This is a genomic window from Streptoalloteichus tenebrarius (assembly GCF_024171885.1).
In the GTDB taxonomy this organism is placed as follows: Bacteria; Actinomycetota; Actinomycetes; order Mycobacteriales; family Pseudonocardiaceae; genus Streptoalloteichus; species Streptoalloteichus tenebrarius.
Genome location: NZ_JAMTCP010000014.1, coordinates 1 through 57,671 on the forward strand (window position 1 = coordinate 1; position 57,671 = coordinate 57,671).

At 71.7% G+C, this 57,671-nt stretch carries 54 protein-coding genes; 14 read left to right on the forward strand and 40 right to left on the reverse strand.

Annotated elements, in window-relative coordinates; translation table 11 throughout:
- The coding region (locus LX15_RS14110; RefSeq protein ID WP_253670029.1) for a DegT/DnrJ/EryC1/StrS family aminotransferase at positions 1–709 on the forward strand (709 nt) is incomplete at its 5' end.
- Positions 710–782: 73 nt separating this feature from the next.
- Here the strand turns inward: LX15_RS14110 and LX15_RS14115 are convergent.
- From LX15_RS14115 to LX15_RS14135, 5 genes are all read right to left on the reverse strand, one after another.
- Entirely contained in the window at positions 783–1,943 is a 1,161-nt protein-coding gene (locus LX15_RS14115) for a UDP-N-acetylglucosamine--N-acetylmuramyl-(pentapeptide) pyrophosphoryl-undecaprenol N-acetylglucosamine transferase (protein ID WP_253670030.1), read from the reverse strand.
- 304 nt (positions 1,944–2,247) lie between these two features.
- Positions 2,248–2,457, reverse strand: coding sequence for a DUF397 domain-containing protein (locus LX15_RS14120; protein ID WP_253670031.1), 210 nt, complete (start codon positions 2,455–2,457; stop codon positions 2,248–2,250).
- Between the two features lie 120 nt (positions 2,458–2,577).
- Positions 2,578–2,790 carry a DUF397 domain-containing protein gene (locus LX15_RS14125; RefSeq protein WP_253670032.1) on the reverse strand — a complete coding sequence of 71 codons (213 nt, stop codon included), beginning with the start codon at positions 2,788–2,790 and terminating at the stop codon, positions 2,578–2,580.
- Positions 2,791–2,910: 120 nt separating this feature from the next.
- Positions 2,911–3,120, reverse strand: coding sequence for a DUF397 domain-containing protein (locus tag LX15_RS14130; protein WP_253670033.1), 210 nt, complete (start codon positions 3,118–3,120; stop codon positions 2,911–2,913).
- Between the two features lie 24 nt (positions 3,121–3,144).
- Positions 3,145–3,996, reverse strand: a complete 852-nt coding sequence (locus tag LX15_RS14135) for a helix-turn-helix domain-containing protein (protein WP_253670034.1) — start codon at positions 3,994–3,996, stop codon at positions 3,145–3,147.
- 316 nt (positions 3,997–4,312) lie between these two features.
- Here LX15_RS14135 and LX15_RS14140 point away from each other — a divergent pair, with 316 nt between their 5' ends.
- The 9 genes from LX15_RS14140 to LX15_RS14180 all read left to right on the forward strand — a co-directional run bounded on the left by LX15_RS14140 (position 4,313) and on the right by LX15_RS14180 (position 10,089).
- Complete coding sequence (locus tag LX15_RS14140; protein WP_253670035.1) at positions 4,313–4,660, forward strand: hypothetical protein; 348 nt, start codon at positions 4,313–4,315, stop codon at positions 4,658–4,660.
- Positions 4,661–4,662: 2 nt separating this feature from the next.
- Positions 4,663–5,034 carry a hypothetical protein gene (locus LX15_RS14145; protein WP_253670036.1) on the forward strand — a complete coding sequence of 124 codons (372 nt, stop codon included), beginning with the start codon at positions 4,663–4,665 and terminating at the stop codon, positions 5,032–5,034.
- Between the two features lie 164 nt (positions 5,035–5,198).
- Positions 5,199–5,528 carry a hypothetical protein gene (locus tag LX15_RS14150; RefSeq protein WP_253670037.1) on the forward strand — a complete coding sequence of 110 codons (330 nt, stop codon included), beginning with the start codon at positions 5,199–5,201 and terminating at the stop codon, positions 5,526–5,528.
- Positions 5,529–5,561: 33 nt separating this feature from the next.
- Positions 5,562–5,825, forward strand: coding sequence for a hypothetical protein (locus LX15_RS14155; protein WP_253670038.1), 264 nt, complete (start codon positions 5,562–5,564; stop codon positions 5,823–5,825).
- Positions 5,826–5,937: 112 nt separating this feature from the next.
- Positions 5,938–6,159 (forward strand): hypothetical protein, encoded by a 222-nt coding sequence (locus LX15_RS14160; RefSeq protein WP_253670039.1) that lies wholly within the window; start codon positions 5,938–5,940, stop codon positions 6,157–6,159.
- Positions 6,156–6,377 (forward strand): hypothetical protein, encoded by a 222-nt coding sequence (locus LX15_RS14165; RefSeq protein WP_253670040.1) that lies wholly within the window; start codon positions 6,156–6,158, stop codon positions 6,375–6,377. Before LX15_RS14160 ends, LX15_RS14165 begins: the two co-directional genes overlap by 4 nt.
- A 2-nt stretch (positions 6,378–6,379) precedes the next feature.
- A complete protein-coding gene (locus LX15_RS14170) occupies positions 6,380–6,589 on the forward strand; it encodes a helix-turn-helix domain-containing protein (protein ID WP_253670119.1) in 210 nt (69 codons plus the stop codon).
- Positions 6,590–6,851: 262 nt separating this feature from the next.
- Positions 6,852–9,785 carry an FAD-binding and (Fe-S)-binding domain-containing protein gene (locus LX15_RS14175; RefSeq protein ID WP_253670041.1) on the forward strand — a complete coding sequence of 978 codons (2,934 nt, stop codon included), beginning with the start codon at positions 6,852–6,854 and terminating at the stop codon, positions 9,783–9,785.
- Positions 9,786–9,804: 19 nt separating this feature from the next.
- Complete coding sequence (locus tag LX15_RS14180) at positions 9,805–10,089, forward strand: acylphosphatase (protein ID WP_253670042.1); 285 nt, start codon at positions 9,805–9,807, stop codon at positions 10,087–10,089.
- 219 nt (positions 10,090–10,308) lie between these two features.
- Here LX15_RS14180 and LX15_RS14185 read toward each other — a convergent pair whose 3' ends face one another.
- Positions 10,309–11,334, reverse strand: a complete 1,026-nt coding sequence (locus LX15_RS14185; RefSeq protein ID WP_253670043.1) for a hypothetical protein — start codon at positions 11,332–11,334, stop codon at positions 10,309–10,311.
- A gap of 386 nt (positions 11,335–11,720) precedes the next feature.
- Between LX15_RS14185 and LX15_RS14190 the strand changes: the two genes are divergently transcribed.
- Complete coding sequence (locus tag LX15_RS14190) at positions 11,721–12,191, forward strand: hypothetical protein (RefSeq protein WP_253670044.1); 471 nt, start codon at positions 11,721–11,723, stop codon at positions 12,189–12,191.
- A 217-nt stretch (positions 12,192–12,408) separates the two neighbouring features.
- Here LX15_RS14190 and LX15_RS14195 read toward each other — a convergent pair whose 3' ends face one another.
- On the reverse strand, positions 12,409–13,410 hold the full coding sequence (locus LX15_RS14195; protein WP_253670045.1) for an isopenicillin N synthase family dioxygenase: 1,002 nt from the start codon (positions 13,408–13,410) through the stop codon (positions 12,409–12,411).
- A 366-nt stretch (positions 13,411–13,776) separates the two neighbouring features.
- Entirely contained in the window at positions 13,777–14,781 is a 1,005-nt protein-coding gene (locus LX15_RS14200) for a helix-turn-helix transcriptional regulator (protein ID WP_253670046.1), read from the reverse strand.
- Between the two features lie 61 nt (positions 14,782–14,842).
- On the opposite strand from LX15_RS14200, the gene LX15_RS14205 reads away from it, so the two are divergent.
- Positions 14,843–15,991: an epoxide hydrolase family protein gene (locus LX15_RS14205; protein WP_253670047.1), complete on the forward strand. Its 1,149-nt coding sequence runs from the start codon at positions 14,843–14,845 to the stop codon at positions 15,989–15,991.
- A gap of 250 nt (positions 15,992–16,241) precedes the next feature.
- On the opposite strand, the gene LX15_RS14210 is transcribed toward LX15_RS14205, so the two are convergent.
- The 29 genes from LX15_RS14210 to LX15_RS14350 form a co-directional block, all read right to left on the reverse strand.
- Positions 16,242–17,690 (reverse strand): DUF6519 domain-containing protein, encoded by a 1,449-nt coding sequence (locus tag LX15_RS14210; RefSeq protein WP_253670048.1) that lies wholly within the window; start codon positions 17,688–17,690, stop codon positions 16,242–16,244.
- 11 nt (positions 17,691–17,701) lie between these two features.
- The gene (locus LX15_RS14215) at positions 17,702–19,966 is read right to left on the reverse strand and encodes a hypothetical protein (protein WP_253670049.1); all 2,265 of its coding nucleotides are present in this window, start codon (positions 19,964–19,966) and stop codon (positions 17,702–17,704) included.
- On the reverse strand, positions 19,963–23,820 hold the full coding sequence (locus LX15_RS14220) for a putative baseplate assembly protein (RefSeq protein WP_253670050.1): 3,858 nt from the start codon (positions 23,818–23,820) through the stop codon (positions 19,963–19,965). Before LX15_RS14220 ends, LX15_RS14215 begins: the two co-directional genes overlap by 4 nt.
- Positions 23,817–27,284: a putative baseplate assembly protein gene (locus LX15_RS14225; protein WP_253670051.1), complete on the reverse strand. Its 3,468-nt coding sequence runs from the start codon at positions 27,282–27,284 to the stop codon at positions 23,817–23,819. Before LX15_RS14225 ends, LX15_RS14220 begins: the two co-directional genes overlap by 4 nt.
- Positions 27,284–27,706, reverse strand: a complete 423-nt coding sequence (locus LX15_RS14230) for a GPW/gp25 family protein (RefSeq protein WP_253670052.1) — start codon at positions 27,704–27,706, stop codon at positions 27,284–27,286. Before LX15_RS14230 ends, LX15_RS14225 begins: the two co-directional genes overlap by 1 nt.
- On the reverse strand, positions 27,703–28,035 hold the full coding sequence (locus LX15_RS14235) for a hypothetical protein (protein ID WP_253670053.1): 333 nt from the start codon (positions 28,033–28,035) through the stop codon (positions 27,703–27,705). Before LX15_RS14235 ends, LX15_RS14230 begins: the two co-directional genes overlap by 4 nt.
- Before the next feature lie 13 nt (positions 28,036–28,048).
- Positions 28,049–28,564: a phage baseplate assembly protein V gene (locus LX15_RS14240; protein WP_253670054.1), complete on the reverse strand. Its 516-nt coding sequence runs from the start codon at positions 28,562–28,564 to the stop codon at positions 28,049–28,051.
- A 104-nt stretch (positions 28,565–28,668) separates the two neighbouring features.
- Positions 28,669–29,799 (reverse strand): hypothetical protein, encoded by a 1,131-nt coding sequence (locus LX15_RS14245; protein WP_253670055.1) that lies wholly within the window; start codon positions 29,797–29,799, stop codon positions 28,669–28,671.
- Positions 29,800–29,802: 3 nt separating this feature from the next.
- Entirely contained in the window at positions 29,803–30,153 is a 351-nt protein-coding gene (locus LX15_RS14250) for a LysM domain-containing protein (RefSeq protein WP_253670056.1), read from the reverse strand.
- A gap of 62 nt (positions 30,154–30,215) precedes the next feature.
- Complete coding sequence (locus LX15_RS14255) at positions 30,216–30,851, reverse strand: hypothetical protein (protein WP_253670057.1); 636 nt, start codon at positions 30,849–30,851, stop codon at positions 30,216–30,218.
- Positions 30,848–31,123, reverse strand: a complete 276-nt coding sequence (locus tag LX15_RS14260; RefSeq protein ID WP_253670058.1) for a hypothetical protein — start codon at positions 31,121–31,123, stop codon at positions 30,848–30,850. The genes LX15_RS14255 and LX15_RS14260 overlap by 4 nt, the downstream gene beginning before the upstream one ends.
- A gap of 118 nt (positions 31,124–31,241) precedes the next feature.
- Positions 31,242–31,850 carry a HEAT repeat domain-containing protein gene (locus LX15_RS14265; protein ID WP_253670059.1) on the reverse strand — a complete coding sequence of 203 codons (609 nt, stop codon included), beginning with the start codon at positions 31,848–31,850 and terminating at the stop codon, positions 31,242–31,244.
- A gap of 1 nt (position 31,851) precedes the next feature.
- The gene (locus LX15_RS14270; RefSeq protein WP_253670127.1) at positions 31,852–38,076 is read right to left on the reverse strand and encodes an eCIS core domain-containing protein; all 6,225 of its coding nucleotides are present in this window, start codon (positions 38,074–38,076) and stop codon (positions 31,852–31,854) included.
- Positions 38,073–38,375 carry a hypothetical protein gene (locus LX15_RS14275; protein ID WP_253670060.1) on the reverse strand — a complete coding sequence of 101 codons (303 nt, stop codon included), beginning with the start codon at positions 38,373–38,375 and terminating at the stop codon, positions 38,073–38,075. The genes LX15_RS14270 and LX15_RS14275 overlap by 4 nt, the downstream gene beginning before the upstream one ends.
- A complete protein-coding gene (locus LX15_RS33120; protein ID WP_253670061.1) occupies positions 38,366–40,357 on the reverse strand; it encodes an ATP-binding protein in 1,992 nt (663 codons plus the stop codon). The genes LX15_RS14275 and LX15_RS33120 overlap by 10 nt, the downstream gene beginning before the upstream one ends.
- A 16-nt stretch (positions 40,358–40,373) precedes the next feature.
- On the reverse strand, positions 40,374–41,600 hold the full coding sequence (locus LX15_RS14285) for a Pvc16 family protein (RefSeq protein ID WP_253670062.1): 1,227 nt from the start codon (positions 41,598–41,600) through the stop codon (positions 40,374–40,376).
- Positions 41,597–42,289: a hypothetical protein gene (locus tag LX15_RS14290; RefSeq protein ID WP_253670063.1), complete on the reverse strand. Its 693-nt coding sequence runs from the start codon at positions 42,287–42,289 to the stop codon at positions 41,597–41,599. Before LX15_RS14290 ends, LX15_RS14285 begins: the two co-directional genes overlap by 4 nt.
- Entirely contained in the window at positions 42,282–43,007 is a 726-nt protein-coding gene (locus LX15_RS14295) for a hypothetical protein (RefSeq protein ID WP_253670064.1), read from the reverse strand. Before LX15_RS14295 ends, LX15_RS14290 begins: the two co-directional genes overlap by 8 nt.
- Positions 43,008–43,009: 2 nt before the next feature.
- Complete coding sequence (locus LX15_RS14300; protein ID WP_253670065.1) at positions 43,010–43,534, reverse strand: phage tail protein; 525 nt, start codon at positions 43,532–43,534, stop codon at positions 43,010–43,012.
- 8 nt (positions 43,535–43,542) lie between these two features.
- Positions 43,543–45,423, reverse strand: coding sequence for a phage tail sheath C-terminal domain-containing protein (locus tag LX15_RS14305; protein ID WP_253670066.1), 1,881 nt, complete (start codon positions 45,421–45,423; stop codon positions 43,543–43,545).
- Positions 45,424–46,012: 589 nt separating this feature from the next.
- Entirely contained in the window at positions 46,013–46,825 is an 813-nt protein-coding gene (locus tag LX15_RS14310) for an alpha/beta fold hydrolase (protein ID WP_253670067.1), read from the reverse strand.
- A gap of 121 nt (positions 46,826–46,946) precedes the next feature.
- Positions 46,947–47,531: a DUF3558 domain-containing protein gene (locus LX15_RS14315; RefSeq protein ID WP_308213465.1), complete on the reverse strand. Its 585-nt coding sequence runs from the start codon at positions 47,529–47,531 to the stop codon at positions 46,947–46,949.
- Between the two features lie 29 nt (positions 47,532–47,560).
- Positions 47,561–48,178 carry a DUF3558 domain-containing protein gene (locus LX15_RS14320; protein ID WP_253670068.1) on the reverse strand — a complete coding sequence of 206 codons (618 nt, stop codon included), beginning with the start codon at positions 48,176–48,178 and terminating at the stop codon, positions 47,561–47,563.
- A gap of 6 nt (positions 48,179–48,184) precedes the next feature.
- A complete protein-coding gene (locus LX15_RS14325) occupies positions 48,185–48,766 on the reverse strand; it encodes a DUF3558 domain-containing protein (protein ID WP_308213466.1) in 582 nt (193 codons plus the stop codon).
- Positions 48,767–48,795: 29 nt separating this feature from the next.
- Entirely contained in the window at positions 48,796–49,455 is a 660-nt protein-coding gene (locus tag LX15_RS14330) for a DUF3558 domain-containing protein (RefSeq protein ID WP_308213467.1), read from the reverse strand.
- Between the two features lie 30 nt (positions 49,456–49,485).
- A complete protein-coding gene (locus tag LX15_RS14335) occupies positions 49,486–50,130 on the reverse strand; it encodes a DUF3558 domain-containing protein (protein WP_308213468.1) in 645 nt (214 codons plus the stop codon).
- A 30-nt stretch (positions 50,131–50,160) separates the two neighbouring features.
- Entirely contained in the window at positions 50,161–50,754 is a 594-nt protein-coding gene (locus tag LX15_RS14340) for a DUF3558 domain-containing protein (protein ID WP_253670069.1), read from the reverse strand.
- Positions 50,751–51,146: a hypothetical protein gene (locus tag LX15_RS14345; protein ID WP_253670070.1), complete on the reverse strand. Its 396-nt coding sequence runs from the start codon at positions 51,144–51,146 to the stop codon at positions 50,751–50,753. The genes LX15_RS14340 and LX15_RS14345 overlap by 4 nt, the downstream gene beginning before the upstream one ends.
- A gap of 151 nt (positions 51,147–51,297) precedes the next feature.
- Positions 51,298–52,209, reverse strand: a complete 912-nt coding sequence (locus LX15_RS14350; RefSeq protein WP_253670071.1) for a glutaminase — start codon at positions 52,207–52,209, stop codon at positions 51,298–51,300.
- 104 nt (positions 52,210–52,313) lie between these two features.
- Between LX15_RS14350 and LX15_RS14355 the strand changes: the two genes are divergently transcribed.
- Positions 52,314–52,955, forward strand: coding sequence for a YigZ family protein (locus LX15_RS14355; RefSeq protein WP_253670072.1), 642 nt, complete (start codon positions 52,314–52,316; stop codon positions 52,953–52,955).
- Between the two features lie 437 nt (positions 52,956–53,392).
- On the opposite strand, the gene LX15_RS14360 is transcribed toward LX15_RS14355, so the two are convergent.
- From LX15_RS14360 to LX15_RS14370, 3 genes are all read right to left on the reverse strand, one after another.
- Positions 53,393–54,211, reverse strand: coding sequence for an SAM-dependent methyltransferase (locus LX15_RS14360; protein WP_253670073.1), 819 nt, complete (start codon positions 54,209–54,211; stop codon positions 53,393–53,395).
- A gap of 392 nt (positions 54,212–54,603) precedes the next feature.
- Positions 54,604–55,656: an aldo/keto reductase gene (locus tag LX15_RS14365; RefSeq protein ID WP_253670074.1), complete on the reverse strand. Its 1,053-nt coding sequence runs from the start codon at positions 55,654–55,656 to the stop codon at positions 54,604–54,606.
- A 128-nt stretch (positions 55,657–55,784) separates the two neighbouring features.
- A complete protein-coding gene (locus LX15_RS14370; RefSeq protein ID WP_253670075.1) occupies positions 55,785–57,119 on the reverse strand; it encodes a cytochrome P450 in 1,335 nt (444 codons plus the stop codon).
- A gap of 340 nt (positions 57,120–57,459) precedes the next feature.
- Here LX15_RS14370 and LX15_RS14375 point away from each other — a divergent pair, with 340 nt between their 5' ends.
- Entirely contained in the window at positions 57,460–57,660 is a 201-nt protein-coding gene (locus LX15_RS14375) for a cold-shock protein (protein ID WP_253670076.1), read from the forward strand.
- The last annotated feature ends 11 nt before the right edge of the window (positions 57,661–57,671 follow it).

Here is a 57,671-nt window from a genome sequence, read left to right on the forward strand (position 1 = left end):
CGCCGAGTTCGCCGACCGCGGCATCGTCGTGGTGGAGGACGCCGCGCATGCCTTCGGCTCGGTGACCCTCGACGGCACCCCGGTGGGCGCCACCGGGAACCTCACCTGCTTCAGTCTCGGGCCGATCAAGAACCTCACCTGCGGGCAGGGCGGGCTGATCGTGCCCCGCGACGCCGAGGAGGCCGAGCGCGCCCGGTCGCTACGCGGGCTGGGGATCGTCGAGACCTCCGCGATCCGCGCCGCCGCCACCAGCTACACCGTCGCGGCGGCGGGATGGCGGGAGCAGATGTCGGCGCTCAACGCCGCGATCGGCCGCGCTCAACTGTCTGGCTTCGGTGTGGTCGCCGCCCGCCGCAAACAGTTGTGGCGCGCCTACCGGACCGCGTTGTCAACAGTGAAGGGAGTGCGCGTGGTCGACGTGGACGTCGATCACGCGGTGCCGTCGTTGTGTGCGGTGCTCGTGCTCACCCAGCCCCGCGACGCGGTCTTCCATCACCTGCGAGGCCAGGGCATCGGGGTTGGGGCGCACTACCCGCCCAACCATCTCCAGCCGGCCTTCGCGACCTGGCGGCGCACCCTCCCAGCCACCGAGAGCGTGGCCGGAAAGATCCTGACCCTGCCCTTCCATCCCCATCTGGACCCCGCCGACGTCGAGCGGACCGTGGTGGCCCTGGAGTGTGCCCTGGCCACCGTGAAGGCCCTCCGGTGACCGCCGGCCACCCCCTCCGCGACCCAGGACCGGTCGATCGGTCACTCCGGTATCTCGTCGTGTGCCTGGGCAACTACTGCCGGTCCCCGTTCGCCGCGGCCGTGCTGCGCCGCCGCGGCGGCACCGAGGACAGCACCACCTCGGCCAGCCGGTCCGCCGCATCCGGCCGCCCCAACGCCCGCGCCCTCGCCGCCATCTCCCCACGCCGCCCTGGGTCGCTGATCAACGGCTCCAGCGCCTGACGCAGGCACGCCGGGGACACCTCGTCCAGCAGCGCGACCGCGGCGCCGGCCTGATGCAGGTGACGCGCGTTGTGGGCCTGCTCGCCCCCAGCAGAGCTGGCCAACGGCACCAGGATCGCCGCCCGGCCCAGCGCGGTCAGCTCCGCGCACGTGCCCGCTCCCGAGCGGGAGATCACCACATCCGCCAGGGCGAGCACATCCGGCAACTCGACGCCGAGGAACCCGGTGAGGTGGTAGCGGCCGGCGAGTTCGGCCGGCAGACCGGGGACGTGCTGCTGAAGCTCGGCCAGGTGCGCCGGGCCGCACTGGTGAATCACGTTGGCCTGGGTGAGCAGCCACGGCAGCACATCCCGTACCAGGGCGTTGATCTGCCGCGCGCCTTGCGCGCCCCCCGTCACGTACACCACGGGCAGATGAGCGGCGAAACCCCGCAACCCCAGCGCCGCCACGGCCCGCTCCGGACGCCCCGCCAGCACCTCCGGCCGCACCGGGTTTCCCGTCACCACCGTGGTCGCGCGGATCGCCTGCGGCAGCAACGACAACGTCGCCTCCGACGACACCGCCACCCGGGTCGCCACCCGCGCCAACACCCGATTCGCCAACCCCAGCCGCGTGGTCTGCTCGTGCACCACCAACGGTCGGCGCCGCAACGCGGCCGCCAGCCCCACCGGCACCGCCACGTAGCCACCCGTCGCCAGCACCGCGTCCGGCGCGAACTCAGCCACGATCGACCGCGCCTGGCCCACCCCGCGACCGGCCCGCGCCAGATTGCGCACGTTGCCCAGTGAGAACATCTGCCCACGGTCGATCTTGCCAGCCGCGATCCCCACGAACGCGATCCCGGCCTCCGCCGCGACCCGAGCCTCCAACCCGGACGCCGTGCCCACCCACACCACGTCCAGGCCCCGACCCGCCGCGGCCAGCCGGGTCCGCAACGCATGCACCGTCGTCAACGCCGGGTAGGTGTGACCACCCGTGCCACCACCGGTCACCAACAGACGGAAGGAAGAATCCGAATGATCGATCACGACAGCGTTCCCCCATCGGGGATAGACGGCACGCACGACACGGCAGCGAGCACGCCCGACCCTACCGCGCCGGACCCCAACGCCACCGTGTGCCCGTGGAGCTGGGGCCACGGGTTCACCGCGGCTACCCGCACATCCTCCTCGGCCGCGACCACTGACCAACCACTGCCGGCGATCGCGGAGCCAGCCAGTCTTCCTCCCGGAAGCGGGGAAGGCGGGGCCGGGCAGTCAACCAACGCCCAGCCCCGCCCTCAGCTCCGGACCGCACTCAGCGCAGGTCGAGCCGACCAGCCTTCACGCTGTGCACGAACGCGGCGAACGCGGCGGGCGCGAACACGAGCACCGAACCGGACGGGTTCTTCGAGTCACGTACCGCAGCTAACTCAGACACGGACGCCACCTCGACGCATGTCTGTGCCCCTTGGCTGCGCGTGCTCTTTCGCCACCCCGTGGCCGATGAAGCTGCTGACTCCCACATCGCAACCACTCCCCTCGACCCGAGTTGGGCCTGATGGTTCCCCACGACAGGTTGCCGAACGAGGGGCCAAACGACTGAGGGCGGGGACCGCCGGCCCCCGCCCTCAGTGCACACTCGCAGTCAGCTCAGGTCGAGCCGACCAGCCTTCACGCTGTGCACGAACGCGGCGAACGCGGCCGGGGCGAAGACGAGCGCCGGCCCGGCCGGGTTCTTCGAGTCGCGAACGGCCGCAGCTTCAGGCAGGCTTCCGGTGACCTCTACGCATGCCTGTGCTCCGTTGGAACGCGAACTCTTTCGCCACCCCGTGGCCACTGAAGCTGCTGACTCCCACATCGCAACCACTCCCCTCGACCCGAGTTGGGCCTGATGGTTCCCCACGACAGGTTGCCGAACGAGGGGCCAAACGACTGAGGGCGGGGGCCAACGGCCCCCGCCCTCGGTGCACGCTCACGGTCAGCTCAGGTCGAGCCGACCGGTCTTCACGGTGTTGACGAACGCGGTGAACGCGGCCGGCGTGAAGACGAGCGCCGGACCGGCCGGGTTCTTAGAATCTCGCACCGCAGCAACGTCTTCGACAGACGCCACCTCGACGCAGTTGCCGGAGCTGCCGTTGCTACGGCTGCTCTTGCGCCAGACCGCGCCGCTCAGGTCCGGGTTGATCATCCCGCACCCCTTTCTGCCCTGGGCCTAAAGCTCCGCCGCAAGGGTACTGAGCAGGGAGTTTGTGTCTTCCACTGGCAACGCCAGTTCCTGGAGGCGGCGAAAGATCCAGGTGTAGCGCTCGATGTCCTGGCGTCGTGGTGGGTAGAGCGACCCGTTGTCAAACTCCACGTAGACCGTGCTGACCTCGTCGTCGTTGGGAAATCGGAGCATCGCGAAGGGACCCGAGAGACCAGGGTGAGCGCCAGCGGTGAACGGAAGGATCTGGATGGTCAGGTTGGACCGCTCGTTCATGTCGATCAGGTGGCGAAGTTGTTCACGCATTACTGTCGGTGATCCGATGAGCCATCTGGCGACTGCCTCGCCGAGCACCATATGCAGCTCCGGCGGGTTCGGGCCGTCAAGCCGCCTCTGCCGGCTTTGCCGCAACTCAACTACCCGCGCCAAGTCGGCTTCACTCTGGTTTGGCCACGACGCCTTCGTGATAGCTCGCGTGTACTCCGCCGTCTGCAACAGACCGGGAACGTATTCGGTCTCGAAGCTCAGGATTTCGGCGGCATCCGTCTCCAGACCCACATACTGTTCGAACCAGTTCGGGACCGTGTCGCTGTAGGCGACCCACCAGCCACGGTCCTCCGACTCCTCCGCGAGACGGACGAGGGTGTCTACGAGCGGGACACCAACGCCGTACGCCTGGCACAGCAGGCGGACGTTCTTCGGCTTGATCGTCTGCTTCCCGTTCTCGATCCTGCTGATGGTCGGGTTGCTCAACCCGGACACGACTACGGCTTGATCGATCGTCATCCCTGCCTGCTCGCGCAGTCTGCGGAGTTCGCGGCCGAGTTGCCTACGTCGGATGTTCGGTCCGGGCTCGGTCATGCCGGAGTGCCTCCCTCTCTGTACTTGGGCGGCGCCCAGTCTGCACCTGAGTGGGACGCTGTTCGGACGCCCCCCACTCCCATCCCCCGATCAGTGGACTTCACTATGAAGCTTCATGGCGATAGCTTCATAGTGTCGACGATCACTCGTCGACGGCCCGCCCCGCCAGTCCTGCCCTGGGCTCCGGCGGGGCGGGTCCTTGGTCCAGTTCCTTCCCGCTCTCAACCAGTGCGGGAGGCCCACTGGGAGCCGTGGCAGGGCCAACTACCTGCCCCCTGCCGCCAACTCGGCACAGCCACGCATGGGAGGTCTTCCCGTGATCCAGCTCGTCACCTGCGGCAGTCTTGCAGCACTCCTCGGCGGCCTGATCTTCGCCATGGCCCGACCCGCACCGGCCCAACCCGTCGGCACGCCCTCGTCGCTGCCGCGTCACGCGCTCCGGCCGCGTGGGGATGGTGTGCCCGCCTCGGACCTTCTCCGCCGTCACCAGTGGACCCGTCCACTGCGGACTCGCCGCGCCAGAAGCGACAACACCGAGGCCTCGGCCGAGACTCAACGCCTGATCGAACGCACCCTGGACCGGCTTCACCGCCTCGGCCCCGCCCCCACCTACGGGTCCGACCCGGAGGCCACCACACCCCTGCCCGTGCTGCGGGAGGCCTAGCCATGGTCGTGAAATGGCGTCCCCCGCAGCCGTTGAACTCCACCCGACACCTCGTGCGGCTGTTCCGCATCGAACGCGGCCGACGCGTCCTGCGTTTCGAGGAGATCGACGAGGACGACTACTGGCAGATCGCCCCCGGCGGACCCGCCCACTACGCCGTCGGCTACGCCTACGACTACTTCCGCAAACACCACATCCCCGCCGGTCAGCGCTGGATCATCACCGTTGACGTCCTCCCCCCAACCCCCACCACCACTGGGCCGAACCACCGGCTGTGCGAGGTCCCGCTCACCGTCCCCACCGAGGACATCCTCATCGGGCAACGCATCGGCCCACCCCTGCCGATCCTCAGCTACCTCCTCCGCACCCCCTGACCAGCCCCGGCCCGGCCCAGCGTGACGCGCCCCGACCGCACCCCAGGCGCTGGGCCCCCCGGGGGGTGGCGGGGACCGGCCCCCGGACGACCACGTCCCGGCCCCGCCACCCCCACCCCATCTCGCTCCTCATCTCCCAGGCCCATCCACTCCGGAGGCTTCCCGTGACCACCACCGCGCACCAGCCCCCCGTCCCCTCAGGCCTGCCGTGGGTCGCCCACGCCGGCCAACTCCACGCCTACCCCCGCACCACCCGACCCCACCCCATCACCGTCACCACCTTCTGCGGCCTCGCCCTCCTCATCACCGAGCCTCAACCCGACACCCCGTTCCCCCGGTGCGAGGAATGCCAACACCTCGCCCACGTCATCGCCGGCTGGCAGGCCACCCACGCCGCACACACCACCACCACCCACGCCGAACGCACCACCCCGCAACCCACCCCGCACGCCTACGGCGACCGCCCACCCTGCCGACGCGGCTACGACCTCTAAGTCTCATCCGACCAGCACCGAAAGCCCCTTGTCGTGCTCACCACCAGCGAGTTCGGTCTCGCCCTGGCCGAAAGCATCGCCCTGACCGCACCCCTGCGCCTCCAACACTGGAACCAGTGCGTGAGGGTCGTCTGCTACGCCTGCGCCCGGGACAACACCATCCCCGCACCCCCACCCGGGATCACCGTGGTCGGCGACTCCCACTTCCAGCCCGGCCCACCCCTGCGGGAGCGCCACCGGCTCACCTGGTTCCTGATCCTGCTGCTCCTCCTCTCGGCAGGCCTCAGCCTCGCCTGACCCCCTGTGACACTGAAAGCGCCGATCCCTGATGCGACGCCCCACGAAAATCCTTCGGAAACTCTGGAAGATCCTCCGCCGGAAACCATCCACTGTGGACCCTCGGGTCCTGATGCCGAACCTCCGGGTGCTGCACCACCCCACCCCCGAGGAGAGCGCCGCCTGGGAGGCCTCCATGGCCCCGCTGCGTCGCCGCCGGGTCCGGGTCGTCCTGCCCATCCCGCCCCGGGCGTTGTTGGCCTACGAACTCCGACAGCGCGAACTCCGACAGGAAAACGTCAGCCAGCGCAAACACGGCCAGGCTCGACGCCGATGGTGGAGGCGAGGCCGGTGACCACGTTCGTGATCAACCTGGCCGCGATCACCGTCGACGTCATCATCATGTCCTGCGTGCTGCTGCCGCCCCTGTTCCGCCGCGCCGCCCAACTCTTCCGCCGGGTCCGCCGGGACCTCCGCCGCTGGAACCACGAACGCCGACAGCGCAGGGAACAACAACGCAGGGACGAGCCACCCACGACCCCGACGACGCAGACCACGAGGAGCACGCGTTGAAGATGCAACCGGCCGCCCGGATCACCGGTCGGCTCCGCCAGCAGGTCGCCGCCGACCTGAAGAAGAAGTACGAGAAGGGCGCGAGCATCCGTTCGCTGGCGAGGTCCACCGGCCGGTCCTACGGGTTCGTGCACAAGGTCCTCATCGAGGCCGGAGTCCAGCTCCGCGGACGCGGTGGCGACAGGCGAAAGACCACCCGAAAACGACGATGACACCAGCGCCCCTGGCGGTCCCGCACACACCCACCCCCACGGCCCTACCGCACGCACGCGAGGTCAGGAAGTATCGGCCCCGCACACGCGGGGATGGTTCGACCATGTGTTCGCCCCACCCGATGGTGGCCCAATCGGCCCCGCACACGCGGGGATGAGCCGGACAGTCGCTACCTCGCGTGACGTGGGGTGAGGCGGCGGTTTTCCCGGCGGCGCTCCTGGGAACTCCTGGCGGGAGAGACCGAGGGCGCGGAGGGCATGCATGCGGGCGCTTCACACCGACCTGGCCGCGCGGGTGCGTGGGGAGGTGCGGTTCGACGCCGGAACCCGCGCCGCCTACTCCACGGACGCCTCGAACTACCGGCAGGTGCCGATCGGCGTCGTGCTCCCGGCCACTGTGGACGATGCCGTCGCGGCCGTCGAGGTGTGCCGGGAGCACGGCGTCCCCGTGCTCGCCAGGGGTGGCGGCACCAGCCTCGCCGGCCAGTGCTGCAACACCGCCGTGGTGCTGGACTTCAGCAAGTACTGTCGCCGCGTGGTCTCGGTCGACCCCGAACGGCGGACCGCCGTGGTCGAGCCGGGGATCGCGTTGGACGAGCTGAACCGGCAGGTGGCGGAGCACGGCCTGATGGTGGGGCCGAAGCCCGCCACCCATGTCTCCTGCACCCTCGGCGGGATGATCGGCAACAACTCCTGCGGGTCGACCGCGCAGGCGTACGGCAAGATGGCGGACTCCGTGCTGCGGCTGGAGATCCTCACCTACGACGGGCTGCGCACGTGGGTCGGGCCGACCAGCGAGGAGGAGTATCAGCGGACCCTCGCCGAGGGTGGCAGGAAGGCCGAGCTGTACCAGGGGCTGCGCGCGCTGCGGGACCGGCACATGGCCGAGATCCGCACCCGCTACCCGGACATCCCGCGCCGCGTGTCCGGCTACAACCTGGACGCGTTGCTCCCCGAGCACGGGTTCAACGTGGCCAGGGCCATCGTGGGCAGCGAGTCCACACTGGCCACGGTGCTGCGCGCCGAGATCTCGCTGTTCGAGGTGCGTCCCGAGCGGGTGTTGGTGGTCCTGGGATATCCCACCGTGTTCGCCGCCGCCGACGCGGTCCCCGCCGTGTTGCCGCACCGCCCGACCGCGATCGAGGGACTGGACCGCCAACTCGTCGAGCTGGAGCACACCCAACGCATCGCGGGAGAGGCCGTCGACGCGCTCCCGCCGGGCGGTGGCTGGCTGATGGTGCAGTTCACCGCGGACGACCACGACACCGCGGCCGAGCGAGCGCGGCGGTTCGTCGAGGACATGAAGCGCCACGGCGAGGACATCTCCGTGTCCTATATGGACGATCCAGAGCACGAGGAGCGGCTCTGGCAGGCCCGTGAGGCGGCGCTGGGCGCGACCGCGTTCCCGCCCACCGGCGTCCCGACGCACGAGGGCTGGGAGGACGCGGCCGTGCCACCGGAGCGGCTGGGCGCCTATCTCCGCGACTTCCGCGAGCTGCTCCGCGAGTTCGGCTACCAGGACGCCGCGCTGTACGGGCACTTCGGTCAGGGTTGCGTGCACACGCGGATTCCGTTCGACCTGAGAACGGCCGCCGGCGTGGCCGCCTACCGCCGATTCGTGGAGCGCAGCGCCGACCTCGTCGTCTCGCACGGCGGGTCCCTGTCGGGCGAGCACGGTGACGGGCAGTCCCGGGGTGAGTTGCTGACCAGGATGTTCGGCGAACGGATCGTGGGCGCCTTCGGCGAGATGAAGGCCCTCTTCGACCCGGACAACCGGATGAACCCCGGCAAGGTGGTGCACCCCAACCCGCTGGACGGACAACTGCGGGAAGGTGTGGACTACCGGCCAGCCGAGCCCAGGGTGCGTTTCGCCTATCCCCGCGACGGCCACCGGTTCAGCCATGCCGTCGGGCGGTGTGTCGGGGTGGGCAAGTGCCGGGGTCTCGACGGGGGCGTGATGTGCCCGAGTTTCCGCGCCACCCACGAGGAGGAGCACTCGACGCGGGGCCGGGCGCGGTTGCTGTTCGAGATGCTGCGGGGCGAGGTGGTCGCCGGGTGGCGTTCGACCGAGGTCCGGGACGCGCTCGACCTCTGCCTGGCCTGCAAGGGCTGTCGCAGCGACTGCCCCGTGGGCGTGGACATGGCCACCTACAAGGCCGAGTTCCTGTCCCACCACTACGCGCACCGGCTCCGTCCCCGGTCGCACTACTCGATGGGCTGGCTCCCCCTCTGGGCGCGGATCGCGGCCGTCGCGCCGGGTGTGGCCAACGCCCTGACACATGCCCCCGTGGTGGAGCGCGTGGCGAAGTGGGTGGCGGGGATCTCCGAGGAGCGCACGCTTCCCCGGTTCGCCCGGCAACCCTTCACGTCGTGGCTCCGCCGCCACACCGCGTCAGGATCGGGCTCGCGACGGGACGCGCGAAAGACCGTCGTGCTCTGGCCCGACACGTTCTCCAACTACTTCCATCCTTCCGTGGCGCGGGCAGCCGTGGAGGTGCTGGAGGACGCCGGACTTCACGTGGTGGTCCCTCGCGCGTCCGTCTGTTGTGGACTGACGTGGATCTCCACGGGGCAACTCGGGGTGGCCCAGCGCGTCCTGCGCCGCACCCTGTCGGTCCTGCGACCCGCGCTCCGGGCGGGAACACCCGTCGTCGTCCTCGAACCCAGTTGCGCCGCCGTGTTCCGCTCCGACCTGCCGGAACTGCTGCACGGGGACGAGGACGCCCACCGGCTGGCGGGGCAGGTCCGCACCCTGGCCGAGGTGCTCACGCGGGAGGCGCCGGACTGGAGGGTCCCGGTGGGGCGGCGGGCACTGGTGCAGGTCCACTGCCACCAGCACGCCGTGCTCGGCTTCGACACCGACCGGGAGCTGATGCGGCGTTGTGGGATCGACGCCACCGTCCTGGACTCCGGATGTTGTGGCCTGGCGGGGAACTTCGGTTTCGAGCGGGGGCACTACGCCGTGTCGATGGCCTGCGCGGAGCACGGGCTGCTGCCCGCCGTGCGCGACGCCGACGAGGACACGTGCGTCCTCGCGGACGGGTTCTCCTGCCGGACGCAGGTGGAACAGGCCGACACGGGCCACGTCCCGTCGCATCTCGCCGAGGTGCTCGCCGAGGGACTGCGCCGCGAGAGGGGCCGACGCCGGACGACCGAGCAGCCCTCCGCGTCGGCTCCGCCGGGTGAGGTGCGGTGAGGTGTCGTACCGTCGGGACATGGTGCGCAAACACCTGATCGTCTCCGGCCGGGTGCAGGGCGTCTTCTTCCGGGACTCCTGCCTGCGCGCCGCGACCCGGCACGGGGTCGCCGGCTGGGTGCGGAACCTGCCCGACGGGCGGGTGGAGGCGGTGTTCGAGGGAGAACCAGGAGCCGTCGACCACATGGTGGAGTGGGCGCACAGCGGCCCGAAGGACGCCCACGTCCGGCACGTCCAGGTCGACGACGAGCCGCCCGAGGGACTGTCCGGCTTCCGCATCCGGTCCACGCCCTGGCTCGGCTGATCACCGACCCCCGCTGACCCCAGCGGCCCCGGCCGACGCTGCCCCCGACTGACCCCACCCCCGACTGACCCCGACTGACCCCACCCCCGACTGACTCCGACCACGACTGACTCCGACCACGACCGTCACGTCAGGAGCGTCACGTCAGGAGCGTCACGAACGTCCGCCCCTCGGTCACCAGACCGAGGGGCGGACGGCATCGTCACCGACGGGAGGGACCTACTTCGCGGAAGCGGTCAGCTCCGCCCAGCGGTGCCAGGGACGGAAGAACTCCTCCGGCCACTCGCGGGTCGGGGCGTCGGGCGACTCCTCCGGCCGCTCGACCGTCCGCAGCATCAGCCGGGACCCGCTCTCCTCGTCCACAAGAGACGCCGTGTCCTGACCGGTCTCGTCGTGCCGGAACGAGCCGGGAAGCCCGAACAACGGATGCAGGAGCGAGGAGACGACCTCCGACCGGGCGGGACCCGCCGGCCACTCCAGCAGCCACAGGCCCTGCGAGGCCCACGCGGTGAGCCAGGACGCCGACCGCCACAGCGCGGCGCGCCGCAGGACCGCGCTGCCCAGCTCCACCGGCCCCTGGACCCGACCCTGTCCGTCCACAACGGACTGTTCGGCCGGCGTGAGCCGGTCGGGCGACTCCTGCCAGAGCCACCGGGGCGTGGTCCCCCTGAGAGCCAACCACTCCTCGACGAAGACCACACCGGCGTGCCACACCCGCGACGAGACCCCCGCGAGGACGACCTTGGCGTCGGTGCCGAGCAGGGACAGCTCGACGCAGCGCGGGTGTTGCCGGTGGCGCAGGCCGGCCAGGCCGATCACCTCACCGTCCCGCTCCCCGGGCAGCAGGCCCAGCAGGAACGGGCCGAGCGCGTGCTCCTCCAGGTGCAGGGTGAGCGTGTGGTGCGGCTCCTTCTCCAGCTCCACCGCGCGGAAGACGTGCGCGGGTCGGGCCACGTTCACCGGGGGTCGCAGCGCCAACGGGCCACCCGCGTTCGCGGCGGCCAGCATCAGACCCGCCTCCAGCTCGCGCTGCGCCGGCGTGCTCGCGTCGGGGAACAGGGCGTGCCGCAGGTCGGCGGGGATCGCGGCGGGCCGGCCCCTGAGCAGGTCCACCAGCGGCTCGCGGTCGGCGTCGCCCAGCGCCGAGGTGACGGCGCGCACCGCCGGAACCACCTGGCTGGGAGTCTCGCCGGTGTGCTGCCGGCGCAGGTCGACGAGCTGTTGGGTGAGGGACGTGCGTGACATGACTGTCCTCGCTACCGCCGCCCGGCTCGGCAGGAGAAGGACGCCGTCTCGCGTCGTCGGTCACCAGTGCTTCGGAGGCAGGGGTGCCTCAACCCTTCGGCGGATGTGCCACCCGAGTGCCGGGGAGTGGCTCCTGCCGTGCGTCTGCCCGTACGCACGACCCACCGTAGCACCGCCCGCGAGCGAGTTCCGCACGCCGGTCGTTCGCCCTCCTGCGTCACCCCCGTTACCCTCAGGAACTTGTGTGGCACGCACCGTTATGTCTCCTGGTTTCGGCTCTGTTGACCCGGCGTGCGACCCCGGAGCGTTGGGGCCTCCGCCATCCGGAGCCGACGGAGTGTGCTTCACCCAGGCCAACACCGCCGACGGGTGCTGGATGAGGCGTCGTGAGTGGTGACGAGCAGGATCTCGACGCGTGGGGCGCGCCCGAGGTGCTGGCCAGGATCGAGCGGCTGGTCGCCGAATACGGGGGCTGGGTGGAACGCGAGGGTCGGGCATGGCATGTGCGCCCGCCCGACCCGGGCCTTCCCGAGATCCTGGTCGAGTTCGGCCGCATGGTGGTCGTCATGGTGGACGACATCGGGCATGAGGACTTCTACCCGGACGCGTTCGAGTTCGACGAGACCGCCGAGATGACCTGGGTGGAGGCCATGGTGGTCGCGGGGCTCGAAGGCGGGTGGTACCGGGTCCACGGCTACACCGCCGACGGGGTGCTGGTGGAGCGCCACGCGGAGATCGACGCCCCTGGCTGGAAGGTGCGAGCCGGATCCCTCTACATGCATCCGGACCCCGCGTTGCACAGCCAGGTGGCACGAGAGGAGTTCGAGCAACTGCCGGCGTGGCCGCGTCGATGGTGAGCCGGCAGTAGGTCATTTTTCCTCACCACACAAGGGAAAACCGAACCACCAACACCGGAAGGGCATACCGGACCGCACACTGGCGCAACACGAGCCAGCACACCGGCGCAACGCAAGAGCCACACGCCGGCGCGACACCACGGAAGCACGCGCGGGAACCCCGACGCCGAGGGAGTCGGCGTCGGGGTTCGGCGCGTGACGGGAACGTCGTGCCGGCTCAGCTCGTGGCCAGCAGGGCGGCGTGGTGCCGCTCGGCGACGCGCGGGTGGGCGCGCAGCCAGCCCTTCAGCTCGTTGTGCCCGTACTCGGCGAACAACGGGTTGCTGGGGTCGGTGGTGACCCCGGGCGCGGTGCTCGCGTGCGCGAACGGCAACGGACGGACCACGGTGTCGAGATTGGGGTTGTAGAAGAAGGGGATCGAGTAGCGCTCCACCGCCGCCGGCGGGCTGACCACGCGGTGGTTGGTGGCCACCAGGTAGCCGTTGGTCGCGACCTCCAGCAGCTCGCCGAGGTTGACCACGAAGGCCCCGGGGATCGGGGGCACGTCGTGGAACTCGCCGTCCTCCCGCTGGACCTGGAGGCCCCCGATCTCGTCCTGCAACAACAGGGTCAGGAAGCCGTAGTCCTTGTGCGCGCCCACGCCCTGGTCCGCGCCGTCGGGCGCGCGCCCCGGGTAGCGGACGAGCTTGAGGTGCAGGTGCGGGTCGGCGAACGCCTCGTCGTAGAAGTCGGGCGGCGCGCCGAGGGAGGCCAGCAGCTCGTGCAGGAGCCGGTGCGCGACCGCGCTCAGCCGGTCGATCCAGTCCAGCACGACGGTCCGCAGCTCGGGCAGGGCCGCCGGCCACTGGTTCGGCCCCTGCAACCACAGGTAGGCGGGCTCGTCGGGGCCGGGGATCCTGGCGGGGCGCTCGGCCCCGACGTCGAGCTGGTCGCGCCAGTCGGAGCGGCCGCCGGTCAGCTCGTGCCCGATGCGGGTGTAGCCGCGGAAGTGCGGGGAGTTGAGGTTGCTGATCGCGAGGCGGTCCTCGTCGGGCAACGCGAAGAACGCCTTGGTGACCCCGAACAACCTGTCGATCTCGGACTGGTCGATCCCGTGCCCCACGAGCTGGAAGAAGCCCACGTCGTGGGCGGCGGAGTGCAGGGAGTCGCGCAGCCGGGCGCGGTCGGCGTCGGCGCCGGACGCCAGGGACAGGTCGACAACGGGCAGTTGGCGGGACACGGTGGTTCCTCCGATATGGCCGAGAACGGCACTGGGACGGCACGCTCGCGCGGCACCGGGACCGTGCTGGTGGTACCACGGTCGGCTCGGTGGGGAGCGTGGATCAGTGGATCAGGTGAGGCGCCCGCGAGGGCGGGACACCGGGGAAGGCGGCCGGAAGGCCGGACGCGGGGAAGATCAGCCGCAGCGTCGGCAGGACATGCTCGTCACGCGCACGTAGTCCACGTGCCGCCGCCGAACGAGCAGAATCATGCGGCCGAGGCTACACGTCCGAACGCGGCAGCACGCACTGGGCCGGATGTGGCAAGGGTCGCAGCCAGACAGTCACGATGCGTGGTCGACTCACCACGCGCGTCCACACGGGACTCACCGGTCAGGAGCCGGCTCAGGGACGTCCGCTGTGGACTGCCGTGCGGCGGTCCTCGGGGTGGCCGCGGCGGCGAACCGCCGGGAGAGCGTGGTGAGGCGTCGGGCGAGTTCCGGCGGGGACTCGACCTCGAAGTCGAGATCCAGCAGGGCCATGGTGAACGCGACCATGTCGAACGAGTCCGTGGGCAGCTCCAGCAGGCACGAGCGCGCGTCGACGGGGGTCACGACGCCGTCGACCCGTCCGGTGAGGTCCGAGGCGGGCGCGTGCACGCGCAACCGACAGCGCAGCGGCCACATCTCGAAGCCCATGGTGCGGCGCAGGTAGGCCACGACGTCCCCGTCCGGCGGCTCCCTGTGCGGGAAGCGCGGCCCGTTGGGCGTGCGCAGGCGCATCCGGTCGACGCGGAAGGTCCGCCAGTCCGCGCGGCCCCGGTCCCAGCCGACCAGGTACCACCGCCGGCCCCACGAGACGAGGCGGTGGGGCTCGACGTCGCGCAGGGAGGAGTCCCCGTGGTGGTCGACGTAGTCGAACCGGAGCACCTCCCGCCCCCGGACCGCGGCCGAGATCGCCGTGAGGACGGCGGACTCCACCACCGGGCCGCCGTGGGGCGGCACCGCGACCACGGCATGCTCCAAAGTGGACACCCGATGCCGCAGCCGGGGCGGGAGCACCTGCTCCATCTTGGCCAACGCGCGCAGCGACGCCTCCTCGATCCCCTCGACGGTCCCCCCTGCGGCGGTGCGCAGCCCGACCACGACCGCCACGGCCTCGTCGTCGTCCAGGAGCAACGGGGGCAGCGCGGCCTCCCCGCCCAGCCGGTAGCCGCCGGCCGCCCCCATGGAGGAGTGGACCGGGTACCCCAGCCCCCGCAGCTTCTCGACGTCGCGTCGCACGGTCCTCGTCGTCACCCCCAGGCGCTCCGCGAGTTCCCTGCTGGGCCACTCACGGCGCATCTGGAGCAACGACAACAACCGGAGCAGCCGCGCTGAGGTCTCCATCACGGACACACGATGACACGGAACGAGGACGGTGGTTGTCCTACTGGGGACACAGGCTGGGGGCATGCGCGAACCCGAGCGTTTCTCGATCGACATCCCCCAGTCCGACCTCGACGACCTGGCCGACCGGCTGGACCGCACGCGGTGGCCGGACGAACTCCCGGACGCCGGCTGGTCCTACGGCGTCAACCGGGACTACCTGAGGGAGCTGGTGCGGTACTGGCGTACCGACTACGACTGGCGGGCGCACGAGGCGCGGTTGAACGCCCACCCGCAGTTCATCACCGAGATCGACGGCCAGACCATCCACTTCCTGCACGTGCGGTCACCGGAGCCCGACGCGACGCCCCTGGTCCTCACCCACGGCTGGCCGAGCACGGTCCATGACTTCCTCGACATCATCGGCCCCCTGACGGACCCGAGGGCGCACGGCGGCGACCCGGCGGACGCCTTCCACGTGGTCGCGCCGTCGGTTCCCGGCTTCGCCTTCTCCGGTCCCACGCGGGAGCGGGGGTGGGGCGTCAACCGCGTCGCCCGTGCCTGGGACGAGCTGATGAGGGGCCTGGGCTACTCCCGTTACGGCGCGCAGGGCGGGGACTTCGGCAGCATGGTCTCGCCCGAACTCGGCAGGGTGGCCCCCGACCGCGTCCTCGGCGTGCACGTCAACGCGCTCGCGAACGCCTCCACCCCGACCAGCGGCACGGACCTGGAGTGGCTGGACGAGGAGGAGCGCCGCCGGGCGCGGGAGCAGGAGATGTGGTGGTACGAGCACTCCGGCTACGCCACACAGATGAGCACGCGCCCGCAGACGCTGGCCTACGCGCTCAACGACTCGCCGGTCGGCCAGCTCGCGTGGAACCTGGAGTGGTTCGTGGACTGGGACCCCACCCAGTCGAGGCAGACCCCGATCGACCGGGACGCCATCCTGACCAACGTCACGATCTTCTGGCTGACCGGCACGGCGGGCTCGGCCGCCCGGCTCTACCGCGAGGCCGGCGCCGAGGGCTGGGGTGAACGGCCCCCGTCCTCCCCGGTGCCGACGGCGGTGGCCAACTTCCTGGGAGACCGGGCCATCCGGGGGCTGGCGGAGCTGTCCAACAGCATCACGCGCTGGACGGAGTTCGACCGGGGCGGGCACTTCGCCTCGCTCCAGGCCCCTGACCTGCTCGTCGCCGACATCCGGGAGTTCTTCCGCTCCGTCCGCGACCGGTAGGTGAGGTGGTGGGCGCGCGCGGGGATCACCCCGCGCGCGCCCACCACGCGGCCTCACGTTCCTCGCCAGGAACGACGACCGTGGGCACTCCGTCCTCTTTGGGTGTCCTCTTTGGATGTCCTCTTTGGACCGGAACACGACGTCGGTGGCGACGGAACTCGTCAGGGGCCGACCGGTTCGACCGGTTCGGCAGGTTCGACTGGTTCGACAGGTTCGACCAGTTCGGCCCGCCCCGGCACTCGGACGGTGATCAGGTGGCCAGGGGCGGGAACTGCCGCCGGAGGTCGTCCACCTGGTCCGGTCCCCGGACCCAGGCCAGGGGCGCGTAATGGATCCGCACGCCGTGCGGGTCCTGGAGCAGCGCCCTGCCCCGCGCGTCCCTCGGCCACTCCACCTCGCCGGTGAGCGTGCGCGCGGGAATCAGCCAGTAGTCGCCGGTGCGGTAGCTGCCGCCCTTCGCGAACCACACCTGAACGCCGTCCTCCAGATCGATCCACGATCCTTCCTGGACGCGCAGCGCGCCCTCGTCGGCCTGCGGGGCTCCGCGCACCCCGGTGGCCTGGTGGTCCCATCGACGCAGGAAGGGGTGCCGCGCGGCCGTGCGACCCACCCCCGCCGGGGGTTCGCCGGACAGTCGCACCCGGCTCGCCTCGGTGTCGACGTCCTCCACGCGCAGCAGGGGCGAGGCGACGCCGCGCGCGGCCGAGGCGTCGTCCAGGACCTCGACCCAGTCCCCCACGTCCAGCCCGAGCTTCCCGTCCCGGCCGAGGGTGGTCAGCGTGACCCACGCGCCGGCGACCGACCGGACGCCGAAGACGACGCTGCCGTTCTCCCGCGACCACGTGAACGTGGGCGGCCGTTGGTCGCCCACCCGTCCGCCCCGGTGCACCTCGACCCGGTAGAGCTGGTTCTCCGGCCCCCGGTATCGGGACTCGGGGGCGACCAGGCAGGGTTCCTCGCTCGACGGGGGCTCGTCGGTCCGCGCGGCCAGTTGGGCCGTCGGCCGGGCGCCGGCGACCCACCGGTCGAACGCCGCGCGGAGCTGGTCCGGGTTCACCTCGCGGCCGGGGTCGAATCCGTCCTTGGTGGACAGTGGGAGCACCTGCCACGCGACCCTGGCGCGCACGGTGGTGTCGGGCAGGGTCACGCCGAGCGCCGACTCGCGGATCGCCGGGTCCTGCACGGCGGTGACCAGCGTCTCCCAAACCCGGAGGTAGGCCAGGAAGGGCGGGTCGGGCAGGTGGTCGAGGTCGTTCTCACGGTCCCGGTAGGCGTCCGGCTGGTCCCAGTAGGTCCATCCCCTCGGGGCCGGAACGGCGGCCGGGGCCGAGGCGGGCGCGGTCGGCTCCCCCGGGTCGCCCTGGGACCGGTCGTCCTGGGACTGGCCGTCCGGGACCGGTGACCCGGGGACGGGCCGGGTGGCGTCGAGGAGGATCCCGTCCACGTAGTACCGACCCGGGGAGATCTCCAGGTTCGCGGGCTCGCGGCCCTTGGCCTGGTAGCGCAGCCCGAACCCGGCCGCTCCCCGGGGTCCGCCGTGCGGCCCGACGAGGTCGCGGGCGAGGGTGCGGGTCAGGTGCAGGTGCAGCAGCGCCTGCTCGTTGGCGTCGGAGTCGAGCTGGACCCTGCCCTGCTGGGCGAGCACCGCCGAGAAGTGCCTGTCCGGCCGGAACACCAGGCGCGAGAAATCGCCGTGCATGCAACCTCTCCTCACGAGACGTGGACGATCCCGGCATCCATGCCGGCGGGTAGGAACTCGTCGAGCCGAGCACGCAGGTTGTCCTCGCGCTGGGGCTGGTACAGGTCGTGGAACGCGCCCAGCTCCGCGCCGTCCTCGGCGCCCCTGGCGATCTCGGGCGCGGTCCCGTCGGCGAGCTGCGCGTAGCCGGGAGTGCCGTAGCGGGTGCTGGTGAACCGGGGACGCACGCGCTGCTCGGCCACCTTCAGCAGCTCCGGCAGGGCCGCCGGGTCCAGTTCTCCACGCGCGGCCCGCTCACGCAGGTCCGCGAGCACGCCGTCGGGTTGGCAGCGGTAGCGGCGGGGTGTGCGGGACCGCGACGGCACGGCGCAGAACCGGAGGCAGCCGACGCCCCGGCGCGCGACGTGGAGGAGCCCGGTGAAGAGGCTGTTCTCGCCGAGGCGGACGGCGTGGGTGTGCACCTCGCCCAGGACGGTGCTGCGGAGGATGGTCAGCTCCGCGTGGGCATGTCGGCAGTCGGGGCCGGACAGCGCCTCCCTGTCCGGGCCGGTGGCGTCCAGGACGCTGTCGGCGACGTGGATCGGGATGGGGTCGGCGCGGACCTCGTCGGAGATCACCAGGATGGTGCCGAGGATGCTGTGCTCGATCTGGACGCACGCGGAGGTGTCCTCCAGGATCAGGCTCGGCTCCTCGGGGCGCAGGGGCGCGCAGCGGGCTTCGAGGGACCAGCCGGGCACCAGGGTGCAGTGGCGGAGGACGACCTGGCTGAGCGGGCCACAGACGTTCACGCCGCGGCCGGTGATCAGCAGGCCGTCGAGCACGACCTGGCCGGCCCGCTCGGGACGGCACCCCTCATCCGTCTTCTGTGGACGGTCACTGTGGACACCCCGGATGTTCAGGGCGTCGGGGCGGTTGCTGTACCAGTCCAGCAGGCGGATCACGGGGCGCGCGCCCTCGGCGGCCCGCACCTCCAGGTGCTCCCCCTGCGCGAGCACGAACTCGATCTGCTCCTGGTAGGCGCCGCTGTGGGTGATCTCGATGACCGCCTCGTCGCCCGCGCGTCCCTCGCGCTGGTCCGCGCGCCACCGCTGGTAGGCCTGGGTGATCCGCTCGTGCGGCTGGTCGGGGCCGACCCGGTAGACGGCGGCGTCCCGCCGGGTCGCGCGGTCCCTGGTGTACTCCCCTCCTCCCATGTCCGCGCTGAAGGCGTGGTGGTAGGTCACCCACACGCCGTGTCGGGGCGCGGAGCGGGAGCTGAACGCGAGACGGCCGAGCACCGGGTCCACGGCGACCTGGTTCCCGCGCGGGCGGTACCGCCAGTCGTCGAGGTCGGCGACGACGATGTCCCGCAGCGGCACGGGGCGCTGCTCGCCGTCCCGCCAGATCTCGATGCTCTTGCCCGGTCCGTAGTAGTCGGCCAGGCGGTCGGCCAGCGCCCTGCGGCGGATGAAGGCGGGAACGTGCTCGACGTCGGCGATGTGGGTGGCCGTGGGCTCGGGCACCGGCCTGGTCACGAGCGGGACGTCGTTGCCGAGGATCGAGAAGGTGTAGAGGTTGCGGGCGCGGTCGACGCAGTAGGCGGGGGCACGGGTGACGGAGTGCGGCAACAGCCGCCACACGAACACGCCGACCGAGGGTGGCCCGTGCCGGCCGCGTCGTCGTGCCCCGTTGATCCTCGCGGCGGTGGGAAGGTGCGCGGCCCCGTCGAAGGGCGAGTCGAGCAGGTCGAGGTCCGCTCCTCCTCGTAGGTCCACGTACCGGGCCCGCGTCATGCCGGCCCTCCTGGTCAGCGAGGCCTCGTCGGCCGGCAGGAGCCGGACCGGTTGGGTGGCGGCGAGCAGCCGGTGGAACTCCACCGCCCTGGCCGGCCAGTCCGCGACCGTACGGGCCAGGTTCTCCAGCAGCGGCAGGGTTCCCTTGCGACGCCGGTTGGTCACGGTGTCGGCGACATCGCGGCGGGGCGCGAGCCGGGCGGCCAGTCCGCGCGAGGCCTCACCGCCGTGGGCGACCGCCTCCTCGTAGCCGCGCAGGGTCCGGTACCCCACGAGGTCGCCGACGTAGGGCACGGCCCAGTCCTGGCAGGTCTCCACGAACCAGTTGTCGTAGAGCCGCGCGATGTCGTCCTCGACCAGGTTGAGCTGCTCGGCGAGCACCGCCAGCAGGGCGCGCAGCGCCCCTCCCGACTCGGCGTCGCGTTGCCGGTGGTACTGCGGCAACAGGGAGAACACCAGGTCGGGGTCGGGGTCGGGGCCGGCCGGGGTCGGGTGGTCGCTCACCGGGCCTCCTTGAGGATCAACGTGTCCGGCACGGCCGGGGACAGCACGACGAGCTGGGCTGGTCGGACGCCCCGGAACACCACGACCGACCGGCCGCGCGGGAGCGGGGTGGCGTCGGTGATGTCGGGGTTGAGCCGCACCAGTTCCGCGACGGTGATGCCGTGTTTGGCGGCGACGGCCGTCAGCGTCTCGGTGTCCGCGCCCCGGGGTGGGTCGACGGTGTAGCGCTCCTCCGCGAACTCCGCCACGCGGGCGGGGACCACGGGTTCGGGCGTGGTCAGGCGTTCGGCGAGCCGGAGCAGGCCGAGCGGCGTGAGGCCGCCGGGCACCCCGGTGAACACGTCGACGTCCACCGCGTCCACCCCGGGCACGGACTGCGCGGTGGCCAGCACCTCGGAGAGGTGGGCCGGCTGGCCGAGTTCGCGGCCGCGGAAGCCGAGCCACTCCAGCAGCGCCGCCCGCACGGCCGGCTCCACCACCTGCCAGGAGTGGTCCGGATGAACCCGGATCGTCGCCACCACGACCAGCAGGACGATCTCCCGCACCGCGACCACCACCGGGAGCTGGGCGTCGCCGTGCGCCACCAGGGCACGGCGCAGGGTCGTGACGACCTCGGAGTCCGGGGCGAGCGGGACGTCGTCCACCCCGGCGACGGTGACGTGCACGATCTCCCGTTCGCCGTCGAACACCTGACGCGCGCCGGCGCGGCCGATGCCGGCGCGGGACCGGGCGAAGTCGGCGTAGTCGGGCACCGACACGAGCCGGTCCAACGCGCTGACCCGCAGGGGGATGGTGCGGCGGAGCTGGCCGGCGTCGTCGCGGTCGGCCCCGCCGGTGGCCGGGAGCGGGTTGGTGACGCCGGAGACGCCGAGGGGCCGGGTGGTGACCTGCGTGATCTGCCCGGCCGCGACGTTGCCGGCCCTGCCGAGGCCGACGCGGTAGCGGGCGCGCACGTTCTCCACGCCGGTGGGCAGGCGCGCGCCGTGCTGGCCGTCGCCGAAGGTGACCCTGGTGGTGGCCCCGTCGGCCGGGCCGGTGACGTAGACGTGCTCGTCGGGGCCTCGGCCGGCCAGGCCGTCGACCTCGTGCCAGCGCACGCCGTCCACCCGCACCTCCAACGTGCTCGCCGCGCCGAGCGGGGTGTCGGCGGGGAGCCAGGTCAGCGGTCCCTGGCGGAGCGCGAAGGACTGGCCAGGCCGGCCGGCGTCGCCGCTGCCGATCGGCTCCTCCCTGGTCGCGCCGTTCGTGGCGCGGACGACGTTGCCGTGGATCGTCACGGTCTCGCGGCGGTAGCGGTAGGCGAGGTCGTTGGCCAGGACGATCGTGGTGTGGACGGTGTCCCCCGGGCGCTCCGGGTCGACGGCCTGCCGCACCCCGGCGATCATCGTCAGCTCCGTGCCGCGCACGCCGGCCGGGCTGCCGGGGACGTCCGCGCGCTCGCCGGTCACGATCAGCCAGCGACCGGGCGCGAGGCCGTCGTGCAGGTCGGCCAGTTCGATCTCCGACCCCCACACGTCCTCGGTCACCGGCTCGGTGGCCAGCGTCAGCGGGTCGCCCTTCAGGTAGATCGTGGTGTCCCTGATCTGGGAGAGCCGGGTGTCCCTGCGGTCGAGCCACGGCCGGTCCAGCACCAGCTCGGTGACCTTGCCGCTCATGCCGAAGGCCTGTTTGGCGACGGTGCGCACGTCGGTGACCCTGGCGGTGACCAGGGCGAGCGAGACGTCGCCGGGGAGCTGGCCGGCCTTGCGCGGGCGCTCCACGACCACCCAGCTCCCGACGCCGACCCCGTCATAGACGGCGTCGAGGGTGAGCACGGTGGCGGGGACCAGGGAGCGGGTGGCGAAGGTCAGCTCGACGAAGGCCGGCTCCCTGCCGGCGGCCTTGGCGCGCCGCACCGTGATGAGGACCCACCGGTCCTCCACGCGGTCGTGGTGCCAGCGGGAGAGCTGGTACTCCTCGGGGAGGTCCTCCCGCCAGGGGCCGTCGTCGGGCAGGGTCAGCCGGATCTTCTTGTCCGCGTCCGGTTTCCCGAGCAGGACGCGGCGGCGCGGCAGGTGCTTCTCGAAGGCCAGCGACAGCTCGCCGGTGTCGGCGTCGAGGCCGTACCGGACGCTGCCGGGGCCGAAGTCGACCTCGCCCGGCTCGTCGAGGTCGTCGACGACCTCCCGCCAGGCGTTGGCCTCCAGGTGGAACGTCAGCTCGACGCGCGTCGGCCCCTCGTCGCCGTAGAGCACCTTCACCGACAGGTTGAGCGCCGCGTCCAGCTCCCACTCCTCGTGGTCCACCCCGCCGCCGGGCCTCGGGACGGCGCGCAGCGGCGCGGTGGCGCCGAACGGGGTGGCGACGGCCCGCATGGCGAGGAGTTCCTGGAGCGCCAGCGGCCGGGTGAGGTCGACGCGCCGCCACGCGGCGTAGAGCCCGTCGCGCAGGCGGGGGTCGAGCGCGGCGAGCAGTTGGGCGCCGAGGTCGGAGCCGGGGGAGAACGCCGTCGCGGGGTCCCTGGCCAGGTCCCTGGCGCTGCCGGGAGGGCGGCCGGGCGCGGTCCTGAGCGCGCCGAGCAGGGCGCCGAGCCCGAGCACGGCGGCGCGACTGTCTAATGTGGATGGTGTGGGTGGACGGTCGCCGTTCGCGTCCTGGTCGCCGTCCGGGTTTGCTCCGTCCGGGTTTGCTCCGTCCTGGTCCGGGTCGGCCTCTCCGCCCGGCTCATCCGAGTGGGCGGCCAGGGAGCCCAGACCGAGCGCCGCGTGGAGGGGCCCGTCGAGCGGAGGCGTCGGACGCTGTTCCGGCGGCTGCGGGGGCTCCAGCCGCCGGGCCTGGGCACGGAGGTCGGACAGCTCGGCGGCGCGCTTCTCCAGCCATTCCCGCACGTTCCGGTAGTGCTGGGCGAGGGAGAGGGTCTCGTCGAGCCGTTCGAGCGCCTCCCCCACCGCCGCCACGTACTTCGTCGGGGTGTCCAGGGTCGGCCGGCGATGCCACAGGGGCACCAGCACGTCGTCGACGAACCGGTTCAGGATGGCGCTGCGCCGGACCTCGTCCGGCCGGTGGTCCGGGTCGACCAGCGGTTCGAGCAGGTCGGTCAGCTTCGTGCGGAGCAGGTCGAGGGTGGACAGCGCGGGGCGGGGCAGGCCGACCACGGTGACGTCGTTGTCCCGGTCCAGCTCGACGCCCGGCACCACGACCAGCTCCTGCCGCCCGGGCTCGCTGCCGAAGACGAACAGCAGCCGGTCACCGGGCCGGAGGTTGGTCGCGACCCCGGCCACGTGCACGGCGGGCCTGCGGCGGAACTGCCGGAGGGTGAGCTGATAGGGGCGGCGCCGCCGGACCTTCAGCTCGTTCCACGCCGCCCGCGCCACCAGGTCGTCGGCGGTCTCGAAGACCTGCGGCTCCTGCCCGGGACCCGGCACGCTCTGCGTCCGGGAACCCCGGGGAACGCGGACCGAGAAGTCCTCGCCCTGCCGGGGGTCGGCGTCGACGGTGTAGGCGAGGTAGGTGCCCGCGGCGACGCCGGGCCGCGGCTGGTGCCCGACGAGCCGGCCCAGCAGGACCAGGGAGCGTTCCTCCACCGCCGTGCGGAGGTAGCCCTCGTTGGCGATCCGCTCGGTGATGAAGGTGAGGAGGTCGGCCAGGACGGCGCCCGCGTCGAGCAGGCCGACCGCGGGGTCGTCCGGCGTGCGCGCGGTGAGGTCGCGCAGCGCCGGGTGGGCGGGGCTGGACAGCCGTGCCCGCATCGAGTCGAGGAAGTCCGCGTACGTGCCGACGCGGTGGGCGACCGCCGACAGGGCCGGCGGGTTCACCACCTCGACCGGCGTGCGCAGGTCGGTTCCCCGGCAGCACTGGCACCCGCGGCGGGTCATCGGCCGCCTCCGATCATGAGGGACAGCCGGCCGTTCTCCGGCCGGTCGGGGTCGTTGTCCAGTTGGGCGATCTCCAGCGGCCCGAGCCGGAGCAGGCCGTCGGCCAGCTCGCCCCGGTCCAGGCCGAACCGCCGGCGCAGCCGGGTGACCCTGGCCGAGACGACGCCGGGCACGGCGGCCGCCGCCGCGACCAGCCGGCTGGCCCTGACCGGCTCGCCGAAGCCGAGCAGGTCGGGGTGGAACAGGCCGGGCCGGCCGTCGGGGAGGACGCCGGAGCCGAGGACGGCGCGGACCGCCGCGAGCACGTGCCCGCGCTGGTACCCGGGTGCGACGCAGAGCGTCAGCTCCACGTCGAGGGGCACCAGTCGGGCCGGCCGGACGGCGACGTCGTGGCCGATCCGGCGGTACCGGTCCAGCTCCCGCGCCACCGCATCCAGGAGGGCGGGTGTCGGCTGGGCACTTCTGTCCACAGTGGATAGAGGGTCGGTCGTGGGGACGACGGCCACGCGGACCTCACGGCCCACTCCCGTCCAGCGGATCTCGGCCGCCGCCCGCCGGACACCGGCCACGCGGGCCGCCAGCTCGGCGTAGTCGGCCGCGGTGACGGCGCGCAGGAGCCGGCGGCGCGGGGCCAGCGGGGCGAGCTGGCGGACCTCGTTCATCGACTCCGGCTCGACCCCGCCGGTCGCCGCGATCGGGTTCCGGACGCGGGTGACTCCCCCGCTCCTGGTGTCGTCCCCCTCCCCTGACGCCTCGCGGAGCGCCGGCGCGGCACAGCAGAGGACGAGATGGGCGATGGCCTCGGCTCCGACGTTGCCGGCGACGCCGTTGCCGACCCGGTACGCGACCTCCAGCGTCGCGCCCGCCGGTGGGCGCGCGCCGTGGCGCCCGTCGCCGAACCGCAACGCGAGCCGGCCGACGCCGTCGGCCCCCTCCTCCAGCTCGCCGACGAAGTGCCGGTCCCGGGGGCCGCTGGACAGCAGGTCCCTGCGGGGCGTCCACTCCACCTGACGCTCCACAGTGGACACAGGGTCGGCAGGGTCGGCAGCGTCCACAGTGTCTTTCGAGACGGCCACGAACCGGTCGTCCGGAGCCAGGACCACGACGGCGGGCAACGCCTGACGCGGGTCGGTCGTCACGGCGGCGCGAGCGGACCCGGTGAGCACGGGCGAGGTAGGGCGCAGGCCGGTGGCGTAGGTGTCGCCCCAGCTCTGCGCGATCTCCCAGACGACGCCGTCATCCAGCACGGTGCCGGCGCTCGCCCTGGCTGCCAGCACGGCGAGGCGTTGGATCTTGCCGCCCAGCAGTTCGGCGCGCCGGGCGAGCAGCTCACGCAGCGCCTCGACCGGCCGGCCCGTGACGTCGAGGCCGGCGAGGGTCTTCTCGCCGAACAGGACCGTCAGTTCGGCGAGTTGGGCCGGTGTGAGCGGCCGGCCAGCCCGGACCTGCCGCCACAGCTCCTCCAGTCGCGCGCGGACCCGACCGGGAACCGCGTCCAGGAGCCGGGCCTGGGCGGCGGCCACGTGCTCGGGCAGCGGGAAGGGGACCCGCTGCGTCACCGGCGCGTGCCGCAGCACCGGGCGGAACGGCCGCCGCAGCGGCGGATACGTGACCTGGGCCAACAGCGCGCGGAGCGCGGCGTTCTGGTCGGCGGTGAGGGAGGGGACGACCACCTCCCGGTTCTCCTGGCCCGGTTCGAGCGTGATCGTGATGCCGGCTCGCGCGACGGCCGGCTCGCCCAGGACGTCGTTCAGCTCCCTGACGTCGTCGGGTGTCAGCGCGACGCGTTCGTCAGTGTCCCGGATGAGCGACTGGACGAGCGCCACGGCCGGGTCGTCCTCCCGTCGGTCGGCGCAGCCAAACGCCGGCGGCGCGCAGTCGGGCGGGGTGACCGGGGCCGGCGGGACGGTGATCTCCTCCGGCGCTCCCCCGCACGCGGTGAGGTCGCGGCCGTGGTCGACGAGCACCACGTTGCCCCGCGCCACGCTGACGTCCTCGATGAGGCAGCAGTCGGGTCCGCCGCGCGCCGACAGGCAGAGGTCGAAGGTCAGGGCGTCCTCGACGTCCCAGGTGACCTCCAGGACCGGCTGGTCGTACAGCTCGTCGACGGCCGGCGTGACCGAGGTGAGCCGGACCGCCTGGCGGTGCCGGGGGTCGGCGTCGGCGGGCGATCCGGTGCGTGGCCCGCGCACCTCCTCGAACACCAGCAGGTCGCCGGGGACGAGTCGGAGGGCACGACGCCGGTGGGTGCGGGCGCTCGTCGGCGCGTCCTCGGCCTCGGCCTCGGCCGTCGCGCCGGCCTCGCCGGCCTCACCGATCGCCTCAGTCGCTTCGGGCGCTTCGATTGGGTCGCCGTTGGCTTCGTCGTGCTCCTGGCGTCGCGGACTGGCTGAGGTGCGGACGTCGGCGGTCTGCCGGACCCACTCGTCGCGCAGGGTCGCCGAGGTCGACCCCCGGGGGAGGCAGCACTCCGCGTCACCCCACGTCCACAGGCGGATCTCGTTGTGCGCGCGACGGAGCGTCAGGTCAGCGCGGACCAGGGGCTCGAAGACCTCCAACGCCGTGCCGGGAGGCAGGTCCTCCAGCTCCTCGTCGGAGAGCGCCGGCCCGAGCCTCGGGCGCTGGACCGGGTCGAGGTGGCTGACGTCGATCGCCGCGAACCGGAAGTCGTCCGCCGTCAACGTGAGGTCCCTGGACGTCTCCAGAGCCACGAAGGCCCGCGCGTTGCAGCCGTCGTGCATGGCGTAGTCGACCAGGCGCGCGTGCCGCCGCACCGAGACCCGACGACGGGCGGTGTCCAGATACGCCTCGGTGGCCACCGCGTCCTGGTAGTAGCTGAGCTGGTCGCCGACGTAGGCGAGCACCTCGACCAGCGTGACGCCGAGGTCGGGCGCGTGTCGCTCGACCCACTCCGGCACGGTGAGCATGAGCCGGTCCAGCAGCAGGCGTCGCAGGCTCTCGTAGTCCCTGGCCGTGTAGTTCACGGCGGGGGCCGGCCGGACCTCCGGAGGGCACTGCGCCGCGGCCTTACAGTCCACATCGGACGGACACGAGCCCCGGAAGTCGAACCGCGCGCGGTGGTACCGGAGGTCGAATCCCGGGTACGGCTCCGTCCCCGGTCGACCGTAGGCGTCCGGCCTGACGACGCTCAGCTCGTAGGTGGAGGTGTCACCCCGCCGGTCGAGGGTGACGTGCGCGCGGTCGTCGACGTCGGGTTCGTCGTGGCTCTCCACGCGCACGTCGACGGCGGTGAGGCCACGGACGCGACGTCCGCCGTCGATCCGGATGTTGGCCGGCTGGAGTTGCTTCGGCGCCTTGCCCAGGAAGGTCAGGGTGAGCGTCAGGCCGTCGTCGCCGACCTCCACGCTGTCGATGCCGTTGCGGTTCCGCGCCCGCACCCGAGCCCGGCGTCGGTCGACCCCGCACTCCACCCCGGCCCGGTCGGTCGGATCGCTGGTCGTCATCACACTCCCCTCCTCTCGAACACGTCGTCGCGGCGGGTCCCGGTGGGCAGGACGACGTAGCCGAGGTGGACCCGGACCACGGTGTCCTCGCTGACCACCTCCAGCGACGCGATCTCGATGACGTCGCCGAGCCACCGCTGGAGGCTGGCCTGGACCGAGAGCTGGAGCGCGGAGGCGAACTCCGGGCTGGTGGGCGCGAACACCAGGTCGAGCAGGCCGCAACCGAAGTCCGGGCGCATGACGCGTTCCCCCGGGCTGGTGAACAGCAACTGCTCGATCATGTCGCGGACGTGGTCGTCGTACCCGACCTCGGCGGTGCGGCCCCTGCTGTCCACGCGGAACGGGAAGGCCAGGTCGGTGCGTCCCGGCCCGGTCCTGGCCGGCGCGGGGTCCACCCGCCGTCGCGTGGAGCGCCCGCTCACTGGCCCACCGCCCGTTGTTGGACCACCACGACGTGCGGGGCTCCCTGCGGGATCCGCTCCGCGCTCTGGCACAGCCCGACCGAGCCGTCCAGGATCGCGGGCGACCCGTTGACCCTGATCCGGCCGGAGGGAGTCACCCAGCGCACGGTGACGCAGGGCTGCGGCTTGGAGCCGACGGTGAAGCCGCATCCCGTGACCGCGTGGACGTCGGCCAGCGTGGCCACCGGCTGTCCGCCGACGAGCACGCGGGACTGGGACGGCGAGACCGTGACCTGCCCGCCGTGGGGGCAGGTCACCGTGGCGTTGACGTGCAGGAGGTTTCCGGGCACTGCTTCTCCCCCCTCAGGTCACGACCAGCGCGCCCTGGTTGACGGTGACGGTCCCGCCGACCAGCGAGATGGACGCGCCCTGGCCGGTGGTGATGACGATTCCCTTGTCGCTGACGGACAACATCGCGCCGGAGGCGGTCTTCAGGGTGATGCCCATGCCGCCCGGCTGGTCGGACAGCACGACGGTGTGCTGTCCCGTCGTCTGGAGCACGATGTTCGGCGACTGCGGCGGCCCGGTGTGCGCCAGGGGCGGCACCTCGGCGGCCGAGCCGTACCAGCAGCCGCTCCAGATCGGGTAGTTCACGTCGCCCTGCTCGAACTCGATCCACACCCCCGCGCCCACCGGCGGCACGACGTACTGGCCCATGCCCGGCCCGGCGACGGGGAGGCACGGCATCGCCCACGAGGACGGGGTGTTGCCCAGCACGTCGGGCACCTGGGCCTGGATGCGGGCCAGCCGCATCGGGTCCACATTGGTCACGACCGTGCCCCGGTACTTGCCGAGGTACCGGTTGGGTTCTGGGCTCATCGGCTTCCTCCGGCTCGTCGGGTGGGTCGGTGGGTCGGCTCGTCGGGCGGCTCACTCAGCGGCGGGCGGATTCAAGGGCGGGCGGATTCAGGGCGCGGGCGGGCTCAGGGGCGGACGGTCGGGTGCAGCGGGATCAGGCCCTCGCGGGCGAGGGTGAAGTTCTGGGTGTAGGAACCGCGCTGGAGGTTGTGGGTGACGCTCTTGACGTAGTAGAGGCCGTCGTAGGCGATGCCGGCCCCGCGCACGCCCACCAGCTCGCGCGGGCGGAGCACGTGCCCGTAGCGGACCACGTCAAGCTGGCCCGACCCGGAGACCGCGTCCGCCGACTCGGCCGCCATGGCCAGGGTCTGGGCCAGCGCCTGCGGCGTGTCCTTCTTGGCGGTGTCGGCGACGACCTTCTTCCGCAACGCGGGCGCGGGGCGGACGGTCAACGGCGGGCGCAGGACGCTCACCTCGGGGACGGGCAGCGGGGCGGCCACCCTGGTCGCCGGGATCTGCACCCTGGCCATCGGCTCCTCGCGCGCCGACCCGTCGAGCCCGAACGTCATTTGGTCCACTGTGGACAGACCATCGGCGTTGACCGTGAGCGCCGGCTGGGGAACCCCGAGCCGCACCTCCGGCCCCCAGTAGCCCCGGCTCACCCCCGGCGCGGGGCCGGGGTCGAGGTAGAAGACGTAGCCGTTGGCCTTGGCCAGCTCGGTCAGGTACCCGAGGTCCGTGCCCTTCTGGAACTCGATGCGCTGGGTCGGCATCGGGGCCTGCGGGAACAGCTCGGGGATCACCAGCGGGGTGATGCCGTAGCCCGCGTACCGCGCGATGATCGCGGACACCCGCGCGGCCGGCGGCATCGCGGGGAACGGCACGCCCTCCCGCTCCTCCAGGTCCATCAACACGGTCAGGTCCTCGCCGGTGACCGTGAGGGTGGACTGACCGGGCTGGTTGCTGACGCCGACCTCCTGCCGGACGCAGATCCCGTCCATGAGCACCGTGGGGGTTCCGCGTACCGTCACCACCAGGACCACGCGCGTCGGCGGGTCGAAGAACCCCGCTGGTAACAACGTGGTGCGGATCAGGCCCCTGGTCGACAGGTCGAAGGAGAGCTGGAACCCGCTGCGCTGCCCCGCCGTCACCGTCACCTGCGCGGACAGCAACGCGTCGGTGACCGGTCTGGGCACGGGCGCGGGAATGCGCGGTCCCATCAGCAGGGTGAGGTGGATCGGCGCCAGGTCGGCCATGTGCTACCCCTCCGCCGGGGCCGGCACGCCCGCCGGCAACGTGACGCGCAGCCGACGGCCGGGAACCTCGGTCAGCTCGCGGGGGTGCAGCACCCCGTTGGCGTCGGCGATCCGCCACCACTGCCCGGCATCGCCGAAGTGCCGATCCGCCACCAGTTCCGGCCGTTCGCCCTCGCTGACGACGTGGTCGGCGATCGCGGTGAACTCGCCGGGGTCGGGTAACAGACGGCGGCCCACATAAGGAATCCGACGACCGTCCGGCGTCACGTGCACCGAGGGCGCCACGTCGTGGTAGCGGCTGGTGCGCGGGTACGACGACGGCGTGGGCAGGGCGTCCAACGGGTTCACGGTCATCGGTTCTTCCTTCCTGACGCCCCTCGGCGCCCCTCGGCGCCCCTCGGCGTCGGTAGACGCCGCTAGAGGCCGCGCAGGCCCAACGACTCCAGCCGCCCGGCCGACGACCGGACGTACCGCTCCTTCTGGGACAGGTGGGCGAGGTACAGCTCGGATCCCCGGTGCCCGGCCGGCAGGTCGTTGACGGACAACACCCGCAGTCCCACGCCCACGGAGGCCCGGATGGGGTTGAGGTCGGCGTCGAACGCCTCCTCGGTGACGGTCAGCTCGGTGAGCCGCACCGGCATGACGCGCCGGGCTCCCCACACGAACAGCGTCAGCGGGCTCTCGATCGGCGTGATCTCCAGCGTTCCCGCCGCGGCCAGCGCCTGGTTCGCCCGCAGCCGGCCGCTGGTCGGGTGGACCAGCATCTCCAGGTCCGCGAGCTGCGGGTGGATGCCGTCGGGGGCGGGGACGTCGAGCTGGTCGGTCGCGTCGATCTCGGCGACGAACTTCCACGTCTCCACCGCCGGGCCCTTGAGCCGCAGCGCCTCGGTCCGGTCACCCTGGTCCGCGCCGGCGGCCTGCGGGGCCAGCGACCGCTCCAGCGTGTCCGGGTTGAACTGGAGCACGATGACCCGCTGCGGCGTCCCCCGCTCCGGGTCCACGATGACGATCCCCGCCCGCACCGGCTTCCGCAGATCCGCATACCTCGTCACGTCCGCCCCCTCCGAGACTCCCTGGACACGCGCACGGCAGGTCCGCACTCCTCTTCCAGGGGAAGCGGATGCCAGCGGTCCAGGTCGTCGGTGATCTCGAACCGGTGGAGTCGGGACAGCCACGGATCCTCGGCACAGGCAGTCACCCGGTTCGTCGCAGGAAGATCGCGGAGGAGAAGCCGGCGGATTCTTTCGCTGCTGACATCCGTCTCACCTTTCTGGCCAACGACGACGGTCTCAACCGCCAGGCGCGAAAGGCAGCCGCTGCTCATGGCCCCACCACACCGACACGCTGGCGGACCATGAGCGTCTGGTCCGGCCGTGGCCGCCCAGTCGTCGGGTGCACCCACATCTCCCGGGCGGCCTGCTTCCCCGGGTCCGCGTGTCCCGTCACGGCTCCCCCACCCCCGCCTCGTCGTACGTCGCGAGCATGTCCTCAGCCGTCTCGCGGACCGCCTGGTCCTCGTCCGTGGCGAGGACGTGGCGCAGGAGCGGCCGGTACTGGGGCCAGGGGGTGTGCAGCATCGCCCAGATCGCGAGCCGACGCACGTCCGGTTCCGGGTGCCGGAGGACGTCCGCCACGCGTGCCACCACCCGGTCGTCGGGCTCGGGCGGCGCGCCGAGGGTGAGCCGGTTGACGGCACGCGCCAGCTCGTCGGGGTCCCGCTCCCGCTCGACGGCCGAGAGCAGTTCCTCCAGAGGGATGACGTCGAGATCGCGGGCCATACCGGACAGCAGGTGCTCGGCCCGTTCCGGATCGCCCGCCTCGACCTGCACGAAGCAGTTCCACGTCAACCCGTCCTCGACGTAGAGCAGGACGACATCCGGTTCCACCTCCCAGGTCATCTCCACGATGGTCTCGCCGAAGCTCTCGCCCTCGGTCTGCTCGGTGCGACCGAGGTACCGCCAGCCCCGGGCTTCGGCGTAGGCGCCCACCTCGTCGTCGGCGGGGAACTCCCGGAGGACGAGGCGGCGGGACAGCTCACTACTGGTGTTCATCTCACCTGCTCAGCACGGACAGTGGATGGGTGGCCGCGTAGTCGGCCGGCACGGCGTAGATCCGGTGTAATCGTTCCCGAACCTGCGCCATCAGAGCGCGCTCCCGCTCCTCGGCGGTGCCCTCGTTCAGGCTTCGGAGGTCGCGCAGACTCTCCACCCACAGTTTGATCATTTCTACCTCCGCCCGCATGAGCGTCTGCGCCTTCGCGGTCAGCGTCCCCCTCCGCACCAGATAGTCGTGGAGGTCGTCCGCGGCGCGCTGGGCTCCTGGCGGAGCCATCGGGAGCCGCCGCACCGCCTCCGGCAACGACATCCGCTGCCGCTGGACCAGGTCCAGGGCCATGGCGTGGGTCGCGGCGGCGGCGACGTTGCGGTGGGACTCCTGGAAGACGACCCAGGTCGCGAGCTGCGCGGACTCCTGGGCGTACCGGCCATGAGGCACCTGGCCCCGCAGGAGGCCCATCGCTCCGACGGCGAGCGCCTGTTGCTGCCCTGGCCGGGTCAGCCTCGCGAAGAGTCGCAGCTCCTCGTAGTTCAACGCCTTCTCCTGGGTCTGTCGGGGCTTCCGGAACAGCCTGCGCATGAGCACCAGGCGGTTCCGGGACTCCGGGACGACACCGCGCGGCGGCGCCGGTTGACGGCGGCGCACCTCGATCGGGTCCTGGCCGGCCCGCTCGAAGCTGATGACGTCCTGCCTCCCGCGTCCCAGTGCCGGGAGCGACCGGAAGTGCGCGAGAACCTGGCCACCGGGTGTTCCCTCGGGGATGACCTGGTTGGGCCTCCCGGTCTGGGGGTGGGGCCGCTGCACGACCTGTTGATGGGCGGGCACCTGCCGCTGTCGTCGCATCCCGGAGCGGACGATCTCTCCCGACACCTGGCGGACGAACAGCAGGAGGCGGTCGACGTCGACCGTGACACCCGCGATGACCTCCGAACCCGGGTTGAGGAAGGCGCGGATGTCGAAGGCGCGCCCGCTCCCCATCTCCAGGCGGGTGAGGCGGTACCAGGCGCGCAGCGCCGCCAGCGTCGCCCGCAGCAGGACGCCGCGAATCCCCATCCGGAGGAGGCGTTGGAGGCGGGGGCGGATGCGGGCGACGATGAGGTCGAGGCGGCGTTGCTTGGCGGCCGGGGAGTTTTGCCGCTCGTGGTCGCGGCGGCGTTGGGCCTGGCGGCGGCGGAGCCGGTCGCGGAGGCGGTCGCGCGTGCGGCGGTAGCCGTCGCGGAGCCGGCGGGCGCCGTTGGTGAGGGCGCGGCCGATCCGGGTGCTGGCGAGGCGGCGGCCGAGGGCGCGGCCGGCGGCGCGGACCCTGCGGAGTCCACTTCGGACAGCACCGCGCATCTGGTCCCACCGCTGGCGGAGGGGGCTCGCCGGGCGGGTGGGGCGACTCGGGCGCGCGGGACGGGGCCGGCCTCGCCCGGCCACGGGGCGTTGTCCGGTGGCGCGCGCTGGTTCGACCCGGCGTGTGGTGTCTCGGCGTCCCGCGACCCGGCCCCGCGTGCCAGCCGTCGGGGTGCCGGGACGACGCCGGGCGCCGACTCCGGTGCGGGCGCGCGGGGGACGTAATGCCTGGCTGGCGGCGCGTAAGCCCTGGCGGGCGCGATTGACGGTCTGGCCTGCCGCCCGGCGTGCGCCACGACCGGCGCGCGTCAGGCCACGCATGATCTTCTGGGCGATGCCGCGCAGCGAGCGGCCGACGCCCTTCGCCGCCGCGGCCAGCCGGGTCATCAGGAAGTTGCTGACGAAGTCCAGCAGCGCCACCACACCGGTGGCGACGGCCTGCGCGAACAGGGGGGCCGCCGTGCCGGAGCGGACGGCCTTCAGGAACGCCATGAACGCGCCGATCGCGGCGATGATCCGGCTGATCGTCCCCCAGGCGGCGACCAGGCCCTGCACGATCGCGAGGACGGCCCCGGCGGCCGGGACGATCAGCGAGATCAGGCGCTCGATGACGATCGAGACCAGGATGCCGGGCAGCGCGGAGACGAGGGCCTCCCAGACCATGCGACCGATGCGGGCCATCGAGAAGCAGCCGCGGATCAGGACGTCCATGACCGCGCGGCCGAGCCCGAGGATCTGCTCGACCTTGTCGGTGAACCACTGGCGGACCGCGGTCTTCACCGCGTCCCACAGGTGGTCCCGGATGCCGTCGCGGGCCGCCACGCCGAGTTTGCCCAGCCAGCCGCCGGGGTCGGGGGCGATGTCGGCGACCAGGGCGGCGAACTCCCCGAGGAGCTGGATCGCGGCCCTGGCGAACTCGATCGCGGCGTTCACGGCGGAGCGCACGACCTCGACGGCGGCCCTGAGGCCGGCCTCCAGCGCGTCAAGCAGCCTGGTCAGCCCCTCGGCGAGCAGGTTGAGCAGGGCGGTCACACCGGCCTTGAGGTCGTCGGCGATGCGGTTGACCGTCGCGATCGCCGCGTCCCGTACCTCCTCGATCCCGCGTCGGATGCGCGCGGCCAGTTCGGGGAAGAAGACCGCCAGCCCGTCGCAGAGTTTGATCAACGCGTCGGCGAGGGTGTTGATCAGCCCGACGACGATGTCGCGGGCGGCGTCGATGAGCCGGGTGACGAACTCGGTGAAGCCGTTGATGATGCCGGTGACGACCCGTCGCGCCGCCTCGAAGACGGCGGTGACGGCCTCGACGAGCGCGTCGAAGAACTGCTCCACTTTGGACGAGATCCAGCCGAGGATGCCCTCGGACTCGCGTTGCTTGCGCTCTCGCTCCTTGCGGGCCTTCTCCTCGGCCTTCTCCCGCTCCTGACGGATGCGGTCGTTGTCCTCCTGCTTCCGGCGTTCGCTCTCGCGGTCGGTCTCGGTGCGCTTGCGCTCGATGTCGCCGCGCGTGCGGGTGTGCTCGGCCCCGGCCTTGTCGTTCGCCTCGCCGACCGCCCGGTCCTGTTCGGTCCGCCACTCCTCACGGCGCGCACGGGACTCCTCGGCGACCCGGCCCCGCTCCGCGGTCTGCGCCTCGGCCTTCTCGGCGACCGTCCTGGCGACCTCGGCCTCGTGCTGGGCACGCGCCTGCGCCGCGCCCTGCCGTTGGGTGTCGTGCTCGCCGGCCATCCGCACCTGGCCCTGGCCGACGGCGGCCTGGATCTGCGGCCCTCGTTCCTGTTGGGCGACCACGGCCACGCCCGCGTCAGCTCCGCCGGGTGCGCCGGCCGCGCCGCCGGCTCCCGCGCCGGGGGCGGCGGCCGGTCCGGGTCCGGCGCCGCCCGAGGGGCCGGCCGAGGTCGGGACCTGGGCGGTCAGGGTCTCCCCTGGCACGTCGGGGTAGATCTGGTCCTCGCCAAGCGGCTGTGCCGCCGCCTCCCGGCCAGAGGACAGGATCTCCTGCGAGGTCTCCCGCATTCGCGCCGTCTGTTCGTCGCCGCGCGCGGGGTCGCTCTCGCCGGAGAGTTCGAGTCTCGGCGCGGGCCCGACCGTGGTGTGCAGCGCGGGGTCGGTGGTGGGAACCGAGTTGACGGCGTTCTGGACGTTCCGGATGTCGCGGTCGGTGACCCGGCCCTGCGGGTCTCCCGCCACGTGCGGGTTGGCGGCCCGCTGCGCGGGATTCGCGCCCGGCGCCTGGTGTGGTCGGGCGACCTGCTGCTCCCGTCCTCCTTCGGCACCGACCCGTTCCCGACGCGCCTGGGGCGCTTCGGGGGGTGGGGCGACCTCGGGCGGACCGGAGAGGGTCCGGGGCGCGCCGGAGGGACGCTCCATGGTCGGTGGCGCGCCCTGGAGGGCCCCGCGCTCCTCACCGACGCTCCGCCCCACTGCACTGTCCACAGTGGATAAAGCAGGGACCATCTGGTCCGGCGGCAACTGGCCGACGGCGGCGAGGCCGGCTCGTGGGTCCTGCCCGGAGAGGTCCGGGGCCGCCGGCCGCTGCTCGGCCGGTGGCGGAGCACCACCGCCGGCGGCCACGGCACCGCCTCCTCCGGCACCGCCGCCCTCCTGGACGGCTTCCGTCGTCGGCTCGGGAGGTCCGCCGCAGCCACCGCCGCCCGCTTCCAGCGACGCATCCGGCGCGGGCGAGCCCATCGGCGCACCCGGGACCTGCTCTTCCGTTCCCGCAGGACCACCTGTGCCGGCAAGGCCGGGCGAGGCCACGTCGGATTCTGGTTCACCGAGCGGGCTTCCACCGCCGACCGGAGCACCACCGCCAAGCCGCGCGGGCGCGTCGGTCCCGGGGGCTCCGGGAAGACCTGGTCCCCTCTCCTGGCCCGCTGGTCCGGTGGCGACGTCACCGTCCCTCGCCGAGGCCGGTGGCTCCGCCGGCTCACCTCGCGGCCCAGGATCAGCGGCTGGCCCCGCCGGTTCCGGCCCGATCTCCTCGTCCACCGGCCGTTCGGCGGGAACGTCCTCCTCCGGCGCGGGTTCGGGTGGCCGTTCCGGCTGGGGAGACGGCTCCTCAGCCTCGGGTGCGGGTTCGGGCTCCCGTTCGGGCTCCTCACCGGCGGGCTCCTCCCGCTCCCGCTGCTCCGCCGGCGTCGGAGGCGGCGCGGGGAAAGAAGGCGCGTCGGCCGGGCGCGGTGGTGTCCCATTGGCCGGCAACGCGATCTGGTCGGCGGTGGGGACCCGGGAGACGTCGAGATCGCTCGCGGGGAGATGATCCTCGGGCCGGAGACCCGCCGACGAGGCCGGTTCCCCGTCACGCTCCTCGTCCGAGGTCTGCTCGGCCGGCGGCACGTCCACCTCGGTGTCCGCGCCCGGCTCCAGGTCGAGCGGCTTCTCCTCCTCGCGTGGCGGTTCCTCCACGCCGAGCCGGTCGAGCAGTCCGTGGTGCGCCAGCGGGCTTTCCGGCTCCTGGGCGACCGCCTCGGCCCGCTCCGGTCGCCCGACTTCCGCCGTGGGCTCGACGGTGCCCGCGTCGACCACGGGTGTCGCGCCGGCAGGTGGACCCTGGCCGGGCGGGGGTTGCGCGCCCAGGGCACCCGGGGCCTGTGCCACGGGCTGCGCGGCGATCTCGTCCTCGGCCCGCCGCTCCTCCTCCGACCACCCGTCCTCGTCCTTGTCTTTGTCTTCGTCCTTCTTGTCGTCCTTCTTGTCTTTCTTGTCCTTCTCCTTCTCGTCCTGGTCGCCGTCCTCGTCCTTCTTCTTGTCCTCGCCGTCCTTGCCGTCCTCGCCGTCGTCCTTGTCGTCCTTGTCGTCCTTGTCCTTGTCGGCGTCCGGATCCTCGACGTCCTTGTCCGGGCCGGGTTCCTCGCCGGGCGCGGGCTCCTCAGCGGGCTCCCCGGAACCGGGCTCCTCCGCGCCCGGCTCCTGGGTGCCCGGTTCCGTCCGGTCGTCCGGTTCCCGTCCCGGCTCCGGCCGGGGCTCCGCGCCGTCCGTGCGCTGGTCCCGCTCGTCCTCGCGTTCCCGCGCGTCCTGCTCCGTGTCCGCGTGACGCCGCTCCTCCGCCTGGCGGCGGAGGTTCTCGATCCACTCGACCACGCCCGTCACGGGTTCGGGGACGACGGGGGACGCCTCACGCGGACCGGCCCCGCTCTCGGCCTCGGCCGTCAGGGCGCGGAGACGGGCCAGGTCTCCCGACGGCAGGCGGGTCTCCAGCCGCTCCACCACCGATCGGCGCAGTTCCGGGGTGAAGCGGGCGAGCTGGGCGCGGACGCGGCCCGACGCGTCGGTGGGGTCGCCCCGCAGGCTGCGCAGGACCCCGGCCACCAGCCGGTCGACCAGGGTCGCCGGGTCGAGGTGCTCGGTACGCATCCGGTCGGCGTCCACCGCGGCGTACCGGAGCCAGGCGGCCGAGTTGGCGCGTTCGCGGGGTTCGGTCCGCTGCCCGTCCTCGGCTCCGGCGATCCGCTCGGCCTCCCGCTCGACGGCTTCCTGGGGCAGGCTGACCGCTCCGGCCTCGCGTCCGGCGACCAGCGCTCCGGACGGGTCGGGCACCTGCACGGTGTGCAGCAGCTCGTGTGCGAGCAACCGACGTCCCGCGACGGTGCCCGGCTGGAACGCTCCCCGCGCGAAGAAGATGTCCTGCCCGACGGTGACGGCGTCCGCGCCGACCAGGTCGGCCAGGGCCGCCGCGTCCTGGTCGGTGTGGACGCGGACCCGGCCGAAGTCGTGCCCGAGCGCGGCCTCCATGTCCCGGCGCAGCCCCGGGTCGACCGGGTGTCCCGGCGCGGCGAGCAGGTCCCGCAGGTCCCTCGGCGTGCGGGACGACCGCCCCACGCCCTCCTGTCGCCGGTTCTCCTTCTTCCGCCCGGGGTCGTCGGCCCGGCGTGGCAGGGCCCTGGTCATCGCCGACCTCCCCCGTCGCGCCGCGTCAGTCCTTTGTAGACGGATCTGGCCAGCGCCGTGCCGAGCCGGCGAGGCGAGGACGTGGTGGGCAACGGGGGCAGTCCGGAGACCAGGTCGACGGTCCACTCCCCGTCGGGAACCCGCCCCACGCCGCGCTCGCGGACCAGGCGGCGCAGTTCCCGCTCGAACGCGCCCACCACGAGGTCCGCGTCCATCCCGGGAAACCCGTCGAGGACCAGCTCGCCGATCTCCACGTGCACGCTCGGGGCCGAGGGGCGGTCGCCGGGGTTCACTCCCATCCCGCCACCTCCCCCGGCGTCAGGGAGCGCTCCAGCTTGAGGTACTCCGTGCGGGACGCCGCCAGGAAGTGCCGCATCCCCACCGGGACGCCCTCGTCGGCCGCGAGGAACGCGGCGGACAACGCGATGTTGCGGATGCTGCCGCCGGCCACGGTGAGCTGCGCGAGCCGCTCCAGGTCCACGCCGTCGGTCGGGGCGGAGGGCGGGATCACCCTGCGCCAGATCTCGGCGCGCTCGGCAGGGCCGGGGAACGGGAAGTCGACCACGAACCGGATGCGGCGCAGGAAGGCCGGGTCGAGCGCCTTCTTCATGTTGGTGGTGAGGATGGCCAGCCCCCGGTAGGACTCCATCCGCATCAGCAGGTAGCTGACCTCGATGTTGGCGTACCGGTCGTGGCTGTCCCTGATCTCGCTGCGGCGGCCGAACAACGCGTCGGCCTCGTCGAACAACAGCAGCGCGCCACCGCGTTCGGCCGCGTCGAAGACCCGGCGGAGGTTCTTCTCGGTCTCGCCGATGTACTTGCTGACCACCTGGGAGAGGTCCACGACGAACAGGTCCACGCCCAGTTCCCCCGCCAGCACCTCGGCGGCCAGCGTCTTGCCGGTGCCGCTGGTGCCGGCGAACAACGCGGTGACCCCGAGGCCACGGCGGAGCACGGCCTCGAAGCCCCAGTCCTGGTACACCGTGGCCCGCTGCCGCACCTGGGCGACGATCTCGGCGAGGATCGCCCGTTGGGCCTCGGGCACCACGAGGTCGTCCCACCGGGCGCGGGGCTCGACCCGGCGTCCCAGCTCGTCGAGCGCCACCCTGGCCTGACGCAGGCCCGCCCGCCACGCGAGATCCGTGACGCCGTCCGCTCCATCCTCCACGGCCTCCTCGGTCGCGGCCCCCTCCACCACGGCGCGCCGGGCGGTGGCCCCGGCTGCGCGGATCACATGGGCCGGCAGGGAGAACTGCGCGACGAGCCGTGCCAGCTCCTGGTCGTCGGGGGTGTACTCCTCGGAGCGCAGCGCGGCGGCCCACAACGCGCGCTGCTCGTCCTCGGTCGGGGTGTCCACCGCGACGCGGACCCGGTGGCGCTGCTCCGTGCGCAGCGGCTCGTCGCTGGAGAGCACCAACGGCACGGCGAGCGCGTGCGCGAACATCTCCAGCGCGGCCAGCCAGTCCACAGTAGACAATGCAGAGCCGGAGAGCGTCGAGGACGCGGACGCCTCGCCCGCCTCCACCAGCAGCACCGCCGGGAGCAGCAGGGACTCCCGCTCCCACAGCCGGGCCGTGGCCTCCCGCTCCGCCGGGTCGGACGGCAGGTCGGCCGCCCGCAGCACGTACAGCGCGGCCCCGGCCTCGCTCGCGGCCGTCGCCGCCACCTCCCACCGCGTGTGCTGGTCGCCGCCCACCAGCTCAACGTGCGGACGCCCCTCGACCTCGTGCCAGGCGGTGCTGATCGCCTCGGCCGCCCGCCCGTGGGACGCGGGCAGGTCCGGCACCGGGTCGACCCTGGTCACCAGGCCGTGCAGTCGACTGTCCACATAGGGCACGCCAGCCAGGAAGTGCAGCACCCGCTCGTCGACGCGCAGCCTGCTCGTGGTGAGCGGGCCGTCGTCGGCGGGCTCCACCAGCCGCCACCGGCGCAGCGGGGCCACGGGGGTGAGGGCGCTCCAGTGCGCGTCGGGCAGGGCGGCCAGCGCCAGGGAGAAGGTCGGGTAGTCGCGGCGCGGGTCACCGCTGGCCGCCGCGCACCGCGCTCCCGCGCTGGAGTCCAACTCCGCCGCGCACGCGAGCACCAGCACGTCCCGCTCGAACGGGCTGAGGCCGAAGCAGGAGCACAACGTGCCGAGGGCGCTCGTCTCCGGGACCCGAGGAGCCTCGACCGGGGAGTCCCGCCGGCCCGCGTGCGCGTCCACGTGGGCGAGGACGGCGCGGACCGCGGCGGCGAGGGCGCGCTGGTGCGCCTCGCCTCCCGGAGCGCCTCCCCTGCCCACCTGTCCCCCTCCCCGCTCAGCCCATGTCGACCAGTGGCCCGGTGAACGCGCCGTCGGCGAAGTCCAGCGGGCTCTGCGCGCCGTCGACCTGGACCCGGACGAGGTAGCGGCCGGCGGCGACCGCGCCGACGGGCACGGTGAACTCCCGAACCGGCCCCGGCCCCTTCACCAGGGGAAACGGCGCGTCGAACTGGTAGCTGCGCGGATGTTCGCCGCCGCCGTGCTCGTCGAGCAGGAGCACCACGCGCTGGTCGACGCCGACGGGGATGTCCGTCCGCACCGCGACCCCGTCCCGTTGCCGACGGGCCTGGACGACACGCGGCCGGCGGACGTAGGGCACCGCGTTGGATTCGAGCCAGGGGCGCGTCACGGGCGGGTCGCCGAGGGACACGTCGTACCGGACCTGCACGCCGTGCGTCCCCGGGGTCAGCGACCGGGGCTGCCGGAGGACGACCCGGTCCTCCGCCAACCGCACGACGCTGGCCGGCGTCCCGCCGACCAGGGCGGTCATCCCCGGGCGGCGCAGGTTCGCGCCGAGCACGACGAGGTCGCGGTCGGCGGTGATCGGCCCCTCGTCCGGCAGCACGTCCTGCGCCGCGCCGGACGGGACGGAGAGGACGCGGTCGAGCACCGGGCGGACGAACGGCTCGACGCGGATCGCCCTGCGCAGCACGGGTTTGCCCGAAGCGGGAGTGGACCGGCCGTCCAGGAGCACGGCCGTGGCCTGGTAGGCGACCGACAGCGCGTACGGCGTCTGCAACATCGTCGACCACAGCTTGGACAGGTCGTCCAGGTCCATCTGCGCCGGCGTGAGGCGCACGCGTTGCGGCGAGGCGGCGAGGTCGCTTCCGGCGAGGTGGGCCCGTTGGGCCGCCGCCTCGATGTCGGCGCGGGACAGGACCGGCTCCTCGTGGAGGGAGCGGACGACGGCGCCGAGGAGCTGTTGCGGCACCAGCTTGGTCTCGTCGCCGAAGAAGCTGATCAGGTAGTGCAGGTCGATGGCGGCCTGGGGCCGACGCAGCGTCGTGCCGTCAGGTCCCCTGGTCGGCGCGTCCCGGTTGCGCATCGCCGCGTTGGGCGTGACCTGGTAGAGGAACACGGTGATCGTGGGTTCCTGGGGTGGCTCCGCCGGCGGCTTGCCCGGCACGACGTTGACCCCGTAGCCGATGTCGGGCGGCAGGGAGCGGGCCAGGAACAGCATGAGGGCTTCCGTGGCCGTGGCGACGGCGAGGACGTTGCTCATCGGCGCCCGCCCTCCCGGTCGAGGAACTGTTCCAGCGAGACGGTGGGCTCGGGCCGCCCCTGGTGCGGGGTGATCGGCTCGCCGCGCGCGCCGCCGCTGGTCACCTCCAGTCGGCCGATGGTCACCCGGACCGTGCGCTCCTGTGGGCGGGCGTGTGCGGCGCGGCGGGTCGGAGGAGCGGGACCGCGCCGCTCATCTGTCCACAAAGGACTCACTGTGACCGGGGTCGGCGCGCTCGGCGGCACGAGCACGCCGACCGCGTCGGGAGCGGGGGACGGGCGCTCGGTCGCCGGTTCCTCCCGGACGGCGGGTCGGGAGGACGACGGCGCCACCGGCGCCCGAAGCGCTGTCGCAACGACGAGGGGCGGTGATGGCGACGAGGTGGCCGGGTGTGACCTGTCGGGCTGGCTCCGCGCCGGTTCCGGCCCCACCACCCGCTCGTGTCCACCCGGCCACGCCGGGGCCTGGCGGTCGTCCGGCGGTGGTGGCGTCGGAAGTGGTGGAGCCGGCGGCGGGGCGGGCGCGGGTCGCGACGCGGGTGGGGCGTCGGGCCAGGACGCGGGCTCGAACACCGCGGGTTCGACGCGCTCGAACAGGTGCGGCAGCCGGGGGCGCACCAGCGCCTCCCCCTCGGGCAGGGCCGCCCCGGGGACGGCGCGGGCCACGAGCCGGTCGAAGAAGTCAGCCATGGCCCACCAACTCCAGGTAGTACCGCCGCCGCAGCGGGCTCACCGCCAAGACCTCCGCCTCGCTCCAGCCGTAGGCGGAGGCGAGCTGGTGCACGTCGAGCAGGGTCGCCCTGGCCCAGTGGTCCAGTTCGGCCCACAGGTGCGAGGCGATGTCCACGCTCGCCTTCGTGCGCTGCCCGCACTCCGCGCACGGCAGGTCCAGCCGGACGTCCGCGCCGGGGTCGGCCTCGGCCACGGCGCGGGCCACGCCGTCGCCCAGCTCGGCGGCCAGCGAACGCGTCAGCGCCGGGTCCGACACACCGTCCACCGCGAGCACGCAGCGCTCCAACAACACCGTTCTCGCCTCCTCGGCGGACCCGGCCGCGACCGCGGCGAGCAGGTCACCCGTGGTCGGCAGGCGGAACCGCACCAGACGCTCCCCGACCCGCACGGCGCGCGGCTCCTCGCCCGGGACGGGCAGCCGCAGGACGTTGTCGAGGTCGAAGTCGAACTCCAGCTCCTCGCCGCAGCCCGCGCACGTGACCCGCCCGTTCAGCCACTCGCCGAACAGCCGGCGGCGCAGGCCGAACAGGTCCAGGTCGCGCGCGCCGAGCGGGACGGCGAGGTGGTCGGTCGGCCGGCCGCCCCGCGCCAACGCGCACAACAGCAGGGACCGGTGGACGGCGTCCGCGCCGACGCCGGCCTCCCACGTGGCCAGCAGGTCGCTCACGAGGGCCATGGCTAGGCCGGGTGCTGGATCGACGGCTCTTCCGGCTCGGCGACCTCGTAGTCGCGCTCCCAGCCCTCGCACTCCAGCTTGAGGCTCTGGATGGCCACCGCGTTGGCGTTGGCGTCCAGCTCGCCGAGCACCTGGTACTCGCTGGGCCACGCGCGGTAGACCTTGTACGCCAACGCGACCTGCCCGGCCTCGTTGAGCACCTGGATCACGATGTCCTTGCGGAAGTCCCGCACCGACGACTCCGCGCCCCTGCCCTGGCCGACCAGCCAGACCTTGTTGGCCCACCGGTCGAAGTCGGGGTCGTGGGTCACGCCGCGCTCCAGCGTGATCGCCTCGAACTCGGTGCGGCCGGCCGACTTACGCGGCGAGCTGGGGTCGCCGCCGTGCCGGTGCTTGACGACCTCGGTGGTCCGCTTGAGCGGGCTGATCTTGCTGACGCCCGCCACCACGTGGCCGTCCCAGACCACGAGGAACTTGAAGTTCTTGTACGGGTCGAACCGCTGCGGGTTCACGGTGAACTCGGCCATGGGAATCCTCACGCCTCGATCCGACCGGCCATCTGCTCGATCTTGATGATCACGAACTCCGCCGGCCGCAACGGGGCGAAGCCGACCACGACGTTGACCACGCCGCTGTTGACGTCGTTCTGGGTCGTGGTCTCCGCGTCGCACTTCACGAAGTAGGCGTCGCGCGCCGACGCCCCCTGGAAGGCGCCGCGCTGGAACAGCCCGTGCAGGAACGCGCCCACGTTGAGCCGGATCTGCGACCACAGCCGTTCGTCGTTGGGTTCGAACACCACCCACTTCGTGCCCCGGTAGAGGCTCTCCTCCAGCATGAGCGCGGTCCGGCGGACCGGGAGGTACTTCCACTGGGAGGTGAGCACGTCCGCGCCGGCCATGGTCCGCGCGCCCCACACCACCGGCCCCACCACGGGGAAGGACCGCAGGCAGTTCACGCCCAGCGGGTTGAGCAGACCGTTCTCCGGGTCCGTCATGGGCACGGTCAACGCGCGCACCCCGGCCAGGCGCGCCTCGGTGCCGGCCGGGGCCTTCCACACGCCACGCTCGCCGTCGGTCCTGGCCATGATCCCGGCGACCGCCCCGCACGGCGGGAAGGCGCGCAGCCGTCCGGTGAGCGGATCGGCCAGGTGGAGGTGGGGGAAGTAGAGGGCGGCGTGGTCGCTGCGCGCCACGTCCAGCGTCGGCAGACCGGCCCGCGCGGCGTCCAGCGTGCGCCAGCGCGAGGGGCTGTCCACCAGCAACACCATCCGCTTGTCCCGGCACAGACGGTCGGCGGCGGCGAGCACGGCGACCATGTGGTCGTCGGACATCTCGCAGACCTCCGGCAACGCCAGCAGGTTGACGTCCTCCACGTCGCGCAGCGCGTGGAGGCCGGTCTTGCCGCTCTCGGTCCCGATGAGGTCGGTGTGCCTGGGGGCAGCGCCGTCCTTGCCCCTGCGCCCCTTGCCCTGTCCCTCGATGTCCCGCTCGTCGCCGAGCGCGTACGCGGTGACGTTGGGCGAGCCCTCCAGCCCGAGGGCGCCGCCGGCGCTGCCGCCGAAGTGCAGCACGGTCGCGGGGTCCGCCGCGCCGGCCACGACCTGGAGGCGGCGGCCCACGGCCGTCACGCGCGCGGCGCCGAAGGTCCGCGAGCCCACGTCGTCCGGCAGGGCACGGAGCTTGCGCTCCAGCAGCAACGCCACCTCGACGGGGGTGCGGGGTTTGGGGCCGTCCTGCCCGTCGACCCAGAGCTTGTCGATCGTCCACCTGCGATCGCCGATCGCGACCTCCAGCGAGCCCGAGAGGTCGGGGATCTCCGGGGGAAGTGGCCGGGAGAGCGTGCCGACCGGCTCGGGGCGGCTGCGGGGATCGCCGCCGGAGGCCACCGTCACCAGCGTGGAGCCGGCGTTGACGACGTCGACCACGTAGCGGGGGTGCGCGGGGTCCATGGACAGGTCGGTGAAGGTCTCCGCCGAGCCGCCGGCGTGGCTGACCTGGAGGTTGAAGGTGCCGTCCGGGGTGGGGGTCGCGTGGTCGACGGCGACCCGCAGCCCGTTGCCCCAGGTGCCCGGTTCCCTGGCCGTGACCGTGAGCGCGGTTCCCGGCTGGTCGCCGAGCCGGCTCCTCATCACCACCGAGGCCGCCTCCGCGCCCGAGGCCACCCGCACCACGACGGCGATGCCGCCGCCGTTGAGGAAGAACTGGTGCACCGCGTAGCTGACCGGGCTGTTGGCCGCCAGGCCGCCGAACCGGCGCTCGAAGTCGGCGAAGCTGGTCAGGGTGACCGGGCGGTGGACGGGGCCGCGCGCGGTGTAACCGACGAACGCGGTGACCGATGTGGACACCGCCGTGATGGTGCGGACGCGACTGGGCAGTTCCTCGATGTAGACGCCGGGATAGGTTGGCGTGACGGGCATGCCACCTCCACTCCTCGAAGCTGTGTGCTCGAGGAGGGAGGGCGCGCGCGGTCGAGTTTCCCTTGCGGGAAACGAACTCCAGACGAATCACCCCCGGGGGAAGCGGCTTCCCCCATTTCCCCTCACAGCACGCGGCTGAGACCCGGGACACAGTCTTGGAGCGGGGCCGGGAGCTGTCAACACGTTCCCCGAAGATGACGGAGCCGTCCCCGGTTTTTGACTCGAAAGGCCTAGCGGGGCGCGGACTTCCCGCTCGCGGCCGAACGGGCCGGGAGGCGCGTCCGACGACGGCACACGGGCGGTCGTCCACGCGGACGGACCAACCTGACACGACAACCCATGACCTCGGCGGGTGTCGCGGCCGGACCCACCCTCCCGGAAGGGAGCAGTCGGCTCCCACCCACTGGCCCAACGGCGTCCAGGGACGAGGTGGGCACGCTCAGAGCGTCGACCTGCCAACCTCGGCGGAGAGGTTGCCCCGTGACGTGACTCGTCGGTCATTCGGTGGTCCATCGTCATGCCACCGCCGAGGAAAGCCGCAGGACGGTCCACAGTGGACGATCAGTGCCTCGGGAACGGGGGTTGGCGGTCAGCGGCGCCGGCTGCCCATCAGGACCACGCGGGCGACCAGCTCGGGGTCGTCGCCCATCGGCACGTGACCGCAGCCCGGCAGAGGAACGAGCCGCGCGCCGGGGATCGCGCGCACGGCCCGTCGCGCCTGGGCCGGCAGGAGCAGGCGGTCCCGGGTGCCCCAGGCGATCGTCACCGGAACCTCGGGTGGCTGACCGGAGAACAGCGTGTGCCGCGCCGCCGCCGCGACGGCCTCGAACGCGGTGGCCGAACGCAGGGCCGCGACCTCCGCGACCACCATCTGGGCGGTTCGCACGTCGGGGCGGGCGTAGGCCACGCCGGCCATCAGGGCACGGCCCAGCCGGGTCCCGGCGAGCCGGCGGATCACGCCCTCGGGCACGCGCGTCGCGCCGAAGCGGAGGGCGGCCAGGAGGGCCAGCGCGTACGACCGCTCGGCCGGGGTCCAGAACCCGGCCGGCGCGAGCGCCGTCGCGCTACACGCCAAGCCGCGCTGCGCGAGCACGAGGGCGGTGAACCCGCCCAGCGAGTTGCCAGCCACGTGCGGGCGGTCGATGCCAAGCCGGGTGAAGAACGAGGCGAGGATGTCGACCAGCGAGTCGAGGGTGACCGGGATGTGCGGCGGGAACGGCGGCGACTGGCCGAACCCGGGGAGATCCACCGCGACGACGTCCCGGTGGGCGGCGAGGCGGTCGAGCACCGGCTCCCACGCCTGCCAGTGGTGCCCGAGGCCGTGCAACAGGACCAGGGGCTCACCCCGCCCCCGCCGCTCGTACGCCAGCTCCAGCACGGCGCCCGCGACCTGGGTCGTCATGGCGGCCACCTCCCCGCACCCACCCCACCTGTGGAGTATCCGTCACAGGACCGACTGACCAGGACCTTCCCGGGATCACCGAGGAACACACCGGCCACCCGGGTGAACTCACTGCCCGCGGTCAGTTCGCCGCGGGGAGGTTGGACAACACCATGCCAGCGACCTTCTCAGCGAACACACACCGATCCTTGTACTCAGGCCTGACCGCCCGAAACACGGTCACGTCAGCGAGGAACACCTGGGCGTCAGCGACACCCACATACACCCCGCAAGACATCGAGAACGACGCGATACGGAGGCCGGGATAGCCACTGACAGTAGTTTCCTGCGAGTTTCCAAACCGGTTACGCTGAGCATAAACGCTGTCCAACCCCTGCGACCCATAGGTCGTCAGCGTCATCGCCAGATTGTCATTCTTCCAGTTACACTTGGGCACACCCGACTCGGTCTTCCCCGGGCGCGGGTCGGAGGCACCGAGTTCCTGAAGCTGTTGGGACGTGATGAGCTGACACGGGTCAGCGACATCTTTCAGATTCTTGGGATTGACCACCCTGGGCACACCACTACTCGCCGTACTTCCGCTACTCGAAACAGCAGCCGCAGTGGCCCGACCCGGTGTCGTACTGGTGCAACCCGTCGAGGTCACCCCGAGCGCGAGCAGGCAAGCGACAGCGACAGAAAGGCGTCGTAGGTTGGACACGGTCACATCCGAGAGTTCTCTTCACATGTCTGCGGTCAATTCACTGCGGGGAGGTTGGACAACACCATGCCAGCGACCTTCTCGGCGAACACGCACCGATCCTTGTACTCAGGCCTGACATCCCGCCGTACCGTCACGTCGGCAAGGAACACCTGCGTCTCAGCGACACCCACATACACCCCGCAAGACATCGAAAACGATGCGATACGGAGGCCGGGATAGCCACTGACAGTAGTTTCCTGCGAGTTTCCAAACCGGTTACGTTGAGCATAAACGCTGTCCAACCCCTGCGCCCCGTAGGTCGTCAGCGTCATCGCCAGATTGTCATTCTTCCAGTTGCACTTGGGCACACCCGACTCGGTCTTCCCCGGGCGCGGGTCGGAGGCACCGAGTTCCTGAAGCTGTTGGGACGTGATGAGCTGACAGGGGTCAGCGACATCTTTCAGATTCTTGGGATTGGCCACCCTGGGCACACCACTACTCGCCGCGCTCACACTACTCGAAACAGCAGCCGCAGTGGCCCGACCCGGTGTCGTACTGGTGCAAGCCCCCAGGGGGAGCACCAGCACAGCGAAACAGACGGCGGCCACGGAGAATCTCCGTATCACGAACACAGGACGCACTGTTGGACGACAACCTTCTACACAACCCATCAGCGATCAGCCTGCTATAGGGAGGTTGGACAACACCATGCCAGCGACCTTCTCAGCAAACACGCACCGATCCTTGTACTCAGGCCTGACCTCCCGAAACACGGTCACGTCCGCCGAGAACACCTGGTTATCAGCAACACCCACGTAAACTCCACAGGACAGGCTCACCTGATTAAAACGCAGACCAGGGTAGCCACTAACCACCGTTTCAGCGGAGTTGTCGAACCGGACTCGATTGGCATAGACGGCACCCATCCCCTGATTCAGGTAGGGCACCAGACGTATCCTCAGATTATCGTTCTTCCAGATACAGGCTGGTCCCCCCGCCTGGGTCTTGTCAGGGCGCGGCTCGCTCGCGCCGAGTTCCTGGAGCTGTTGGGGCGTGACGAGCTGGCAGGGGTCGGCCACGGCCCCGACGTTCTTGGGATTGGCCACCTTGGGCACACCACTACTCGCCGCGCTCCCGCTATCCGAAACAGCAGCCGCAGTGGCCCGACCAGGTGTTGCGCTGGCGCAGCCCGTCAAAGCCACCGCGAGCACGAGGCAAGCAACAGCGACGAGGGGACGTCGTAGGTTGAACACGGTCACATCCGAGATTTCTCTTCACATGCCTGCGGTCAGTTCGCTGCGGGGAGGTTGGACAGCACCATGCCGGCGACCTTCTCAGCGAACATACACCGATCCTTGTACTCAGGCCTGACATCCCGCCGCACGATCACATCGACTGAGAGCACCTGCGTGTCCGAGACCCCCACCCACAAACCGCAGGACATACTCAACTTATCCGTTCTTAGTGCTGGGTGACCGTTTACGGTGGTTCGCTCAGACTCGGGCTTATCCTTATTTTTCGCCCAAACCACGGCAAGTCCATGACCTTGGACAGTGTCCGGCGCGAGGAGCACCCGGAGGTTGTCGTTGATCCAGTAACAGGTTTGTTCTCCCCATAGGGACTTGTCCATGTGGGGATCGCTCGCACCAAGTTCCTGAAGTTGTTGGGAAGTAAGAAGCTGGCACGGATCACCGATGGCTTTGAGATTTTTGGGATTGGCCACCTTGGGCACGTCGCCGTTAGCCGCACTTGCGGTGGCCGAGTTGCTCGGATTAGTGGCCCTAGAGGCTTGGCCTGCCGTCGGGCTGGCGCAGCCCGCCAAGGCTACTGCGAGCACGAGGCAAGCAACAGCGACGAGTGGACGTCGTAGGTTGAACACGGTCACATCCGAGAGTTCTGGTCGACCCGCCGACTGGTCTTCTAGGTTTTCGTGGAGGCCCGACACCACGAGGGTGCCGGGCTCTTCACATGTCTGCGGTCAGTTCGCTGCGGGGAGGTTGGACAACACCATGCCGGCGACCTTCTCAGCGAACATACACCGATCCTTGTACTCAGGCCTGACCTCCCGAAACACGATCACATCGGCGAGGAACACCTGCGTCTCAGCGAGACCCACATACACACCACAGGTCATCGAGAACGACGCGATACGAAGACCAGGATAACCACTGACAGTAGTTTCCTGCGAGTTTCCAAACCGGTTACGCTGAGCGTAAACGCTGTCCAGCCCCTGCGCCCCGTAGGTCGTCAGCGTCATCGCCAGATTGTCATTCTTCCAGTTACACTTCGGCCCACCCGACTCGGTCTTCCCCGGGTGAGGGTCGGAGGCACCGAGTTCCTGAAGCTGTTGGGACGTGATGAGCTGACACGGGTCAGTGACGGATTTAAGACTCTTGGGATTAACCACCTTGGGCACACCACTACTCGCCGTACTTCCGCTACTCAAAACAGCAGCCGCAGTGGCCCGACCAGGTGTCGTACTGGAACAGCCCGTCAAAGCCACCGCGAGCACGAGGCAAGCAACAGCGACGAGTGGACGTCGTAGGTTGAACACGGTCACATCCGAGAGTTCTGGTCGACCCGCCGACTGGTCTTCTAGGTTTTCGTGGAGGCCCGACACCACGAGGGTGCCGGGCTCTTCACATGTCTGCGGTCAGTTCGCTGCGGGGAGGTTGGACAACACCATGCCGGCGACCTTCTCAGCGAACATACACCGATCCTTGTACTCAGGCCTGACCTCCCGCATAACGATCACGTCGACCGAGAGTACCTGCGTGTCCGAGACCCCCAACCACAGACCGCAGGACATGCTCAGCTTATCCGTCCTCAGCGCCGGATGACCGCTAACGATGGTTTGTTCGGAGTCGGGACTACCCTTTTTTTTCGCCCAAACCACAGAAAGCCCATGACCTTGGACGGTGTCCGGCGCGAGGTGCACACGGAGGTTGTCGTTGGTCCAATAACAGGTCCGCTCACCCCACAGAGAATCGCCCGTCTGAGGATTGCTCGCGCCAAGCTCCTGAAGTTGTTGGGAGGTAAGAAGCTGACACGGATCGCCGATGGCCTTGAGATTCTTTGGATTGGCAACCCTGGGCGCGCCACCGTGAGCCACACCTGAAGTGGAGTCGCTCGGATTGCTGGCCCTAGAGGCTTGGCCCGGCGTCGTGCTGGCACAGCCCGCCAAAGCTGCGACGAACACAAGACAAGCAGCAACGACGGGAAGACGTCGTAGGTTGAACACGATCACATCCGAGAATTCTGGTCAGCCTGCTGGTAAGTTCTGGAGATCGCGTCGATCTGGTCGAGAATGTCCTGGAGCCGGCGCACCCCATCGTTGATGGCGCGCATCAGGCCACCCTCGGTGTCTTTCGCCCTTTCGCCCAAATTTTCGACCGCCCGCCTGCTGACCTCGTCGTTCCCCGGCGCGGGAATGTTTCCGAGAGATCGGGCTTCATCGTGTATGGCGAAGAGCTTGTCTCTGGCCTGCTGGATGCCCTCGCGGAGGGTTGGGAGCTGGTCGAGGTGGACGGTGAACGACGCCTGCTGGACACCCCCCGCGCCGTCGTTCACCCATGTCTGGATGGTGGGCATGTCTGGCAGGTCTAACCGGCCGGCGGAACCCGGGGCGTCGTCGGGCACGGGGTTCGCTCCTCTCCTGGCGAGCACTCTCTGAAGTCACGTGGTGCCTCATCGTGACATACGAGCGCCCGTCGCCGGACCAAGATCGAACAAGTGCCCCGCCGGACGTCCGTCCGTGCGGCGAAATCGCCACGTCACCGTGGCGCGGGAATCAGAACACGGACCAGCCGGTGAGGGTGCTGAACCGGTCCAGGGCCGCGACGCCGGCCACCGAGTTACCCCGGGAGTCCAGACAGGGGCTCCACACGGCGAGGGTCCCCCTGCCCGGCATGACGGCGAGGATGCCGCCGCCGACGCCGCTCTTGCCGGGCAGCCCCACCCGGTAGGCGAACTCCCCCGCCGCGTCGTAGGTGCCGCAGGTCAGCATGATCGAGTTGATCCGCTTGGCGTCGCTGCTGGACAGCACGCGCGACCCGTCGGCGCGCAGCCCGTGCCGGGCGAGGAAGAGCCCGGCCAGCGCGAGGTCCCGACAGCTCATCGCGAGCGAACTCTGCCAGAAGTAGTGCTCCAGCACGTCCGGGACCGGGTTCTCCATGTTGTCGTGACTGGCCATGAAGTAGGCCAGCGCCGCGTTGCGCGCGCCGTGCTCGGCCTCGGAGGTGGCCACCACCGCGTCGAAGTCGACGTCGGCGTTGCCGCTCTCCTCCCGCAGGAAGTCCCGCAGCGCTCCCCTGGCGTCGCGGGTGAGCGTCAGCAGCCGGTCGGTGATCACCAGCGCGCCGGCGTTGATGAACGGGTTGCGCGGGATGCCGTGCTCGTGTTCGAGCTGCACCAGCGAGTTGAAGGGGTTGCCGGAGGGCTCCCGCCCGACCCGCTCCCAGATCCGCTCGCCGTCCCTGGCCACGACGAGGGCGAGCGCGAACACCTTGGCCACGCTCTGGAGCGAGAACGGCTCCTCCCAGTCACCGACGCCGACGACGCGGCCGTCGAGGTCGGCGACGGCGAAGCCGAACTTGTTCGGGTCGACCTCGGCCAGCGCCGGGATGTAGTCGGCGAGGCGACCGCGGCCGATCTCCGGCTCGACCTCGGACTTGATCCGTTCCAGCAGGGCGAGGTGGTCCACGGTGGACAGTCTGAACCGTGGCGCGGGTTACGCGCGTCCCGGGGGTGGGCCCCGGCGAGGGGTTAGGCTGGGGGCCGCAGCGTCCCCGAGCAGGTTGGTCGACCATGTCCCGCCCACGCCCCGTGTCCCGCACGATCAAGCAGGCGGGCGAGCACGAGATCGAGATCAGGAAGTCGCGGTTCCTCTGCGCGGTGGCCAGGGTGGGCTCCGAGGAGGAGGCCAGGGCCTTCGTCCAGGAGCGCCGGCGCCTCCACTTCGACGCCCGGCACCACTGCTCGGCCTACGTGGTGGGCGAGGGCGGCCAGACCCAGAAGTCCAACGACGACGGTGAGCCCGCCGGCACGGCCGGCATCCCGATGCTGGAGGTGCTGCGGCACCGCGGCCTGACGAACGTCGTGGCGGTGGTCACCCGCTACTTCGGCGGGGTCCTGCTCGGCGCGGGCGGCCTCATCCGCGCCTACAGCGGCGCGACGTCGGAGACCATCGACGCGGTGGGCGTGGTGGAGCTGCGCCCGGTCCGCGTGGTGTCCACTGTGGTGGATCATGGCCGGGCCGGCCGGTTCGAGAACGACGTCAGGGGAGCCGGCTACGCCGTGCGGGACGTGCGCTACGGCGCGGACGTCCGCTTCGACCTCCTCGTGCCCGAGCCCGAGATCGACGCCTTCCGGACCTGGCTGGCCGAGAACACGTCCGGCCAGGCGACCATCACCCTCGGTGAGACGACGTACGCCGAGGTCGACGTCTAGGACGTGTCCGTGGACAGGACTGGGCGGTCTCGTCGTGGCGAGTGGCGGTCGCACGAAACTGCTTGAGCTGGAGGAAGCAGCGTTCGACGACATCGCGGCACGGGTACCTGGTGTGATCGGAGACGAGCGGGCGGCCACCGACTGCCCAGAACCCTGGTTGGAGACCGTCTTCCACGGCCCTTACCGTTGCGACAGGTCCCGCCAGACCACTCCGGCGCCGGCCTTGAACGGCACCTCAGTTGATCCCGCGACGCCTCGTCCACCCGTGGACGTCCCGTCGCGCCCGAAGCGGGCGGACGGCGGATCGATCGCCTACCACTGCTCCTCGATCAACTCGGGCACCACACCTCAGGGTCACCCCAGATCAGCCACACCAGCTTGAGGACACGGCTCAGGCCCGGCCCACGCCGCGATCCCCCAGCCAACCGGGCGGGCGGTCAGCGCCGGCGGCCGACCCCGGCGAAACCCGGCAGCCGCAGCAACTCGGGGCTGGTCTCGGTGTCCGGCCGCCAGGCCGCCAGGGGGACGAGCCCCGGCTCCACCAGATCGAAGCCGGTGAACAGGTCGAGCAGCTCCTCACGCGAGCGCAGCACCACCTGGTTGTCCGCGTTCGCGTAGACCGCCTGGAAGCGCTCCAGCACCTCGGGGGCTTGCCCGGTGAGGCTCATGTGCGACAGGGCGAGGTGGGAGCCCGGCGCGAGGGCGTCCCGGTAGCGGGCCACGATGCCCGCCGCGTCGTCGGACAGGGGGACGAAGTGCAGCACCGCCACCATCAGCAGCCCCACGGGCTGGTCGAGGTCGAGGAGCCGGGCGACCTCGGGGTGGCCGAGGACCCGGTCGACGTCACGCAGGTCCGCCCGCACGGCGGCGGCGTTCGGTTCGTCGGCGAGCAACCCCCGGCTGTGCGCCACGGCGACCGGGTCCACGTCGACGTACACCACGCGCGCGTCGGGCGCGACGCGGTGCGCCACCTCGTGCACGTTGCCCACCGTGGGGATGCCGGAGCCGAGGTCGAGGAACTGCCGCACTCCGGCGTCGACCAGGAACTGGACGGCGCGCCGCAGGAACGCGCGGTTGGCCCTGGCGCCGAGCACGGTGGCGGGCATCGCCGCGATCGCCTGTTCGGCCGCGCGCCGATCGCTGGCGAAGTTGTGCGTCCCGCCGAGGTAGTAGTCGTACATCCGGGCGGCGCTGGGCAGTTCCTTGTCGACCCGTTCGATGCCGACGCTGTCCGTGGTCTGGTCCGACTGGTCCACCGTTCCCCCTCACCGAGTCCACTGCCGGGGGTCGAACCTACTCCCGTTCGGCGCGCGGAACACGTGGACGGAGGGGACGGGTCTGGCGCGGGGTCCATGACGGGGAACCACGTCAGCGGTCGGCGGGTTCGTCGCGCGCACCTGTCCGGCGACCTCACGGCCGCCCGGCCACGCCCGAACCGATCAGCGAACCCTGACACGCCCGGTCATCGTTTGTCCACTGTGGACTAAGGTCCGAGAGGACCGGGAAGGACAAGGAGAAGTCACCCGTCCACGTCAACCGACCCGGCCGTGCCGCGAGACGCGCGCCCAGGGCACGACCGGGCCAGGAGCGGTGAGAAGCCGGCCAGGCGCGAGGAACACGCCCGACGCCGGTGCGCTCTCCCGTGCCGTCACCCCGTGAGCGGCGTTCTCCGGTCCACGCCGCGCCGGTCGTCGATCTCCCGCCATCTTCTGCCGTAGACCACGTCCACGATCTCGGGCCGTCCCAGGAAGTCCTGGGGGAATCCCAGATCCGTGCGGCTGACCGCGTCCAGCCTGGCGAGCTGGTCCTCGTCCAGCCGCACGTCCAGCGCCGCGAGGTTGTCCCGAAGCTGGGCCTCGGTGGTCACGCCCAACATCGGCACCACGGTGCCGGCCTGGGCGCGCAACCAGGCGAGGGCCACCCCGGACGGCGACCACCCGCCTTCCTCGGCGACGCGGACCACCTCGCGGACGATCACCTCGTCCCTGTCGCGGTCGCCGGCCCAGTTGGCCTTGTCCAACCGGCCGCCCTCGCCCCGCAGGTACTTGCCGGTCAACCGCCCCTCGGCCAGCGACCCCCAGGTGAGCACGGCGAGGTCGAAGGCGCGCGCCATGGGCAGCAGTTCCCGTTCCGGCGTGCGTTCCAGGAGGCTGTAGCGGAGTTGCACGCCCGCGAAGGGCGTCCACCCCCTGAGTTCGGCGACGGTGTTGGCGTGGGCGATCTCCCACGCCGACCAGTCGGACACCGCGACGTAGCGGATCTTGCCGGCGCGGACCTGGTCGTCCAACGCCCGCATCACCTCCTCCACCGGTGTCCAGACGTCCCTGGCGTGCACCCAGTAGACGTCCACGTAGTCGGTGCGCAGCCGCCGCAGGCTCGCTTCCAGTGCGGTCACGAGGTTCTTGCGGTGGTTGCCGCTGGCGTTGACGTCACCGTCGTCGGTGGCGTTGGTGTACTTGGTGCCGAGCACGAACTCGTCCCGGCGGCCCTCCAGTAACTCCCCCAACATGCTCTCCGACGTGCCCGCCGTGTAGATGTTCGCGGTGTCGAGGAAGTTTCCGCCGGCCTCCGCGTAGGCGTCGAGGATCCTCGCCGCGGTCGTCTTCGGCGCTCCCCAGCCCCAGTCCTCACCGAAGGTCATGGTGCCCAGGCAGAGTTCCGAGACACGCAGACCCGTCTTGCCGAACAGTGTGTAGCGCACGGACGCTCCCCGTTCCGATTGCTGTTGCGGTCAGTCGCACCAAAACGCTAGGAGCTGAAGGGCTATCCGTACCAAGGCCATTCGGGTGCATTCTGCCCCGCGACGAAAGTCCCGCGACGCCGCGAGTGTCACCGTGGGGTGACAACCATCCTGATGTCGTCCTCGGCGCACAACACGAACCGCTCCACGGGAGTCACGACATGGCCTGGCACGAGGCGGAACCGGAAGCGGTGGGCCAGCACGGCCAGCATCAGCTTGGTCTGCGTCATGGCCAGTCCCGCTCCCGAGCAGTGCCGGGGGCCGATGCCGAAGGGCAGGAACGCCAGGCGGTGCCGCGCGGCCACGGCCGGCGGGGCGAAGCGCTCGGGGTCGAAGCGGTCCGGTTCCGGCCACACCCGGGGATTCGTGTGCACGGCCCAGATCGGGTGGAGGATCGTGGTCCCCGCCGGGACGAGGTGGTCGCCCACCACGATGTCGGTCGTGGACTCACGGGCGGCGTACGGCCCCGGCGGGTAGAGCCGCATCGACTCGTTGAGCGTCATCTCCAGGTACCGCAACCGACGCAGGTCCCCGTGCTCGGGGCGCGTTCGTCCATCGAGGACGGCGTCGAGTTCGGCGTGGAGCCGCCGTTCGACGTCGGGGTGGAGGGAGACGAGGTGGAGCGCCCAGGAGGTGGCGACTCCGGAGGTGTGGTGCCCGCCGAGCATCGTGCCGAGCACCGTGTCCCGGATGCGGCCCACCGGCCATCCCGCGGCGACGAGCGCGCCGACGAGGTCGGCCGAGTCCGCGCGCCCGTGCCCCGCCTCCCGTCGCGCGATCACCTCCGTCACCGCCTCGCGCAACGTCCACTGTGCCTGCTCGACGCGGCGCCGCCGTTCCCCGGGCGGCGTCGGGGGTTCCACGCCGCGCGCCTCGTGGAGGAAGTGGTCGAGCAGGAACTGGAAGGCGTCGACGATCCTCGCGGCCAGCTTGGCCGAGTCGAAGGCGTCCCCCAACGCGTAGGAGCAGACCATGCGCAGCGCGAGGTTGTTCAGCTCGTGCTGCAACGCGACCGGCTCTCCGCTGGCGGCCCACCGGTCGGCGAGCTGTTCGACGGCGGCGGCCATCCGGGGGAACATCGCGGCGTGCTTGGCGTGGTCGCCCAGCGCGGGCAGCACCACGCGCCGCCACGGGACGTACTCCGGCTCCGGCAGCACCTGGAGGTTGCCGGACTCGAAGAACGGGTCCAGGAAGCGGAAGAGGTCGGCGGGGCGCTCGTTGATCCGGACCGTCGCCTCCAGCAGCACGGGGTCGGCGACCGACACCACGGTGGAGTGCGGGAGCCGGAACCGGGCGAGGTCGCCGTAGCGGCGGTGCAGGTCGAGCTGGAAGGTGTGCATCCCGCCGGCGGCCGCGATCGCCGCCAGATGGTGACCTTCACTCGGAAGTGGAGGCCCCGGGATGTCGGTGAGTTGCTGGGGCATGTCCGCCTCACCTGCCTCAACCCGAGGGTCCCTCACGTCCTCACCAGCGGCAATGCCCGATCCGGCTGACCGGCGACCGGCCGGGGCCGCGTTGGGCCGTCCGAGTGTGTCCTAGCCCATTCGGGCGGTCGCGGAACAAACCTCGGCGAGGCGTGGTTGGATGAGACGTCGTTGTTTCCTCGACGGTGCGGCCGACTGGTCGGGCGCACCCAGGGGAACGTTGTTGCGGGCGGTTCGCTGATCTTCTCCCGTGCGGAGCTGGTGAGGACGTCGTCTGGAACTCGACCCGGGCACCGCGCGGTGCGGTGTCCCGGAACCCAGACTCCCGGAGGAGAAGGTTATGGAACAGGGCATCGTGAAGTGGTTCAACGCGGAGAAGGGCTTCGGCTTCATCTCCCGGGACAACGGCGCTGACGTCTTCGTGCACTACTCGGAGATCCAGGGCGGCGGCTTCCGCAGCCTGGAGGAGAACCAGCGCGTGGAGTTCGAGGTCACCCAGGGCGCCAAGGGCCTCCAGGCCAGCGGCGTCCGCCTGATCTGAGCCACCGGACC

Excerpts from the sequence above, each read along its gene's own strand:
- LX15_RS14285 (WP_253670062.1), bottom strand. The coding sequence starts at position 41,600 with ATGAGCAACGTCCTCGCCGTCGCCACGGCCACGGAAGCCCTCATGCTG.
- LX15_RS14135 (WP_253670034.1), bottom strand. The coding sequence starts at position 3,996 with ATGACCGAGCCCGGACCGAACATCCGACGTAGGCAACTCGGCCGCGAA.
- LX15_RS14180 (WP_253670042.1), top strand. The coding sequence starts at position 9,805 with ATGGTGCGCAAACACCTGATCGTCTCCGGCCGGGTGCAGGGCGTCTTC.
- LX15_RS14295 (WP_253670064.1), bottom strand. The coding sequence starts at position 43,007 with ATGGCCCTCGTGAGCGACCTGCTGGCCACGTGGGAGGCCGGCGTCGGC.
- LX15_RS14265 (WP_253670059.1), bottom strand. The coding sequence starts at position 31,850 with ATGAACACCAGTAGTGAGCTGTCCCGCCGCCTCGTCCTCCGGGAGTTC.
- LX15_RS14300 (WP_253670065.1), bottom strand. The coding sequence starts at position 43,534 with ATGGCCGAGTTCACCGTGAACCCGCAGCGGTTCGACCCGTACAAGAAC.
- LX15_RS14160 (WP_253670039.1), top strand. The coding sequence starts at position 5,938 with ATGCCGAACCTCCGGGTGCTGCACCACCCCACCCCCGAGGAGAGCGCC.
- LX15_RS14210 (WP_253670048.1), bottom strand. The coding sequence starts at position 17,690 with ATGCACGGCGATTTCTCGCGCCTGGTGTTCCGGCCGGACAGGCACTTC.
- LX15_RS14290 (WP_253670063.1), bottom strand. The coding sequence starts at position 42,289 with ATGGCTGACTTCTTCGACCGGCTCGTGGCCCGCGCCGTCCCCGGGGCG.
- LX15_RS14225 (WP_253670051.1), bottom strand. The coding sequence starts at position 27,284 with ATGACGACCAGCGATCCGACCGACCGGGCCGGGGTGGAGTGCGGGGTC.
- LX15_RS14370 (WP_253670075.1), bottom strand. The coding sequence starts at position 57,119 with ATGCCCCAGCAACTCACCGACATCCCGGGGCCTCCACTTCCGAGTGAA.
- LX15_RS14240 (WP_253670054.1), bottom strand. The coding sequence starts at position 28,564 with ATGAGCCCAGAACCCAACCGGTACCTCGGCAAGTACCGGGGCACGGTC.
- LX15_RS14185 (WP_253670043.1), bottom strand. The coding sequence starts at position 11,334 with ATGTCACGCACGTCCCTCACCCAACAGCTCGTCGACCTGCGCCGGCAG.
- LX15_RS14375 (WP_253670076.1), top strand. The coding sequence starts at position 57,460 with ATGGAACAGGGCATCGTGAAGTGGTTCAACGCGGAGAAGGGCTTCGGC.
- LX15_RS14250 (WP_253670056.1), bottom strand. The coding sequence starts at position 30,153 with ATGACCGTGAACCCGTTGGACGCCCTGCCCACGCCGTCGTCGTACCCG.
- LX15_RS14270 (WP_253670127.1), bottom strand. The coding sequence starts at position 38,076 with ATGACCAGGGCCCTGCCACGCCGGGCCGACGACCCCGGGCGGAAGAAG.
- LX15_RS14130 (WP_253670033.1), bottom strand. The coding sequence starts at position 3,120 with ATGATCAACCCGGACCTGAGCGGCGCGGTCTGGCGCAAGAGCAGCCGT.
- LX15_RS14310 (WP_253670067.1), bottom strand. The coding sequence starts at position 46,825 with ATGACGACCCAGGTCGCGGGCGCCGTGCTGGAGCTGGCGTACGAGCGG.
- LX15_RS14275 (WP_253670060.1), bottom strand. The coding sequence starts at position 38,375 with ATGGGAGTGAACCCCGGCGACCGCCCCTCGGCCCCGAGCGTGCACGTG.
- LX15_RS14125 (WP_253670032.1), bottom strand. The coding sequence starts at position 2,790 with ATGTGGGAGTCAGCAGCTTCAGTGGCCACGGGGTGGCGAAAGAGTTCG.
- LX15_RS14175 (WP_253670041.1), top strand. The coding sequence starts at position 6,852 with ATGCGGGCGCTTCACACCGACCTGGCCGCGCGGGTGCGTGGGGAGGTG.
- LX15_RS14355 (WP_253670072.1), top strand. The coding sequence starts at position 52,314 with ATGTCCCGCCCACGCCCCGTGTCCCGCACGATCAAGCAGGCGGGCGAG.
- LX15_RS14120 (WP_253670031.1), bottom strand. The coding sequence starts at position 2,457 with ATGTGGGAGTCAGCAGCTTCATCGGCCACGGGGTGGCGAAAGAGCACG.
- LX15_RS14305 (WP_253670066.1), bottom strand. The coding sequence starts at position 45,423 with ATGCCCGTCACGCCAACCTATCCCGGCGTCTACATCGAGGAACTGCCC.
- LX15_RS14170 (WP_253670119.1), top strand. The coding sequence starts at position 6,380 with ATGCAACCGGCCGCCCGGATCACCGGTCGGCTCCGCCAGCAGGTCGCC.
- LX15_RS14260 (WP_253670058.1), bottom strand. The coding sequence starts at position 31,123 with ATGAGCAGCGGCTGCCTTTCGCGCCTGGCGGTTGAGACCGTCGTCGTT.
- LX15_RS14220 (WP_253670050.1), bottom strand. The coding sequence starts at position 23,820 with ATGACCCGCCGCGGGTGCCAGTGCTGCCGGGGAACCGACCTGCGCACG.
- LX15_RS14245 (WP_253670055.1), bottom strand. The coding sequence starts at position 29,799 with ATGGCCGACCTGGCGCCGATCCACCTCACCCTGCTGATGGGACCGCGC.
- LX15_RS14320 (WP_253670068.1), bottom strand. The coding sequence starts at position 48,178 with ATGGGTTGTGTAGAAGGTTGTCGTCCAACAGTGCGTCCTGTGTTCGTG.
- LX15_RS14145 (WP_253670036.1), top strand. The coding sequence starts at position 4,663 with ATGGTCGTGAAATGGCGTCCCCCGCAGCCGTTGAACTCCACCCGACAC.
- LX15_RS14205 (WP_253670047.1), top strand. The coding sequence starts at position 14,843 with ATGCGCGAACCCGAGCGTTTCTCGATCGACATCCCCCAGTCCGACCTC.